General features: G+C 62.6%; 55 protein-coding genes and 1 pseudogene (2 of these 56 cut by a window edge). 27 read left to right on the top strand and 29 right to left on the bottom strand.

Annotated elements, in window-relative coordinates:
- Together FJ546_RS20720 and FJ546_RS20715 are read right to left on the bottom strand one after the other, a co-directional pair.
- Positions 1–161, bottom strand: partial view of a hydantoinase/oxoprolinase family protein gene (locus FJ546_RS20720; protein WP_181168020.1) — the start only. It extends 1,879 nt beyond the left edge of the window; only the first 161 of its 2,040 coding nucleotides appear in the window; the start codon lies at positions 159–161; its stop codon lies beyond the left edge, outside the window.
- Entirely contained in the window at positions 158–1,777 is a 1,620-nt protein-coding gene (locus FJ546_RS20715) for a hydantoinase B/oxoprolinase family protein (RefSeq protein WP_181168019.1), read from the bottom strand. The genes FJ546_RS20720 and FJ546_RS20715 overlap by 4 nt, the downstream gene beginning before the upstream one ends.
- Before the next feature lie 167 nt (positions 1,778–1,944).
- On the opposite strand from FJ546_RS20715, the gene FJ546_RS20710 reads away from it, so the two are divergent.
- The 6 genes from FJ546_RS20710 to FJ546_RS20685 all read left to right on the top strand — a co-directional run bounded on the left by FJ546_RS20710 (position 1,945) and on the right by FJ546_RS20685 (position 9,752).
- The gene (locus FJ546_RS20710) at positions 1,945–2,709 is read left to right on the top strand and encodes an IclR family transcriptional regulator (RefSeq protein ID WP_140891015.1); all 765 of its coding nucleotides are present in this window, start codon (positions 1,945–1,947) and stop codon (positions 2,707–2,709) included.
- Between the two features lie 861 nt (positions 2,710–3,570).
- Complete coding sequence (locus FJ546_RS20705) at positions 3,571–5,058, top strand: aldehyde dehydrogenase (protein WP_140891014.1); 1,488 nt, start codon at positions 3,571–3,573, stop codon at positions 5,056–5,058.
- A gap of 48 nt (positions 5,059–5,106) precedes the next feature.
- Positions 5,107–6,795, top strand: a complete 1,689-nt coding sequence (locus FJ546_RS20700) for a thiamine pyrophosphate-binding protein (RefSeq protein WP_140891034.1) — start codon at positions 5,107–5,109, stop codon at positions 6,793–6,795.
- A 135-nt stretch (positions 6,796–6,930) separates the two neighbouring features.
- Positions 6,931–7,842: an ABC transporter substrate-binding protein gene (locus FJ546_RS20695; RefSeq protein WP_140891013.1), complete on the top strand. Its 912-nt coding sequence runs from the start codon at positions 6,931–6,933 to the stop codon at positions 7,840–7,842.
- A 165-nt stretch (positions 7,843–8,007) separates the two neighbouring features.
- Positions 8,008–8,991: an amino acid ABC transporter permease gene (locus tag FJ546_RS20690; RefSeq protein ID WP_246686899.1), complete on the top strand. Its 984-nt coding sequence runs from the start codon at positions 8,008–8,010 to the stop codon at positions 8,989–8,991.
- Complete coding sequence (locus FJ546_RS20685) at positions 8,988–9,752, top strand: amino acid ABC transporter ATP-binding protein (protein ID WP_140891012.1); 765 nt, start codon at positions 8,988–8,990, stop codon at positions 9,750–9,752. The genes FJ546_RS20690 and FJ546_RS20685 overlap by 4 nt, the downstream gene beginning before the upstream one ends.
- Before the next feature lie 238 nt (positions 9,753–9,990).
- On the opposite strand, the gene FJ546_RS20680 is transcribed toward FJ546_RS20685, so the two are convergent.
- Together FJ546_RS20680 and FJ546_RS20675 are read right to left on the bottom strand one after the other, a co-directional pair.
- Positions 9,991–11,607: an FAD-dependent oxidoreductase gene (locus tag FJ546_RS20680; protein ID WP_140891011.1), complete on the bottom strand. Its 1,617-nt coding sequence runs from the start codon at positions 11,605–11,607 to the stop codon at positions 9,991–9,993.
- A 149-nt stretch (positions 11,608–11,756) separates the two neighbouring features.
- The gene (locus FJ546_RS20675; RefSeq protein WP_181168018.1) at positions 11,757–12,128 is read right to left on the bottom strand and encodes a DoxX family membrane protein; all 372 of its coding nucleotides are present in this window, start codon (positions 12,126–12,128) and stop codon (positions 11,757–11,759) included.
- Between the two features lie 319 nt (positions 12,129–12,447).
- Between FJ546_RS20675 and FJ546_RS20670 the strand changes: the two genes are divergently transcribed.
- Together FJ546_RS20670 and FJ546_RS20665 are read left to right on the top strand one after the other, a co-directional pair.
- Positions 12,448–12,885: a VOC family protein gene (locus FJ546_RS20670; protein WP_140891009.1), complete on the top strand. Its 438-nt coding sequence runs from the start codon at positions 12,448–12,450 to the stop codon at positions 12,883–12,885.
- 128 nt (positions 12,886–13,013) lie between these two features.
- Positions 13,014–13,409, top strand: coding sequence for a Rid family hydrolase (locus FJ546_RS20665; protein WP_140891032.1), 396 nt, complete (start codon positions 13,014–13,016; stop codon positions 13,407–13,409).
- Positions 13,410–13,633: 224 nt separating this feature from the next.
- Here FJ546_RS20665 and FJ546_RS20660 read toward each other — a convergent pair whose 3' ends face one another.
- Together FJ546_RS20660 and FJ546_RS20655 are read right to left on the bottom strand one after the other, a co-directional pair.
- The gene (locus FJ546_RS20660; RefSeq protein ID WP_140891008.1) at positions 13,634–14,926 is read right to left on the bottom strand and encodes an FAD-binding oxidoreductase; all 1,293 of its coding nucleotides are present in this window, start codon (positions 14,924–14,926) and stop codon (positions 13,634–13,636) included.
- 120 nt (positions 14,927–15,046) lie between these two features.
- On the bottom strand, positions 15,047–15,403 hold the full coding sequence (locus FJ546_RS20655; RefSeq protein ID WP_246686897.1) for a RidA family protein: 357 nt from the start codon (positions 15,401–15,403) through the stop codon (positions 15,047–15,049).
- A gap of 280 nt (positions 15,404–15,683) precedes the next feature.
- On the opposite strand from FJ546_RS20655, the gene FJ546_RS20650 reads away from it, so the two are divergent.
- The 10 genes from FJ546_RS20650 (at position 15,684) to FJ546_RS20610 (ending at position 24,037) form a co-directional block, all read left to right on the top strand.
- Positions 15,684–16,460: a UTRA domain-containing protein gene (locus FJ546_RS20650; protein ID WP_140891007.1), complete on the top strand. Its 777-nt coding sequence runs from the start codon at positions 15,684–15,686 to the stop codon at positions 16,458–16,460.
- Positions 16,457–17,779, top strand: a complete 1,323-nt coding sequence (locus FJ546_RS20645; protein ID WP_140891006.1) for a UbiD family decarboxylase — start codon at positions 16,457–16,459, stop codon at positions 17,777–17,779. The genes FJ546_RS20650 and FJ546_RS20645 overlap by 4 nt, the downstream gene beginning before the upstream one ends.
- A complete protein-coding gene (locus FJ546_RS20640; protein ID WP_140891005.1) occupies positions 17,776–18,429 on the top strand; it encodes a UbiX family flavin prenyltransferase in 654 nt (217 codons plus the stop codon). Before FJ546_RS20645 ends, FJ546_RS20640 begins: the two co-directional genes overlap by 4 nt.
- Positions 18,430–18,446: 17 nt before the next feature.
- On the top strand, positions 18,447–19,205 hold the full coding sequence (locus tag FJ546_RS20635) for an aspartate/glutamate racemase family protein (RefSeq protein ID WP_140891004.1): 759 nt from the start codon (positions 18,447–18,449) through the stop codon (positions 19,203–19,205).
- An 11-nt stretch (positions 19,206–19,216) separates the two neighbouring features.
- Positions 19,217–20,323 carry an FAD-dependent oxidoreductase gene (locus FJ546_RS20630; RefSeq protein WP_140891003.1) on the top strand — a complete coding sequence of 369 codons (1,107 nt, stop codon included), beginning with the start codon at positions 19,217–19,219 and terminating at the stop codon, positions 20,321–20,323.
- Positions 20,307–20,609, top strand: a complete 303-nt coding sequence (locus tag FJ546_RS20625) for a (2Fe-2S)-binding protein (protein WP_140891002.1) — start codon at positions 20,307–20,309, stop codon at positions 20,607–20,609. The genes FJ546_RS20630 and FJ546_RS20625 overlap by 17 nt, the downstream gene beginning before the upstream one ends.
- Complete coding sequence (locus FJ546_RS31660) at positions 20,606–21,247, top strand: FAD-dependent oxidoreductase (protein ID WP_246686896.1); 642 nt, start codon at positions 20,606–20,608, stop codon at positions 21,245–21,247. The genes FJ546_RS20625 and FJ546_RS31660 overlap by 4 nt, the downstream gene beginning before the upstream one ends.
- Positions 21,247–22,002, top strand: coding sequence for a (2Fe-2S)-binding protein (locus tag FJ546_RS31655; protein ID WP_246686895.1), 756 nt, complete (start codon positions 21,247–21,249; stop codon positions 22,000–22,002). Before FJ546_RS31660 ends, FJ546_RS31655 begins: the two co-directional genes overlap by 1 nt.
- 1 nt (position 22,003) lies before the next feature.
- Positions 22,004–22,534, top strand: a complete 531-nt coding sequence (locus tag FJ546_RS20615) for a TIGR02444 family protein (protein WP_140891001.1) — start codon at positions 22,004–22,006, stop codon at positions 22,532–22,534.
- Between the two features lie 108 nt (positions 22,535–22,642).
- Positions 22,643–24,037, top strand: a complete 1,395-nt coding sequence (locus tag FJ546_RS20610; protein ID WP_140891000.1) for an amidase — start codon at positions 22,643–22,645, stop codon at positions 24,035–24,037.
- Between the two features lie 145 nt (positions 24,038–24,182).
- On the opposite strand, the gene FJ546_RS20605 is transcribed toward FJ546_RS20610, so the two are convergent.
- The 9 genes from FJ546_RS20605 to FJ546_RS20565 all read right to left on the bottom strand — a co-directional run bounded on the left by FJ546_RS20605 (position 24,183) and on the right by FJ546_RS20565 (position 34,181).
- Positions 24,183–25,208 (bottom strand): 2-dehydropantoate 2-reductase, encoded by a 1,026-nt coding sequence (locus FJ546_RS20605; protein WP_140890999.1) that lies wholly within the window; start codon positions 25,206–25,208, stop codon positions 24,183–24,185.
- The gene (locus FJ546_RS20600; RefSeq protein WP_348641989.1) at positions 25,205–26,602 is read right to left on the bottom strand and encodes an acyl--CoA ligase; all 1,398 of its coding nucleotides are present in this window, start codon (positions 26,600–26,602) and stop codon (positions 25,205–25,207) included. Before FJ546_RS20600 ends, FJ546_RS20605 begins: the two co-directional genes overlap by 4 nt.
- 154 nt (positions 26,603–26,756) lie before the next feature.
- Positions 26,757–28,535 (bottom strand): gamma-glutamyltransferase, encoded by a 1,779-nt coding sequence (locus FJ546_RS20595; RefSeq protein WP_140890998.1) that lies wholly within the window; start codon positions 28,533–28,535, stop codon positions 26,757–26,759.
- A 9-nt stretch (positions 28,536–28,544) separates the two neighbouring features.
- Complete coding sequence (locus FJ546_RS20590; protein WP_181168017.1) at positions 28,545–29,318, bottom strand: SDR family oxidoreductase; 774 nt, start codon at positions 29,316–29,318, stop codon at positions 28,545–28,547.
- A 13-nt stretch (positions 29,319–29,331) separates the two neighbouring features.
- On the bottom strand, positions 29,332–30,342 hold the full coding sequence (locus tag FJ546_RS20585) for a transketolase C-terminal domain-containing protein (RefSeq protein ID WP_140890996.1): 1,011 nt from the start codon (positions 30,340–30,342) through the stop codon (positions 29,332–29,334).
- Entirely contained in the window at positions 30,342–31,301 is a 960-nt protein-coding gene (locus FJ546_RS20580) for a thiamine pyrophosphate-dependent dehydrogenase E1 component subunit alpha (RefSeq protein ID WP_181168016.1), read from the bottom strand. The genes FJ546_RS20585 and FJ546_RS20580 overlap by 1 nt, the downstream gene beginning before the upstream one ends.
- Before the next feature lie 40 nt (positions 31,302–31,341).
- The gene (locus tag FJ546_RS20575) at positions 31,342–31,776 is read right to left on the bottom strand and encodes a VOC family protein (protein WP_140890994.1); all 435 of its coding nucleotides are present in this window, start codon (positions 31,774–31,776) and stop codon (positions 31,342–31,344) included.
- 9 nt (positions 31,777–31,785) lie between these two features.
- Entirely contained in the window at positions 31,786–32,805 is a 1,020-nt protein-coding gene (locus FJ546_RS20570; RefSeq protein WP_140890993.1) for a GTP-binding protein, read from the bottom strand.
- Positions 32,802–34,181 carry an amidohydrolase gene (locus FJ546_RS20565; RefSeq protein ID WP_281405656.1) on the bottom strand — a complete coding sequence of 460 codons (1,380 nt, stop codon included), beginning with the start codon at positions 34,179–34,181 and terminating at the stop codon, positions 32,802–32,804. The genes FJ546_RS20570 and FJ546_RS20565 overlap by 4 nt, the downstream gene beginning before the upstream one ends.
- Before the next feature lie 101 nt (positions 34,182–34,282).
- On the opposite strand from FJ546_RS20565, the gene FJ546_RS20560 reads away from it, so the two are divergent.
- From FJ546_RS20560 to FJ546_RS20545, 4 genes are all read left to right on the top strand, one after another.
- Positions 34,283–34,963, top strand: a complete 681-nt coding sequence (locus FJ546_RS20560) for a GntR family transcriptional regulator (RefSeq protein WP_181168014.1) — start codon at positions 34,283–34,285, stop codon at positions 34,961–34,963.
- A gap of 80 nt (positions 34,964–35,043) precedes the next feature.
- The gene (locus FJ546_RS20555; RefSeq protein ID WP_181168013.1) at positions 35,044–35,871 is read left to right on the top strand and encodes an ABC transporter substrate-binding protein; all 828 of its coding nucleotides are present in this window, start codon (positions 35,044–35,046) and stop codon (positions 35,869–35,871) included.
- Positions 35,872–35,936: 65 nt separating this feature from the next.
- Entirely contained in the window at positions 35,937–36,713 is a 777-nt protein-coding gene (locus tag FJ546_RS20550; RefSeq protein ID WP_140890989.1) for an amino acid ABC transporter permease, read from the top strand.
- A gap of 3 nt (positions 36,714–36,716) precedes the next feature.
- Entirely contained in the window at positions 36,717–37,490 is a 774-nt protein-coding gene (locus tag FJ546_RS20545) for an amino acid ABC transporter ATP-binding protein (protein ID WP_140890988.1), read from the top strand.
- Positions 37,491–37,729: 239 nt separating this feature from the next.
- Here FJ546_RS20545 and ade read toward each other — a convergent pair whose 3' ends face one another.
- Together ade and FJ546_RS20535 are read right to left on the bottom strand one after the other, a co-directional pair.
- Positions 37,730–39,529, bottom strand: coding sequence for an adenine deaminase (gene ade, locus FJ546_RS20540; RefSeq protein WP_140890987.1), 1,800 nt, complete (start codon positions 39,527–39,529; stop codon positions 37,730–37,732).
- Complete coding sequence (locus tag FJ546_RS20535) at positions 39,526–40,500, bottom strand: LysR family transcriptional regulator (protein WP_140890986.1); 975 nt, start codon at positions 40,498–40,500, stop codon at positions 39,526–39,528. Before FJ546_RS20535 ends, ade begins: the two co-directional genes overlap by 4 nt.
- Before the next feature lie 159 nt (positions 40,501–40,659).
- Here FJ546_RS20535 and FJ546_RS20530 point away from each other — a divergent pair, with 159 nt between their 5' ends.
- From FJ546_RS20530 to FJ546_RS20510, 5 genes are read left to right on the top strand one after another with little or no spacing between them, the layout of a single operon-like run.
- Positions 40,660–42,429, top strand: a complete 1,770-nt coding sequence (locus FJ546_RS20530; RefSeq protein WP_140890985.1) for an adenine deaminase — start codon at positions 40,660–40,662, stop codon at positions 42,427–42,429.
- Between the two features lie 27 nt (positions 42,430–42,456).
- A complete protein-coding gene (locus FJ546_RS20525) occupies positions 42,457–43,470 on the top strand; it encodes a BMP family ABC transporter substrate-binding protein (protein ID WP_140890984.1) in 1,014 nt (337 codons plus the stop codon).
- A gap of 33 nt (positions 43,471–43,503) precedes the next feature.
- Positions 43,504–45,021: an ABC transporter ATP-binding protein gene (locus FJ546_RS20520; protein WP_140890983.1), complete on the top strand. Its 1,518-nt coding sequence runs from the start codon at positions 43,504–43,506 to the stop codon at positions 45,019–45,021.
- Entirely contained in the window at positions 45,018–46,100 is a 1,083-nt protein-coding gene (locus FJ546_RS20515) for an ABC transporter permease (protein ID WP_140890982.1), read from the top strand. The genes FJ546_RS20520 and FJ546_RS20515 overlap by 4 nt, the downstream gene beginning before the upstream one ends.
- Positions 46,093–47,031: an ABC transporter permease gene (locus tag FJ546_RS20510; RefSeq protein ID WP_246686894.1), complete on the top strand. Its 939-nt coding sequence runs from the start codon at positions 46,093–46,095 to the stop codon at positions 47,029–47,031. The genes FJ546_RS20515 and FJ546_RS20510 overlap by 8 nt, the downstream gene beginning before the upstream one ends.
- Positions 47,032–47,190: 159 nt before the next feature.
- Here the strand turns inward: FJ546_RS20510 and FJ546_RS31650 are convergent.
- The 12 genes and pseudogenes from FJ546_RS31650 to FJ546_RS20455 all read right to left on the bottom strand — a co-directional run.
- Positions 47,191–47,589: pseudogene (locus tag FJ546_RS31650) on the bottom strand (ISKra4 family transposase); the annotation flags it as partial.
- 13 nt (positions 47,590–47,602) lie between these two features.
- Positions 47,603–48,241: an XRE family transcriptional regulator gene (locus tag FJ546_RS20505; protein WP_140890980.1), complete on the bottom strand. Its 639-nt coding sequence runs from the start codon at positions 48,239–48,241 to the stop codon at positions 47,603–47,605.
- A gap of 79 nt (positions 48,242–48,320) precedes the next feature.
- A complete protein-coding gene (locus FJ546_RS20500; RefSeq protein ID WP_140890979.1) occupies positions 48,321–49,100 on the bottom strand; it encodes an SDR family oxidoreductase in 780 nt (259 codons plus the stop codon).
- A 13-nt stretch (positions 49,101–49,113) separates the two neighbouring features.
- Positions 49,114–49,767, bottom strand: coding sequence for an ABC transporter ATP-binding protein (locus tag FJ546_RS20495; protein WP_181168026.1), 654 nt, complete (start codon positions 49,765–49,767; stop codon positions 49,114–49,116).
- Entirely contained in the window at positions 49,754–50,578 is an 825-nt protein-coding gene (locus FJ546_RS20490; protein WP_140890977.1) for an ABC transporter ATP-binding protein, read from the bottom strand. Before FJ546_RS20490 ends, FJ546_RS20495 begins: the two co-directional genes overlap by 14 nt.
- Positions 50,554–51,549, bottom strand: a complete 996-nt coding sequence (locus FJ546_RS20485) for a branched-chain amino acid ABC transporter permease (protein ID WP_140890976.1) — start codon at positions 51,547–51,549, stop codon at positions 50,554–50,556. The genes FJ546_RS20490 and FJ546_RS20485 overlap by 25 nt, the downstream gene beginning before the upstream one ends.
- A gap of 3 nt (positions 51,550–51,552) precedes the next feature.
- Complete coding sequence (locus FJ546_RS20480; RefSeq protein ID WP_246686893.1) at positions 51,553–52,512, bottom strand: branched-chain amino acid ABC transporter permease; 960 nt, start codon at positions 52,510–52,512, stop codon at positions 51,553–51,555.
- Positions 52,513–52,574: 62 nt separating this feature from the next.
- Positions 52,575–53,690: a branched-chain amino acid ABC transporter substrate-binding protein gene (locus FJ546_RS20475; protein WP_181168012.1), complete on the bottom strand. Its 1,116-nt coding sequence runs from the start codon at positions 53,688–53,690 to the stop codon at positions 52,575–52,577.
- Between the two features lie 172 nt (positions 53,691–53,862).
- Positions 53,863–54,648, bottom strand: coding sequence for an SDR family oxidoreductase (locus FJ546_RS20470; protein ID WP_246686892.1), 786 nt, complete (start codon positions 54,646–54,648; stop codon positions 53,863–53,865).
- Positions 54,649–54,671: 23 nt separating this feature from the next.
- The gene (locus FJ546_RS20465) at positions 54,672–55,367 is read right to left on the bottom strand and encodes an acetoacetate decarboxylase family protein (RefSeq protein ID WP_181168011.1); all 696 of its coding nucleotides are present in this window, start codon (positions 55,365–55,367) and stop codon (positions 54,672–54,674) included.
- Positions 55,368–55,581: 214 nt separating this feature from the next.
- Positions 55,582–56,685: a zinc-binding dehydrogenase gene (locus tag FJ546_RS20460; RefSeq protein WP_181168010.1), complete on the bottom strand. Its 1,104-nt coding sequence runs from the start codon at positions 56,683–56,685 to the stop codon at positions 55,582–55,584.
- 82 nt (positions 56,686–56,767) lie between these two features.
- Positions 56,768–57,319, bottom strand: the 3' portion of a protein-coding gene (locus FJ546_RS20455) for an AMP-binding protein (RefSeq protein ID WP_140890971.1). The gene runs 975 nt beyond the window's last position; the window shows 552 of its 1,527 coding nt (coding positions 976–1,527); its start codon lies beyond the right edge, outside the window — the gene reads right to left on this strand; it ends in the stop codon at positions 56,768–56,770.

The raw sequence follows: 57,319 nt of genomic DNA, 5'->3' as shown, positions 1-57,319 counted from the left end.
ATGCCGCGCGAGAGCGTATCGACCGCGCCGACGATATCGGGGCCTTGACTGCCTTTGCGATGTAGAACCTTTGCGATGCGGGTCACGTGAGCCTGCGTATCCGTCACCACGACATCGATGAACGTGCCACCAACATCGGCGCTAGCGATCAATCCACTCACGCCGAAGCTCCCCGGTTTTTGACGGAAAAGCCGTAGCACAGCCGCTCGTCGCTCCGCCGCGCTCGCTCCTCGCGCCTGGCAGCATCGCCATAGCCGCCACCTCCCGCCGTTTCTACGGTGATCAGGCTGCCCACAGGGGCAAGAATCTCGGAAAAGCGGTCAACGCGCCGGGTCGCACCGGAGAGTTCGGCAACGGTGATATCCGTCTGTCGTCCCGCCCCGCCGCCTGCAAGGCCCGTCGGGCCGTTGGTCGGCATACTGACTTGAAACGAGCAGCGCACGTCGGTGAGCATGCGGAAGGCGCGACGTAAGCCGAAGCCGCCGCGAAACTGTCCGGCTCCTCCAGAACCTTCGACCAGTTCATACCGCTCGATGCGCACAGGCAGGCTCATTTCCAGAGCTTCCACCGGCGTGTCGTGCAGATTGGCGATAGGCGGGATCATGCCGCTTTCGCCATCAGCAAATGCGCTGGCTCCCGATCCGCCGCCGAGCGCCTCGCCATAGGCGAAGAGCCGGCCGTTCTCAGGCAGTTCGCCGCCGAAAGAAAACACGCCGCCGCCGCCACTGCCGGCGATCACCTGATTGGGGTAGAGCGCAGCCAATGCCGCCATCAGCGCTTCGAAAGTGTGATACGACACTTGCGCCGCGGCGGAGATCGCAGCCGGATAATCCGGATTGAGGATCGAGCCGGCCGGCACGCGAATATCCAGCGCCCGGTACAGCCCAGCATTGACCGGCAGGCCATTGGCGACCGTGATACGGACCGCCATGTAGACGCAGGCGAGTGTCGCCGCCATGGATGAATTGAACGGGCTTGGCGTCTGGCCTCCGGTGCCGGCGAAATCGATACCCAAAAGGTCGCCTTTCCGTTCGACCGCGACCTGAATGGGGATTGCCGTGCCACCGAAGTCAGCCAAAGCCGCACCGCTGAAAGCGTGCGAAGGCAAAGCGCCGATGGCTTCGCGTAGCGCCGCTTCGGAACGATCGAGGACATCGTTCATGGTGAAAATGATGTCGTCTGGCGTGTAAAGCGTACCCATCTCGCGTAGCCGGTTCTGGGCGACGGCGATGGTGGCTATCTGGGCGCGAAGATCGGCGCGGCGCTCCTCCGGCAATCGGGAGTTGGCGACGATGATGCGCTCGACTGCCTCATCCATCCGCCCGGCTTCCGCCAACTGGATCGGCGGAATACGCAGGCCTTCCTGGAAGATCTCCGTGGCATTGGCCGGCATGCTGCGCGGCGCCATGCCGCCGACATCGGTGTGATGGGCCATGCTGGCGGCGAATCCGACAAGGATCCCGCCAACATACAAGGGACCGGCTATGATGAAGTCAGGCAGATGGTTCGCCCCGTAATACGGATCGTTGAGCATGAAGACGTCGCCTTCGCGCATAGCTTCGCGACGGAAGTCTTTGAGGATGAAACGTAGCGCGCCCGCCATCACGCCGAGATGGATCGGAATATGCTCAGCCTGCGCGACGATCTCGCCCTGCGCGGTATAAAGACAGCAGGAGCAGTCGCGGCGCTCCTTGATGTTGGGAGATCTACTGGAGCGTACAAGCGCATCGGCCATTTCCTCGCTGATGCCGCCGAGGGAATTCATGATGAGTTCCATGGAAATGCCATCCGGCCCGGACGGGCAATCGGAACTATCGCTTGGGAACTTGTCAAACTTCATGGGCACTGGCGAGTTCCGACCTTCAAATTCACTTGCGCGGCTGATGCTGAACGCATTAGAAACCGCACAATTGAAATTCATCAATACGAAACAAATTCACATATATGAATAACATCGTGAAGAGTGCTGCACGGATTCTCGATGTCCTCGAACTGTTGGGCAGGGCACGTGCGCCGCTTTCGCTCAAAGAGATCGCGCAGGAACTGAGTTATCCGATGAGCAGCGCGCATGGGCTCCTGACAACCCTGATCGCAAAGGGCTATGCAGCACGTGATGATGCGGACCGCTATTTCCTCAACGCCGCCTATCGCAACGGCCCTGGTTGGGCGAGCGGACCGGATGCCGAATTGATCGGTCTTGCGGAGCCGATCATGCGCGACCTGCGCGATCGATGCGGCGAAACGGTCATGCTCGGGATCCTCAATCAGGATCTGATGCTGAAAATCGTTGCCAAATGCGTCGTCAATCGCGCCGTTCGCTACGATTCGCCCTTCTCCGGCGGTGTGCCTTCCTATTGCTCTGCTATGGGTCGCGTTCTGCTCTCCGGCAGGGATGACAGGACGATCGACAAATACCTCGCGCATGAGCGGCTAGTTAAACTCACGCCAATGACGGTCACCAGCAAGGCGCAGCTTCGCCGGTTGTTTCGCGACGCGCGTGAGAGAGGCTACGCGATTTCCGACCAAGAGATGGATCTGGGCTCGATCGGTGTGGCGGCGCCCGTCCGCAACGCGATAGGAGAAGTGATCGCGGCCCTGGATGTCGCGGCTATCTCCGGCAGGCAGGACGACGTTTCGCGCGACCTCGCGCCCACCGTTAGGGAATTTGCGTCGAAGATCAGCTCGAGGCTGGGCTACGTGCTACCCTAAGGTCATGCTGCCGTCCGTCGCCTGTTTGCCGCTTCACCTGCCATGTCGTCCTCGTTGAGGGTCGCACGTCAGCACACACCTCCTCGCCGCGGACAAAGAATCGCGCAGGTCAACCGGTTTCCCGCACGTTGGGCAGGTATTTCAGACCTCCGCCCATCCGCGATGTCGCGTCTCTGGTGATGGCCGGCCATCGTTCGGTGTCGCCATCGCGGCCGCAGCTTCTTCGCCTCACGGTCCAGGGTCTCCCGGTTGTTGCCGCGCTAGCGGGCATCCGACGTTGTCCGCGCAAACCACATGCACTGTTGTATCGGCAAAGTGCGAGGGCTCGGAGCAACAGCCATAACGGCAGCCTGCGAATGGCATCAGTCGCACCTCCCACAATACCTCTCCCCCCGTTGGAACGTCGGGCAGCTCAAAGACGCCGAACTGCATGCGCATTCCCATTGCATAGGGACCGGGACAAAGGCCTTGCGATTTCGTGGAACCTACGGCGGACCGTCGGCGCTGAGACACCGAATTGCACGCGGCGGGAGATCGCTTTGGATGGCACCTGACAATCAGCTGAACGCCCTCTAAAGGCTGCGGTCCTCGACGATAGCCTTGATCCGACATGCCGCGGCTAGCGAGTTATTCAAGCCGAGCCTCGGATAGACCCCTTAAGTAATATCATTTTCGAGCCTATCCAATCAGCCACCGGCCACTCTTTTCCCGATTCCTCGCTCTTGACAAGCGGAAAGCATGAGTGTTTCCTCTATAAAATGATATCATTATAAGCCGGAAAAGATGCCTAAAGTGGTCTCGCCGATCTCCAATTCCAGGGGCGTCTGGCGAGGCACTGGACCAGCAAAGCAGGAGAACGGGATGGCGGGCGAGCTCAGCAAGATGAAGATGTATATCGGCGGCGAGTGGGTCGAGCCGGCATCAGGCGAGTATTTCGAAACGGTGGATCCCTTCACGGCCAAGCCATGGGCGCTGGTGCCGAGAGGAAATTCCACGGACGCCGATCGAGCCATTCGGACCGCGGACCGTGCTTTCAGAGAAGGCCCCTGGCGATCCATGCATCCTTCCGAGCGCGGAAAAATTATTCATCGGCTTGGCAGCCTGATCGAAGAACATGCCGACGCGCTCGCGGAAATAGAGGTGCGCGACAATGGCCGCCTGCTCGCGGAAATGCGGCATCAAATCCGCTATATTCCCAAATGGTACTACTACTATGCCGGCCTCGCCGACAAAATCGAAGGCGTTGTCCATCCCTGCGACAAGCCGGCGCTAAGCTATTCTCGTCCGGAGCCTTTGGGGGTTTGCGTCGGCATCGTTCCATGGAACGCACCGTTGCTGCTTTTCTCGCTCAAGGCAGCGCCCGCTCTAGCAGCGGGCAACACCATCGTCATGAAGCCGGCGGAGCACACGTCTGCCACTGCCCTGAAGCTTATGGAGTTGGTCGAGCTGGCTGGCTTCCCGCCTGGCGTGATCAACGTCGTGACCGGGTTCGGCAAGGAAATTGGCGAGCCGCTCGTTACACATCCATTGACGCGACACGTTGGCTTCACGGGCTCGACCGTAACTGGAGCGCATCTGTATTCGCTTGCCGCACGCGATGTGAAGCGAGTCAGTCTCGAACTGGGCGGCAAATCGCCAAACATCGTGTTCGACGATGCCGACCTGGACAACGCGGTGCGCGGCGTCGTCGGCGGCATTTTCGGGGCGACAGGACAGACTTGCATCGCCGGTTCGCGCCTGCTCGTGCAAAGGCGTATTCACGATCAGTTCGTCGAGAAGCTTTCCGCCTTTAGCGGCGCGGCCCGGGTAGGCGATCCGCGCAGGGTGGAGACCCAGATCGGCCCGATTGCCAACGCCATGCAGTACGACAGGGTGCTGGGTTACATCGATATTGCCAGGCAGGAGGGAGCAAGCCTCGTGTTGGGAGGCAAACGGCCCGAGCTTGCCGAATGCGAAGCAGGCTACTTCATCGAGCCAACCATATTCACCGGCGTCAAAAACGATATGCGGATCGCCCGCGAGGAAGTGTTCGGCCCGGTCCTTTCGACGATCGTGTTCGACGACCAGGAAGAAGCGGTGGCGATCGCCAACGATAGCGAGTTCGGCCTGGCGGCCGGCGTCTGGACCTCAGACATGAAGCGTGCGCTGCGCATGTCCGAACAGCTCGAGGCGGGCAGCGTCTGGATCAACACTTATCGCGACATCTCTTATACGACGCCGTTCGGCGGCTACAAGAAGAGCGGTCTGGGGCGCGAAAACGGCGTGGAGGGCATTCGCGAATACCTCCAGACGAAGGCGGTGTGGCTATCGACGGCCAAGGAAATCGAGAACCCCTTTGTCATCGGTTGAAGGCCACCGGACAGATCGGAGTCGGGCTAGGAAGTGAGTGCAAAGATGATGAAGCGGAAGGGCAGCGAGATCCTCGCTGACGAACTCAGGCTCAACGGGGTCGAGCTCGTCTATCACGTCCCCGGCGAGAGCTTTCTTTCCGTGCTGGATGCGCTGGCGTGCCGCCATCCGGAAATCCGCACAATCACCTGCCGCCACGAAAACGGCGCTGCTCAGATGGCCGAGGCCTACGGCAAGCTGACCGGAACGCCCGGTGTCGCATTTGTCACACGCAGTCCCGGCGCCACTAACGCCGTGAACGGCGTGCACACGGCCTACCAGGATTCCACGCCGATGATCCTGGTGGTGGGCCAAGTGAAGCGGGGGTTGATGGAGCGCGAAGCGTTCATGTCTTACGACTTCCGCACGATGTTCGCGCCCATGACGAAATGGGTGGCGCAGATAGATGATCCGAAACGCATCCCGGAATTCATCCAGCGCGCCTATCACACGGCCATGACCGGCCGGATGGGTCCGGTCGTCCTTGTCGTGCCGGAAGACGTGCTCGAGGAGGAATGCGTCGTTGCGGCAGGAAAGCCCTACACGCGGACCTCCGTCGGGACACCCGCCCCGGCCGACATGGCGAAGGTCCGCGATATGCTCTCCGATGCGGAGCGGCCAGTCATCATCGTCGGCGGCTCCGGTTGGACCGAGCAGGCGCGCGACGACATCCAGCGGTTTGCCGAAAATTGCCGTGTGCCTGTCGTCACCACCTTCCGCCGCCGGGATATCATCGACCATCGGCTGGAATGCTATGCCGGAGAGATCGGCATCGGCTCCAACCCGGCTCTTCTTTCGCACATCAGGGACACCGATCTCGTCATCATGGTCAACGACGCGCTCAGCGATGTGAACACGATAGGGGCCGGATATATGGAGGGCTTCACACTCTTCGATATTCCCGTGCCCAAGCAGAAATTCGTCCATGTGACGAGCAGCCTCGAAGAATTGAACCGGGTCTTTCAGGTTGATCTCGCAATACTTGCCGAAAATGACGCGTTCGCCGCCGCGCTCGCCGGGCTGCCTTCGGTCGACCGCGCCGCGAGAGCGGAATGGGTACGCCGGCTGCGCAAAACCTTCGAGATGGAAACGACGCCGGGACCGTGTCCGGGTCCGATCGACTTGCCGAACATAATGAAATGGCTTCGGAACCGGTTGCCCGATGATGCGATCGTGACGAACGGCGTGGGCGCTTACGCGACCTGGAGTCAGAGATATTTCGCCCATTATAAGCTGCATACGCAGCTTGGTCCGATCAGCGGCTCGATGGGCTATAGCCTTCCGGCGGCCATCTCGGCGAAGCTGCTTTACCCGGAGCGGATTGTCGTCAATTTCGTCGGCGACGGCTGTTATCAGATGTGCGGAGAAGAGCTTGCGACCGCCGTTCAATACGGCGCCAACGTCATTATCCTGCTTTTCAACAACAACATGTACGGGACCATCCGTATCCACGAGGAAAGCAGGCTCGATGGCCGTGTCAACGGGACCAGCCTGGTAAATCCTGACTTCTGCATGCTTGCCAAAGCTTACAGCGCTCATGCCGAGCGGGTGCAGACGACCGAAGATTTCGCTCCGGCGTTCGAACGCGCGATAGCCTCCGGCAAGCCCGCGCTGATCGAGCTCGCCCTCGACCCCGAAGCCATCCACACGCGCTATTCGCTGACCGACTTGAGAAAACGACGATCGGGACGCGCCTGAGCCATCCAGGCTGACGCGCGCAAATTGGCCGGTCCACGGAATCGATTCCCGACCGGCAGGAGCACCCTCAGCAGAAAGGGTGATCAGCACAAGGGGGTCGAACCCTCCCAACCTCACCAGCAAAGGGGAAGTAAAATGAAGAAAGTGATATTTGCAGCTTCGATCGGCCTCCTGGCCATTGCCACCCTCGTGCTCGGCAGACCGACGACAGCGTTTGCCGATGATGCGATTACCGCCTCGGTCAAGACCGACCCGGCCCTGCACGCGATGCTGCCCAAGAGCATTCAGGATTCCGGAATTATCAAGCTGGCGACCGACGCGCACTATCCTCCGTGCGAGAGCTTTGCGGAGGATAATGTCACGATGGTCGGCTGGGAGCCGGACCTTTGGAATGCCTTGGCAAAGAAGCTCGGGGTGCAGGTCAAGGCGGAATCGATCAACTTCGACGGCCTGATACCAGGCGTCCAGAGCGGTCGCTACGACACCGCGATGGAGTGCATCTCCGACACGGTCGAGCGTGAAAAACAGGTGACGTTCGTTGATCTGTCGATTTCCATCAACGGCATCTTTACGCGTGAGGACAGTCCGATAACCAAGGATCCGCTGAGCCTATGCGGCCTGAAAAGCGGCGAACAGAAGGGCACGACATTTGTCCAGAGCGTCACGGAGTTGCTTTCGCCTCTCTGCGTAAAGAACGGCAAGCCGCCGATCACCACGAACGAATTCGCTTCTGCAGATGCCACTATCCTGGCTTTGCTTTCGGGTCGCGTCGATTTCTTGGTCAACGATGCTTCCGCCGCCGCCTATATCAAGAAACAGTCGTCTAAGCCGGTGAAGCTTATCGTGCTAGATGTGATGCCGAAGCAGATCGACGGCTTCATCGTGAAGAAGGACAACACGGAACTGGCCGATGCGCTGTTGGCCGGAACGAAGGCGCTGATGGACGAGGGCGTCTATGACCGCATCTTTGATAAGTGGGATATCGCGGCTCTGAAGCTGAAGACGCCCGGCATCAATCTGGTCTCCAAGGGCGCGACAGCCAATTGATATCCGAAATAGCCAAGGCATAAGCTTCCATCATTGCCTTGGCATCACAGCTTTCCGGCTCCGATCGCCCAATCGGGAATCGAGCCGGAAAGAACCGCTGGGCCAGCCGTCTGGACTTCGAGACAGCGCCGAATCTTCTTGCAAGACAACGGCGCATAGGAGGAAATGTTGGAAGCCATGCAAGCACGAAAGCTCGACGGTCTCGTACCTGAGACGCCGCTCGACCAGGCGGAGCCGAAGCGGCTGCAACGCAATCTTGCCTCCGACCACAAGCTGACGGTCGTTCCCGTCCGCAATCCGGGCAGATGGATCGCCGCGGCGGTCATGGCGGCGGCGGCGATATGGCTGGTTCATGGAATCGCCACCAACCCCAACTTTGAATGGGAGGTGGTGTTCGCGAACCTGTTTGCACCGGTCGTCCTGCAGGGACTGGGACTAACACTCTGGCTGACCGTTGCCGCAATGTGCATCGGATCCGCTTTGAGCGTCATCCTCGCGGTTATGCGGATCTCGGAGAACCCCTTTCTAAGCGTTCCGGCAGGACTTTATCTCTGGTTCTTCCGCGGAACGCCGATCCTTGTGCAGCTCATTTTCTGGTACAATCTCGCATTTCTGATACCAGAGATTGTCATCGGAATACCCTTCGGCCCGACTTTCTTCAGGGGTTCGGCCAACGATCTGATTACACCCTATTCCGCCGCTTTGCTCGGCCTCGGGCTCAATGAGGGCGCGTATATGGCGGAGATCGTCCGCGCTGGCATCATGTCTGTGGATCAGGGGCAGCAGGAGGCTGCTCGAGCACTGGGAATGAGGCCGGGACAAATTCTGAGGCGGATCGTTCTCCCGCAGGCACTACGAGTGATCGTGCCGCCGACCGGCAATGAGACGATCGGGATGCTGAAGATGACATCGCTGGTGAGCGTCATCGCGCTGTCCGATCTCCTCTATTCGGTCCAGACGATCTCGTCCCGTACCTTCCAGACCATCCCGCTGCTGCTCGTCGCCTGTGTTTGGTACCTCGCTATAACCTCTGTGATGACCGCGTTGCAGGGACGGCTAGAGAAACGATTTGCCCGGGGAGAACGCGCGGCGACGGTGTCGTGGTCGAGACGGATGTTCGGCGGCTCAGCCATAAGGAATTCGAAATGACAATGCCCATGGTTTCCGCCGTTCAGGTGGGCAAGAGCTTTGGCGCCCTTCAAGTTCTCAAGGGAATTGATTTCGATGTCGAACTCGGAGAGGTCGTATGCCTGATCGGCCCTTCCGGTTCAGGCAAGTCGACCTTGCTCAGGTGTATCAATCATTTGGAGAAGATCGATTCCGGCGCACTCTATGTGGATGGCGACCTGGTGGGATACTGCCGTAGGGGAGATCGACTTTACGAACTTAAAGAAAGGGAAATCTCCGTCAGACGATCCAACATCGGAATGGTCTTCCAGCGCTTCAATCTGTTTGCCCATATGACCGCGCTGCAAAATGTGATCGAGGCTCCCATCCTGGTTCAAAAGCGTGCCAGGAAAGAGGTCATCGACGAGGCGATCGCACTCCTCGAGCGGGTCGGGCTGCGCGACAGGCTCGACGCGTATCCGGATCAGCTTTCAGGCGGACAGCAGCAGCGGGTAGCAATCGCGCGTGCCTTGGCGATGAAGCCCAAGCTCATGCTTTTCGATGAACCGACGAGCGCGCTGGATCCCGAACTCGTCGGCGAGGTCCTCGACGTCATGCGTTCGCTTGCCGCCGACGGCATGACGATGATCGTTGTCACCCACGAGATGCGCTTTGCCGAAGAGGTGGCGGACAAGGTCGTGTTCATGGACGGCGGCATGGTCGTTGAAGAAGGGCCGCCGAAGTTGATTTTCGGCGACCCCAGTCATGAGCGGACGCGCGCATTTCTTTCGCGCATCATTTGAGCCTGCCATACGTCAATCCAAGGACGCGGACGCCGCTTTTGACGCGCCCTTCCCGCTTCCCGTTGAGGTCACGACCCGCGACGAGGCCCGGAACAAGCGCAGCCGGCCAAGGCGGCGTCTGCCACCCGTGGCGATGGCCTCGCCAAAGCGGCCCAGCCGGTGCCGCGCTTGCCGGCTCACCCTTCAAGGAGCGCGGGTTTAATGGATTGCGCGCCCTTTCAGGCACCCTTCGAACGGCTCAGTCGTTCGCGAAGATGATGGAGTTCGCGCAGATATAGCCCCACGTCATGTTGGGTCCCAGCGTGGTGCCGGCTCCCACCGCCCATGTGCCGAATGGGTTGGCCATCGCTGCGCCGGCGCAATAGAGCCCCTCCACCAAGCTTCCGGCTGGTCTGAGCACGCGGCCGCCTGCGTCGGTTCGAGGTCCACCCTTGGTCGAGACGATGGTTCGGTTGAACGGAATTGCGATGAAGGGAGCCTTTTGGATCGGTGACAGTCGGCTTTTCCCGGGCCTCGCCTTCGTCGCGCCCGATGCCACATTCTCGCGATGAAATTGTTCATCAACGCCGGACGCACAGGACGCGTTGAAACGCTCGATCGTTCGTGCGAGTTCATCGGCTGGCAGTCTAGTCGCTTCGGCTAGCGCCGCGATCGTTTGCGCCTTCCTGGTCCAACCCGGATTTCGCGCTGCAAAGTGCCGCACGATGGGCAAGTTCTCAAGGAACGCCTGATCGCTGACCAGCCAAGCTGGCAGATGAGCCGGCTGTCCGGTGGAGGGATCGCGTTCATCTATGACTTCCCCGAGGTTGAAGCGGTATTCGTTGACAAAACGCCGGCCGTGGCGGTTCACAACGATCGCGTTGGGCTCCTGATGAAAGAAGGAGCTGATGCCGAATGGGCGACGTGACGCATCCAGCGGCAGACCTCCGGTGATGTTCGCCTGATCCATGTGTGCGAGTTCCGCGCCAGCCTCGACAGCGATGCGATGGGCGTCGCCGTCATTTCTCGACGGGCTTCCCAGGAAATCGCAATGTCCGGGAAAATGCTTTTCCCGCCATTCAGCGTCCCATTCAAATCCACCGGTGGCCAGGACCACCCCCTTGCGGGCCAGAATATTCCGTTTCCGCCCCTCCGCCTCGACCACCAGTCCCCTTACACGTCCGGTCTCGACAATCGGGGCGATCGCGCGGGTTTCTAGCGCGATGCGGCAGCCATGATCAAGGCAGCCTCTGAGCAGGCCTGTGACGAGGGCGGTTCCCATCCCCTTGGCGCCGGTCAGCCAGCGCCAGAACAGATGCGGCAACCTCTTGAAGGCGGCTTCGACCGGATGGTGGAATGGGTCGAGTTCAAGCATCTCCTGGAAAGTGAATACATGCGGAAGGCTGGGGGGCTGCAGGATTCGGGCATATGGCCCGGCCAGCTTCCTTCGCAGTATCCGGGGCGAAAGCATCCGCCCCATCCGCACAGCCCCTGTCTTTTCGAGATAGGGATCGGCTTCCTTGATCAACGAGAAGCGCAGGGGGGTCTCTTTTTCGAGGAAAGCCAGCATGTTCGGGGCCTCATCCACAAAGCTCCGCCAGAGCGCGTCTTCGGTCTCTCTCCAGCCCTCGGGAGCCACGGCCCGGATGTAAGTGAGGGCACGCTCCCGGTCGTCCGCTAGACCGGCGACGGCGGCGTGGTGGTTCGCCGGAATCCAGATGGCGGCTCCGGAAATCGCCGTCGTTCCACCGATGAGACCGGCACGTTCGACAATGATGGTGGATAGACCCGCAGCGGACGTGCGAAGCGCCGCCGCCAGGCCGGCCGAGCCGGATCCCGCAACCAGAACGTCGCACGCTCCGTCGGTCTCTGCCATCGGCCTGTCTCCTACGTTTTCCCATTCGAGGCGGGCAGATTGCCGCGTCAGCCGACGCGCCTGCAGCCGGATGATTTCGGGTCGGAGCGATCTCGAACTCCAAATCGAAGAGATAGGCAATGAGTCTGAAACCGCTTCGCGCCCTTAGGTCATGCTCGGACAGCGTCAGCCGCTATGAGCAGCAGTGCTGCCGCGAGCGAGAAATTGATCAGGATCATGTAAAAATGTCGGTCCCGTTCCGGCCCGCTATACATGAACATATTGTGGTAGAGCGGGGTCGCCACCACGAGGAAGGCGATCAGCACAACGACTGCCGGCACTATCCAGTATCCGCCGATCAGCGCCAGGCCCGCTGCGGCCTGAGCCGCAAACCCGGCAGCCATGATCGGTGCCGGCAAAAGCCAGCCATAGCTGGTTTTCACCACCATGATCCGCTGTTTGAAATGCAGGAAGTGCCGCGCGCCGGCAATCAGGAAAAACCCGCCAATGATGACCCGGCCAATCACCTCAAGTGTCGACACGCGCTCCTCCCTGAAAATAATATTTTTTCTACTATCTTAATATATCTCTTCAATCAAGATAGCACCCGAATTTGTCGATGGAGAACGCGTCCCCCGCCACTTGCCGGGATCCCGTTCCCGAGCCACGGACACCAAGACGCTCCCTTGCATCACCGCTCAAGCGCTGGGTAATGGCAGTGAAATCAATAGCATGACGACCATCAAGGCCACTCATTGAGCAATCGCCCGTCAAAAATATTATTAACGATGATTTTTGATATGGAAATTGACTGCCTGTACGTATAGCAATGTCCCAGGCCGATCAATCGCGGAGGATACGATGAAGTTCAACCACAGCATGGTGCGGGTGCGCGATCTGGATGCTGCCCTGGACTTTTACGTGCACAAGCTCGGGCTTGTCGAAGTGAAGCGCATGGAGAACGAAAAAGGCCGCTACACTTTGGTCTTCCTCTGCGCCCCCAACGATATCGAGGTCCTCGGAGGCAACGCGCCACAGATCGAGCTCACCTACAATTGGGATATCGAGGACTATGGATCGGCCCGGAACTTCGGGCACCTGGGCCTGGAAGTGGACGACATCTACGCGGTCTGCGATCGGCTGGTGAAGGGCGGCGTTACGCTGAGCCGGCCGCCGCGAGATGGTCGCATGGCGTTTGTCCGATCGCCCGACCTCATTTCGATCGAACTGATGCAGAAAGGTACGCCGCTACCGCCGGCGGAGCCTTGGGCGTCGATGCCCAATTCCGGTGCTTGGTGAACCGACCGCCTGAGGGCAAATAGGGCGCAACCGGCCGGGCCGATCTGATTTTGGACGTCCTGTCAGGTCGCGCAAGGGTCACGCTCCCTCCCATGGGCAGCATCACTCAACCAGAGGCAGGAATTTTCATGCGCAATCGAATCTTTTCCGGGGCCGCGTCCGAAGCCATCGCCGGTTACGCAAAAGCCGTCATCGACGGCAGGATCATCCACGTTTCGGGCACGACTGGACGCGATCCAGTCACAAACGAGTTTCCCGAGGACCCGGCCCAGCAGGCACGCAATGCCCTGTCGTCGATCAACGATACTCTTCGCCAGGCGGGATCGAGCCTGGCCGATGCCGTCGTCAGCCGCGTCTTCGTTACGGATGCCGAGGCGGCATCGGCCGTCGTACCGGTTCTTGGTGAGGTCTTTGGCGACATCAGACCTACAAGCACCTTTCTCATCTGCCAGATTCCTGCGTCCGGCGCGCGGGTCGAGATCGAGATCACCGCGTCCAGAGATGGCTCCGTAGTCCCGGGGTGAACGGAAAGTCCAGGAAGCGGAACGCTCCACTTCCTGGCTGCGTGGCTACTACTCCTGGCGACCACCCTTCAGGTCTGCCCGGCTGAGCTGTCGGATTAGCAATCGTCACCATTTGAGGCGGCTGAAGCGCCTATCATCAGATTGAGACCAAGACCCAGTTAGGCGCGAGCCCGCAACAAGTTGCGGCGAGAGAGTCCACCGCCAAACACCCTGTTCCGCAGTGTTTATATTGCCTTCGACGATATCCAGTTTTTTACGAAGCGCATTGGCGACAAGGCCGAAATGTCGACGGGCGAGCGCCGGCCCGCGACGAGATCCGAGAGGACCTTTCCGGCCATCGGCCCCGGCCCGAAGCCGTGACCGCTGAACCCTGTTCCAACGAGCATGCCTGATACGCCTTCGACGGGACCCAGGACCGGAATGACATCCGGCATTGTGTCGATGATCCCCGCCCAGCAGGTCTCGATCCGCAGATCGGCCAAGGTCTTGAAGAGCCGGGAAAACTCTCGGCTCGCCTGCTCCACGCGAAAGAATTCCGGACGCGGGTTGTCACGGCTGGGCGGAAAGTCGGCGACAGGCAAGTGCGCCCGCGAGGGAAAGAGCCGCTTGATCGGCGCGAGATAATTTATCCGTGCCGCATCGGGATTGGACCTTCGTGTGGCCTCGTACCATCGCATATGACGCCAGGAATCGAGCCGCAGGTCGTATTCACCTCCCGCGACAGATATAACATAGGCTCCGTTCAGATCCTGCCGGATGCCGGTATGTTGACCCGAGACGCAGGCCGTTATGCGCGGTTCGGACCTCGCCACCGTTCTTGCGACCGTCGCCCGGATGAACTCCTGAGGCAGATCCAGTCCCGCCTTCCTCAACAGGGCGGCACTCCCGGCTCCCGCGGCGATGATCATCGTGTCCGCGCGGTAAAGCCGATCGCGGATCTGAACACCGGAGACTTTTCCAGCGCTGGTTTCGATGCGCGTGACCGGCTCACCGAAAGCGAATGCTGCTCCGGCTCTGAGCGCCGCTTCAAAAAATGCGCGGGTCGCTCGAGCAGGCTCGGCCTTCCCGTCACTGGGTGTGTACATCGCTCCGACCAAGCCGCAATCGGTCGCCAGCTGAGGCACCAGCGCGTAGGTTTCCGTTCCCGACAGCATCCGCGTGTCGAGGCCAAATTCTTCGGCCGCACGCTTCTGCCAGGCACGCCGGGAAACAAGATCCGCCTCGCTGAACGCCAGCGACAGGTTCCCGCCCTGCCGCCACCCTACCCGGCACCCCAGTTCCGCTTCGAGCCCTTCCCATATCGACAGGGCGCCGATCATCAATGCAAGCTCTCGAAAGTCGCGGTTCTGCTGACGGACAAAGCCGAGGTTGCGGCCGGATTGCGCCGACCCAGGTGCGTCTCGCTCCACAAGCAGGACACGCATTCCATTCCTGGCGGCATAATATGCCGCGGAGCACCCGACGATGCCCCCGCCGACAACAATCACGTCCCAGTCGCGTGTGGATATCGCTTCCATCAGGCCGCCGCGTCACTGTCTTCTGCAGAGAAAGTCACATCGTTCGACCGCTGGATCATCAAGGACCTTGGCAGGCACGCCGCGCGAAAGACATCTCATCCATCAATAATGGCTGACCGCTCACCGCAAGGCCGTGACCATGATTTCCACGGTAAGAGCAGGGTCTGCCAAGCGTGACTCCACGCAGGCGCGGACGGGCTTGCCGACATCGGCGACCCATGCCTCCCACACCGTATTGAGCTCGTTGAACGTAGCGGTGTCGGCCAGCCAGATCTGCGCACTGACGAGATTCGCTTTGCTGGTGCCTGCTTGGGCGAGGTGATGATCGATCCTCTGAAGTATCTCTTTCGTCTGTGCGGTGACGGTACCGCCGCGCGTCTCGACCGCGGTTAGGCCAGCCAGAAAGACGAAGCCACCCGCCTCCACGGCAAGGCTCATGCGATTGTTCTCGTCGTGTCGAACGATACCGCTGCTCATTCCCTACCTTCCCACGCCAAGAGGTATTTCAAATTCATATATTATATTTCTAGTTATATGATAGGGTAAGCGACTGGTAGCCGTTGTCAAGCGGGCAGGATTTGCAACTTGGCGAAGCGACATCGTTTCCCCAATGGCCTCAGATTTCGCAAATTTCCGGCAAATTTGCCGCTGATTCCAGCCTCGCCATGATCAACGCGAATTAAATGACGCTGGACAATCCGCCCAAACTCGTCGTATCAATCCGCCCAACATATGATATTACAATGGGAGCGAGAGGATGGCGAACGAACTTCAAAACTCGCAGCCCCTTTACGAGCAGATCAAGACGGCCATCGAAAAGCGCATACGCGGAGACGAATGGCCCGCTGATTTCCGGGTGCCTTCCGAAGAATTTCTTGCCGAGGAATTCGGCGCCTCCTCCCTGACCGTGCGCAGGGCCCTGCGGGAGCTTCAGTCGGAAGGCATGCTCGTTCGCATCCAGGGCCGCGGCACTTTCGTCGTTGGCCCACGGATGCAGTGCGCCATATTTGATTTGCCCGACGTTTCGGAGGAAATCGCCCTCAGTGGCGGCGTGCATACCAGCGACGTGCTCTTTCTCGGCCTTGTGCCTCCCGAAAGTCCGTTCGCCGGCATGCTGCCCCTGCCCTACGACGGCCCGGTCTGCCATTCACGCCTGCTTCACAAGGAGGACGGGACGCCCATCCAGATCGAGGATCGCTTCGTCAACCCGGCGGAAGCTCCCGACTACCTGAAGCAGGACTTCAGCCGCATCACGCCTCACGCCTACCTCCTGCGGGAAACCGAAGTGACCTATGTCGACAACACGATCCGGGCGATCCGGGCCGACGAAGAAAGCAGGCGCGCCCTTGAGATCGATGGCAACCAGCCCTGCCTTCTACTCGATCGCCGCACGTGGCGCGAAGGCGTGCCCGTGACCCGCAGCCGCTTCCTCTATCCGGGTGACCGTTACCGGTTGCGCAGTTCGCATGAAGCTACACCAAACCGCGGCACCACGCAGCAGCGCAGTGCTGCGGCGTCCAGGAGAATCCGATGAGAGATTACGTTGCCCGCTTGCGTGAACGAGGCGACCTGCTTGTTGTGGACAAGGAGATCGACCCGTTCCATGAACTGGCTGCCGTCACCCATGTGGCCCAGAAGCGCTGGGGCAAGCCGATCCTTTTCACCAAGGTCAAGGGCACACGCTTTCCCGTCATTACCAATGTCTATGGCTCGCGCGAGCGCTTGGCGGAGGTGATCGGCATCGATTCCACCGATTTCTGTCGCCAATGGAGCAATCTTGCCAATCTCGGCTCGGCAGGCGTCGGCGAACCCTTCGTCAAGGTCGAGGACCCGGAACTGACCGAATGCAAGCTGTCTGAACTGCCGCTCATCACCTACTCCGATCGCGACGCTGCGCCCTATTTCACCTCGGCCATGTTCATCGCCAAGGATCCCGAGACGGGGATCGGCAACCTGTCCTATCACCGCTCGATGTATGTGAGCGACAGCGAGCTGCGCTGCCGCCTGGCGCCGCGCCATCACCTCACCATCTATCATGAGAAGGCCGAGAAAATGGGCAAGCCGCTGGAGGCGGCGATGTTAATCGGCGCGCCGGCGACATCCTTCCTCACCGCCGCGGCTCCGCTGCCCTATGACGTGGATGAACTCGAGGTCGCGGCGCGGCTGAAGGGCAGCCCCATCGCCATGCGCAAGTGCAAATATATCGACCTTGAGGTTCCCGCCGACACCGAAATCGTCATCGAGGGCCGCTTCCTGCCAAACGAACGCCGGCCTGAAGGCCCTTTCGGCGAATTCATGGGTTACTACGTCCCCGAGGGCCCGAATGCCGTGTTCGAGGTTTTGGGGGTGACGGTGCGGCGCGACGCCATTTTCCACAGCATCCTGTGCGGCTCGGCCGAAGAGGTGCTGACGCTGGAACTCTCGGTGTCCGCCAACATCTTCCAGCGATTGAGCGCGGCGCTGCCCGGCATTCTAGATGTCACCTGCCAGCCATTTGTCAATCATGCCGTGATCAAGGTCGACCAGCAGTTCGAGGGCCACGCCCGCCAGGTCATGCTCGCCACCATCGGCGCCGAGCCGATCTGGGCCAAGGTGGTCACCGTCGTCGACGAGGATGTGGACATCTACAGCATGGACGACGTGATGTGGGCGACCTTGACCCGGTGCCGCCCGGACAAGGATATGATCATCATTCCCGATACGCCTTCCTTCTACCGAGACGAAGCCAAGGATCATTGGGGGCGCCTGCTCGTCGACGCCACCAAGCCTTTCCACCGCAAGGCTGAATTCGAACGCAAGAAGATCCGGCTTGCTGACAAGGTCGATCTCGCTGACTGGTTTGAAAACGCGTGAGCAGATCGGCTTCATCCTGGAAGGGCGGCACGGGCGAGCTACCGCCTCCCCGCATCATCGTCGGCATCAGCGGCGCTTCCGGCGCCGTCTATGGTGTCAGGGCACTCGACCAGCTCGGTGCCGCTGGCGTCGAAACCCATCTGATAGTGACGCGGTCGGCGCATCTGACGCTTTCCCAGGAACTTGGCATGCGTCCGGCGGAGATCGCCGAACGGGCCAGCGTCTTCCACAACGTTCAAAACATCGGCGCCTCGATTTCCAGCGGATCCTTCCGGACGCTCGGTATGCTGATCGCGCCCTGTTCCGTCAGGACGATGTCCGAGATCGCCTCCGGCGTCACCTCCAGCCTCATGAGCCGTGCCGCAGACGTAGTGTTGAAGGAACGCCGTAAGCTCGTTCTGATGCTGCGCGAGACTCCTCTGCATCTCGGGCACCTTCGGACAATGACCGCGCTCGCCGAAATGGGTGCGATCATCATGCCGCCCGTTCCCGCGTTCTACGCCAGGCCGCGCTCGCTTGAAGAGATGGTAGACCACAGCATCGGCCGTGCGCTCGACCTGTTCGGCATCGACAGCGGCAAGGTGGCGCGGTGGGAGGGAGTGAGCGCCGACCGCGAAGCCTGTCCGAAGCCCATCGGCGACGACGCCTGACCAGCAGGGCCTTACCGATGCAACCTGTCATAAATGTCGAGCAAACTGTTGATCGCCCGGGCCGCCGCCGTCCAGTCCACGGCGCGCCTATCGGTATTGTCGTGCTCGACACCGGTTTCGAGCGCCTTCCGGGTGATGTCGCCAATGCTCTGACTTGGCGTTTCCCGGTACAGTATCACGTGGTTACCGGCGTGCGCCCACAGGATGTGATCGAGGGCGCCCCTGAAAAGGCATTGCCAGCTTTTTACGACGCGATCGACCGGCTGACCGAATTGGGTGTGGACGGCATCGCCACCAGTTGCGGGTTCCTGGCGATGGTACATCCGCAATTGCGCGCCTATAGCGGAGTGCCGGTTGCCTCGTCCAGTCTGATGCAGATTCCACTCGTGCTGCAGACATTGCCGGCAGACAAGACTGTCGGGGTAATCGTTTCGGACCGCAAGTCCATCACGGACAAGCATTTCATAAATATCGGTGCTCCTGTCGGCCTTCCACTCGGCGAGCTCGCCTTTGACGGGCCGATCCGCGCCAACATGCGCAACAACGCCTCCCGGGTCTCCTATGCGGCACAGGAGCGCGACGCTCTGGAGACTGTGGAGCGCATGCTCGCCGAAACGCCGTCGATAGGCGCCCTGGTCAGCGAATGCGCCAATCTTCCTCCCTATTCGAAGGCAATCGAGAAGACCTTTGGCGTTCCTGTCTACGATGTCGTGTCGCTGGTAGAGTGGCTTCACGCGGGCTTGCGGCCTCGCGGTTTCCACCCGAAAACCTCCTGAAGCACACCGCGATGGAGGCGTACGACCTGATCGTCGTGGGTGGCGGCCTCGTCGGGGCGGCCCTTGCATGGGGCGCGCAGACTGCCGGAGCCAACGTCGTCCTGCTCGATGAAGGCGACCAGGCCCATCGCGCCGCTCGTGGCAACTTCGGCATTGTCTGGCTGCAGGGAAAGGGCGTCGGCACCCCACCCTATATGCAATGGTCACTGCACGCAGGGCGAATGTGGCCGGGATTTGCCGCAAGGTTGAGCAATGCCGTTTCTTTCGACATCGGGTGGCGACAACCTGGCGGGCTGCAATTCTGCTTTAGCGAGACGGAGCTGGACAAGCGCCGCGGCATCATCGCCCGCACAAATGCCGATGGCGGCGACATCGACATGTCGCTCCTCGACCTCGCCGACTTGCGGGCTCTGCTGCCCGGTATCGGCGATGACGTGGTTGGCGCTTCGTTTTCGCCGCTCGATGGCCACGTCAATCCGCTCTATTTGCTACGCGCGCTGCAACAAGGGTTTCAGGACGCCGGCGGCCGCTACCGCCCGGGTTTCCGGGTCGAGCACATCGCTACCGAAAAGAATGGGTTCAAGGCAGTCAGCCGCACTGGCGGCGTGGCTGGTAAGCGGATCGCTCTGGCAGCAGGTCTGGGGGCGGCCAACCTTGCCAGGCATGTGGGCCTTTCAATTCCGGTAAGGCCCGAGCGGGGGCAGATCGTCGTGACCGAACGGATCAAGCCATTCCTGCCCTATGCCACCAACTGCATCCGACAATCGGTCGAAGGCACGGTCCTGCTGGGCAGCAGCCATGAAGACCGCGGTTTCGACGAAGGAACAGATGTACCCACCGCGGCCGTGCTGTGCAGGACGGCAGCCCGCGTCTTTCCGGCGCTTGCCGAGGCCACGGTGGTGCGCAGTTGGGGTTCGTTGCGCGTCATGACGCCTGACGGCCTCCCCATCTACGAGGAATCCGAGCGTTTTCCAGGCGCCTTTGCCGTCACCTGCCACAGCGGCGTCACCCTCGCCAGCGTCCATGCGCTGGAGATCGGTCCGGCGCTGGCGAAAGGCCGGCTGCCCGAACATCTTTCGAGCTTCACAAGCGGCAGGTTCGATGTTCACCAGGGTTGAACGAAGCTCCGCATTGCCCCTGGGCGGCAATGTCCTCGATTTCGAGGGCTCCCAGGTTCCTTTCCGGTCCGGCGACAGTGTCGCCGCTGCGCTGCTGGCAGCCGGGATTTCGGCCTTCAGGGAAAGCCCTGTCGATGAAAGCCCGCGCGCGCCCTATTGCATGATGGGCGCGTGCTTCGAGTGCCTGGTCGAGATCGACGGCAAACAGAACCAGCAATCCTGCCTGACAAGGGCCCGCCCCGGCATGGCCGTCAAGCGCCAGCACGGTGCGAGGTCGCTCGTATGAACGACCTGTGGGACGCCATCGTGATCGGAGCCGGACCTGCCGGAATGACGGCGGCCGCAACGCTGTCCGAAGGCGGCTCCCGCACGCTTGTTATCGACGAACAGTCCACGCCCGGCGGCCAGGTCTACCGCGCCGTCGAACGCAACGCGGACAATGCGGCCCTTTTGGCTGTGCTCGGCGCGGACTATGCAGGCGGCGCCGCGCTGACGGTCAGGCTGCGCGCCAGCGCGGCTGAGTTGCACTTCGACACGAGCGCCTGGCGCATCGATGCCGACGGCACAGTCTGGATCAAGGCCGACGGTAAGGTCGAGCAGTTGCAGGCAAGGACCCTCGTCATCGCCTCGGGCGCGATGGAGCGGCCGGTTCCGGTGCCCGGCTGGACACTGCCCGGAGTCATGACGATCGGCGCCTTGCAGATCATGCTGAAGGATGCGGGCCTTCGCCCTCCGGACGCCTTGTGCTGGCCGGCTGCGGTCCGCTCTTCTACCTGTTCGCGGTCCAGTGCCTCGAAGCCGGCATTTCCGACCTCGTCCTTCTCGACACTGCGGAGCGCGCCAATCTTATCCCCGCGCTGCGGCATCTGCCGAAAGCCGTTTTCGGCCACGGTCCGGGTTACCTTCGGAAGGGCCTGGGACTGATGGCTGCGTTGCGCCGGCGCGGCGTGCAGATCCACCGCCGGGTTTCCAACCTCCGTATCGATGGCGCCGAGCGCGCAAGCGCCGTCAGCTTCCATGCCGGCACTCGCCCCTTCCGCATCGAGCTCGACCTGATTGCCTTGCATGAGGGCGTGATACCAAGCCAGCAGATAGCCAGGTCCATCGGCTGCGCCCATAGATGGGATGAAGGGCAACAGTGTTTCCTCCCGGTCCTCGACCCGATGGGGGAAAGCTCCATTCCCGGTATCTTCATCGCCGGCGACGGCGGCGGCATCATAGGCGCGTTGGCCAGCGCCGATGCCGGCGCGCTGTGCGCGCTGGCGATCCTCAAGCGTCTCGGCAAGATTACCGAAACTGAATTTGCAAGACGAAAGGCCGTCGCGCAGCAGGCCCTCGACGCCCACCTGACGATCAGGCCTTTCCTCGACCGGCTCTATCGTCCGCGCGACGAAGTGCTCGCTCCGCCCGACGAGGTGGTCGTCTGTCGTTGCGAGATGGTTCGCGCCGGCGCCATTCGCGATGTCGTGCGGCAGGGCTGCCTCGGCCCGAACCAGACCAAGGCCTTCCTGCGATCGGGCATGGGCCCTTGCCAGGGCCGCATGTGCGGTCCCACTGTCAGCACCATCGTGGCCCGCGAAACCGGCCAGACCCTCGACGCGACAGGATATTATCGTGTCCGTGCGCCGCTCAAGCCTGTCACGATCGGCGAACTGGCCAGCCAATACGGAGAGGAATGACGTGAGCGACCGGCCCTCCTCCGCACAAGCCGCATGGGCGTTCATGCTCGATTTCTATCGGCGCCAGCGCGTGCCGGAAGCTTGCCTTGTCCTGCAGGACGAGGCGGGCGTCGACGTGGTGGAGATGCTGATGCTCGTTCATGCCGACATAACTTTGGGCAAGCGCCTTTCGGGCGGAGAGATCAAGGCGCTGCGAGCCGGAACCGCGGGTTGGCGTGAAGACGCGGTGCTGCCTTTGCGCGCCATAAGGCGCAAACTGAAGGCCGCGCGCCAGGACACCGCTGAAAGCGCGAAGGAACAGCTTCGCACCGAGATTAAGAAAGCGGAGTTGCAGGCGGAACGGCTGCAAGTCGATTTCATCGCACGCTGGCTGGAGAACGCGGCTGGCGGCGGCCCTGCGCTTGAAGCGACCCTGTCGGGTCTTGTTCCGGCGCGAAGCCGAAACGGCGCGGTCGAAAGCGCGCTGGCCAACATTCTCGCGGCGGCAGAAGCCGCCCGTCTCGCCTCCACCCAACCACCAGCCGCGCCCTAGACTTCGTGCCACGTCAAGAGGATGGCGCAGTGCCAGGCGAAAACCGATTGAATTACCCACGGCTTTGACGATCTCGCAGGCCGTATGATTGCAGGAGGCTGACTTCCGATGACCATTCCGGCCGATCCGCTCGATCGCGGTGGCATAAGCCACTTCGGGCGCCGGCTGCGCGCCGGTGAGACGACAGCCGTCGCCGCGACCGAAGCCTATCTGGCGCGGATCGCCACCCTCGATCGCCAGTTGCAGACCTATGAACACGTGGCGGCATCAGCCGCGTTGCAAGCCGCCAAGGCCGTCGACGAGGCATTCGCCCGTGGTGCCGATTTCGGCCCCCTGATGGGCGTTCCCGTCGCGGTCAAGGACATCATCGCCGTCGACGGAATGCCAACGACGGCCGGCTCGGATATTGATGTCTCTGACCTGATCGGCGGCCCGGGCGGCTTCATGCGCGGCCTTGCCGCCGCCGGCTGCGTCGTCATCGGAAAGACCAAGGCCGTCGAGTTCGCAATGAGCGGCACGGGCGCCAATTACCGGCGGGGCACGCCGCGCAATCCCTGGGATGCCGCCGTGTTTCGACTGACTGCCGGCTCTTCAAGCGGGTCGGCGGCCGCCGTCGCGGCGGGCCTTTGCGGATTTGCCATCGGCACCGACACCGGTGGCTCGATCCGCGGTCCGGCTGCGTTCTGTAGCGTGTTCGGCCTGAAGCCAACGGCGGACATCTGGCCGATGGATGGCTGCTTTCCGGTCTCTGCGACGCTCGACACCATCGGTCCGCTGACCCGTTCCGCCGAGGATGCCGCTATCGTCTTCGCCGCTCTTTGCGGCACTCCCGTACCATCGGCCGCAGCGATCGAAGGAGTAAAGCTCGGCCGGCCCCGGGTCCTTTTCGGCGACCGTCTGGACGGCCGTGTGGCGGCGAGGCTCGAAGACGCCTTGTCGGCACTTGCGGCCGCCGGCGTCACCATCGTGGAAATGGATATCCCGGAACTCGCGGAGATCGATCCGCTCTTCCGCATCATCAGCCTAGCCGAGATGGTCGCTTCGTTCGGCCGCGAGCGGTTCCACCGCACGAGCGAATTCATGAACCCGGACATAGCCGCCAGCATCGCAGCCGGGTTCGACATCACGCCGGACTCATATGCCGCCGCGCGCCGGCGCCAGCAGGAACTCGTCCGGCTCAGCACCACCTGGTTCGACGGAATCGATGCCTGGGTCGGACCGGTCAAATGGAAGTTGCCGCCGGCATTTCCGGGAGATTTCACGTCCCTTTCAGCATCCACTGCTCTTCTGGAGGCCTGTGCCGGTCCGACCCGATCGGCGAATGTCCTCAGCCTCTGCGCGGCGAGCCTGCCGCTCCCGCACGTTCCGTCGGCAATGCCCACAGGTTTGCAGGTGATCTGTCCCGGCAGGGCAGACGAACGGCTTCTCTCCCTCGCTCGTGGGTTCGAGACGGTTCTGGGACGTTCGCCCTCCCCCGATCTTTCGGATTTCGCGAGTCCGTGACTGCCGCCGCTTCAATGAGCTATCACCAGAACCATTGAGGAAAAGGAGAAACTTTATCCACACGAAGGCAGAGTTCATGAGACGAGGGCAGCGAACTGACCCACGCCAAAGTTGGGCGCCTTCGTATATTGGCTTCAGCCGGTTTTCAGCTGGCTGCGCGAATAGCGTTTTCGATATTTTGCTTACGTGAGTAGAGGCCCAGAACCTGGCCTTGCAGGCGAAGCAGCGCGGCAACGATGTCGAGGGTCGGCGTCGCGATGGCGAGGCGGCGGGCGAGTTCCTGCACCGACGACACCAGAGGATCGATCTCCGTTGGCCTCCCCAATTCCACGTCGTGACGGGTCGAGGGCTTATGGCCGACAATATCGGTACCACCCTGGATGCGTTGTTCGATAGTGACGCCGAAACGCGCGCCGATCGCCTCGCCGATGGCCTTGCATTCCACCATGATGTCATGGATCAGGCCTCGGCACGCCGGATCGGCGCCAATCACATCCAGGCTGGCCCCGGTCAGCGCCGACACCGGGTTGAACGAGGAATTGCCCCACAGCTTGATCCAGATCTCGTCGCGCAGCCTGGCCTTGCGCGGCGCCCTCAGCCCGCCCGCTATCAACAGCTCCGACAACAGCCTCAGACGCTCTGTGTCCGATCCGTTCGGCTCGCCCAGCGTGAAGCGGTCGCCCTTGGAATGGTGGATGACACCGGGCTCGGGAACGTCGCAGGCCGGATAGACCACGCAGCCGATGGCGCGCTCCGGCCCCAACCCCTTCCACTGCGCCCCGCCCGGATCGATGCTCTCCAGCCAGGTCTCGTCGAGCGCCGTGCCGGTGTTGGCGCCATGAAAGTACCACCACGGCAGGCCGTTGACAGCCGGCACCACGGCGGTGTCCTTGCCCAGCAGCGGCGCGAACTGGCCGACAACCGGCGGCACCGCATGCGCCTTCATGCCGACGATGACAAAGTCCTGCTCGCCGAGATCGCGCGGATCGCTGCTCGCTCGGACGCGCCACACCGTCTCCTCGCCATCCTTGATCAGCTTCAACCCGTTGGCCTGGATGGCCGCCAGGTGCGACCCGCGCGCCACGATCGACACGTCGGCGCCCGCTCTGGCCAGCGAGGCCGCCAGATAGCCGCCGATAGCGCCAGCCCCAAAAACGCAAACCCTGGTCATCTTTCAGGCCTCGCCCAAGTTGAGCAGCTTGGCCAGCCCGATGCGCTGCACCTTGCCCGTCGCCCCTTCGGCACCTCGTCCAGGATGACAATCCTGCGCGGCACCTTGTAGGCGGCGAGCGTGCCGCCGGCGAAGTCCTGCAACTCGCTCGCCCCCTCGACCAGCACCACCGCAGCCGCCACCTCCTCGCCGAGCGCCTTATGCGGCATGGCGAAGGTCACCGCCTGGCGCACCGCCGGATGCTCCAGCAGCACGTCGTCCACCTCCAGCGGCGACACCTTCTCGCCGCCACGGTTGATGATCTCCTTGATGCGGCCGGTGATCTTCAGGTAGCCGTCCTGGTCGAGAAAACCCTGGTCGCCGGTGCGGAACCAGCCATTGGTGAAGCTGGCCGTGTTGGCGGCTGCATTGTTCTCGTAGCCGGCGGTGACGTTGGCGCCCTTGATGCACACCTCGCCCTCGACGCCAACGCCGAGCTCAGTGCCTTCGCCATCCAGGATGCGGATCTCCGGGCCGGCCGCCTTGCCGACATGGCCGGGCTTCTGCTCGCCTGGCGGCAGCGGGTTCGACGCCATCTGGTGCGCCGCTTCCGTCATGCCGTAGGCCTCGATCACCGGGCAGCGGAAGGTCTCCTGCAACTGCTTGAACACGACCGGCGGCAGCGAGGCCGAGGACGAGCGCACGAAGCGCAGCGCCATGGTCTCCACCGCTTGCGGGTTGCGCTCAGCGCGCTGCAGGATCGCCTGGTGCATGGTCGGCACCGCCGAATACCAGCTCGGCTTCTCCTCTTCCGCCCAGCCGAAGAAGCGCAGCGCGTTGAAGCCGGGCGTGCAGCACACGGAGGCTCCGGCCGTCATCGAGGCCAGCACCACCGCCATCAGCCCGTGGATGTGGAACAGCGGCATGATGTTGAGGCAATGATCATCCTGCGTCAGTCTGAGCGTGCCGGCGATGTTGTTGGCCGAGGCATGGACGTTGGCCTGCGACAGCGGCACCACCTTGGGTCGCGAGGTGGTGCCGGAAGTGTGCAGCACCAGCGCCTCGTGCTGCGGTCCGGGCGGCACACAACCGGCCTCCTCGTCCCACAGGCTGAAGGCTCCGGCGGGCGCGTCCTCGGCGATCCTGACCTCGGTGAACGGGATGCCGAGGCGGGCGGCGGCAGTGCGCACCGGATTGTCGGAGCCCGGCTCGACCAGCACCAGCTTCGGCCTCAGGTCGGACAAGTAGAACTCGTACTCGGCCTCTCTGTAGGCCGGATTGAGCGGGGCGGCCGACAGGCCGGACGCCACCGCCAGGAACGACGAGGCCATCTCCGGCCCGTTCGGCAGCACGATCGCCACGCGGTCGCCCGCGCCGATGTCGCGCGCCGCGAGCTGCCGGTGAATGCTTCCCACGAACGCCCGGAGTTCCCCATAGCTCAGCCCGGGACGGCCGGGCGCACTCAGCGCAAGAGATGCATCCGGCGCACTGCGTAGGAGAGTGAGGACTGTGTTCTTCACGTCGGTGTTTCCCATTGGCTTGGCGGTCTCGCTGGCGATTGGCGCACGACTATCGGCTGATGGCGTAATGGCTGCGCCGTGGGTCGGCGCCCGAGCCCAGCACACGTCCGTCGGATGAAGGCGGCGCCAGGTCGAGCGACACGGCGACACCGCTGGCGTCGAACTCATAGTCCGGCCAAGGGTGGATCCGATGGCCCCGCGCCGCCAGCTTCGCGCGCGTGTTCTCGCTGATGCGGGATTCGACGCTGAGGCGACCGACATCGTGGAAATGTGGGAAGAAGGAATCCGGGAAAGCAAGGCAGGTGATGCGTGGCGCCTCCACCGCCTGCTGCGGCGACATGTTGCGATCGACGATGTTGAGAAAGGTCTGCAATATGCCCTGCGGGATGACGTCGCCGCCGCTCGATGACAGTGCCATGACCCTCTGCTCGACCTCGCCGAGGCTGAGCGCCAGCGCCGGCGATGGCGTCAGCCGTGGTCGCCGGCCCGGCCCTAATGCCGCCGGATGCCCGGCGTCCAGCCTCGACTGCACGCCGCGCGGTGATACCATGATGCCGAGGCCCGGCACGATCGGGTTGCCGTCGATCGTGTCGCTGGCCGAGCAGCTGAAGGCATTGCCCTTGGCGTCGATGACTGTGAAATTTGTGGTGTCGCGGCGCTTGCCCCACCTGAGACCACCTGGCGCAGGCAGGTCCATCGTCGGCAGGTCGGGCAGCGCCTCGCTGGGGTTCACTAGCGCGCGCAACCGGGCGACATGCTCGTCCGACAGTAGCTCCTCGATCGTCGTCGCGGCGAAGTTCGGATCGCCATAGAACTTCTCGCGGTCGGAGAAGGCGAGTTTCATCGCCTCGGTCAGCAAATGAAGATAATCGTCCTCACGGCCGGCGAGCGCCGCCGCGTCGAAACCGGCGAGTACCGACAGCGTCTGCAGGATGACGGGCGCCTGGCTATAGGTTCCGCCCGTGAACATGCGCCAGCCGCGATAGTCGTAGCTCTTCGCCGGCGCGACCTCGTTGCGAAAACCGGCAAGGTCATCCAGCGTCATCCAGCCGCCATTGCCGCTCACCCAGGCCACGATGCGTTCGGCAACCTCGCCCGCGTAGAAAGCCTTGCGCACGGCTTCTAGCGCCTGCTCGCGGTTCGCGCCCTGTTCGGCGGCGGTGAGCCGCTCCAGAAGCAGCGCCAAGTCCGTCTGCTTTAGGCGATCCCCCTCGCGCGGCGCCTTGCCCTGCGGCCAGTAGGTGGCGCGGGAACTCTCCCAGTTCCGGAACGTCGCGCCCATGAGCTCGTATGCCAGCGCTGTGCGCCGGTCGAGCACGAAACCCTCCCGGGCGTAGCGGATGGCCGGTGCCGCTGCATCGGCGAACGACCAAGTGCCGAAGCGCGACAGCGCCGACAGCCATGCATCGGCCGCCGCCGGCACGATAGAGCATGGCGCGCCGAGCGGCATGTCGCCCCCGTACCGCTCCAGATAAGCTTCGAGCGTAACGCTGCCGCTCCAGGTGCCGACGCCGCTGATCGACCAGACCTGATCGGAGCCGGCCTGCCGCACGAGGATCGGCGCCACGCCGCCGAGATTGCACATGTCGGCCTGGATGACGTTGCTGGCGAGGCCCGCCGCGACGCCGGCATCGATCGCCGTCCCGCCGCGATCAAGCACGTCGGCGGCAATCATCGCCACCAGTGGATGGCCGGCAACCACGGAATAGTGCTCGCCGACAAGGGTCGGACGCATGGATTCCGGGGGCGGAAAGATGTTGGGCACCGGCGAGGTGTTGTTGCGCATGCCGCCCGCTGCGTCATCGGCGGGTCTTTCTGTGGTCGCCATCGTTTCCCCCTACGCGCTCAACATGGCGCCGGCATCGATGCGCACCGTTGTCCCGGTGATCGCCGCGCTGGCGGGCGAGGCAAGGTGCAGGCAGAGCGCCGCCACCTCTGCCGGCGTCACCAGACGCCGGGCGGCGCCGCTGTGGGCCATGCCGCGCCAAATCTCGCCGGCATCGGCGCCGGTGCGCTCGGCAATGCGATGCGCGACTTCCCTGAGCATGGGGCTGTCGACGTTGCCGGGGCACACGGCATTGACCCTGATGCGCTCGCCCGCAAGTTCCGCAGCCATACTTTCGACGAAGCCGATCAACCCGAACTTACTGGCACAGTAGATGGAAGCTCCCGCCTCTCCGCGCAGGCCAGCGGTTGAAGACAAGAACACCAAGGCTCCGCCGCGCGCGCTCATGCGTCGCGCAAACGCCGCGCCGATGTGGAAGGCGCCATCGAGATTGACCGCCATCACCTTGCGATAGGCGCTCCAGTCTATGTCGACGACATTGCCGTCCGCATTAAGACCGGCGGCGTAGACAACGCTGTCGGCCTTGCCGACAAGCCCGGCCAGCGCTTCTGCCGACGCCGGATCGGTAACATCGCAAGCGGCGGCGCGGTGCGCGCCGAGGAGGCCTGTCAAGGCGCCAGCCGCGGCCTGCTCGTGAAGATCGACGGACCAGACCGTGGCGCCCGCTTCGGCAAAGGCGCGCACGCAGGCAGCGCCGATGGCGCCCCCACCGCCGATGACGACGGCGACATGACCCTCGGGCAGGATGTTCGATGTCGTATTCATGCCAACCTCGCCGTCACGATGCCGCCGCCATTTCGCGCAGCACGCGCGCGATCGAGGCCGGCCCCGGCACCAGCGCCTTCTCGAGCGAAAGCGCGGCGGGGATCGGAACGTCGGGCACGGCATGGCGGCGGATCTGGCGCAGCGCCGTCGGCCCGAGCTTTTCCAGCACGCGCACGACCACTTCGGCCGACAGGCCGAAGGAGAGATAATCCTCGTCGACGACCAGCAGCCGGCCCGTCCTGGCAGCCGACGCCGCGACCGTCTCCGTGTCGAGCGGAACGATGGAACGCAGGTCGATCACCTCGGCCGCGATGCCCTCGGCGGCAACCTCCGCGGCCGCCTCCATGGCGTATTCGACGCCGGCGCTGAGTGTAACGAGGGTGATGTCGCCGCCCTTGCGCACAACTTGGGCCTTGCCGATCGGCGTCACGAACGTATCCTCCGGCACCTCGGAGCCGGTCAGGAAATCCTTGGCCTTCTTCAGGAGCAGACTTTTGTGTTCGATGAACACCACCGGATTGTCGGAACGGATGGCGGCGGCCATCAGGCCCTTGTGGTCGCGCACCGAAGCCGGCGCCACGACATGCATGCCGGGCAGGTGCGCGAAGGTTCCCCACAGGCACTGGGAATGCTGCGCGGCCGAACCGATGTTGCCGCCGGCGGTCTTGATCACCATCGGCATCTTCACCCGCCCGCCGGACATGTAGGGGATCTTGGCCATAGCGTTGTAGATTTGCTCCAGGCAGACGCCCATGAAGTCGACGAACATGATCTCGACCACCGGCCGCAGCCCGGCCATCGCCATGCCGACGCCCATGCCGGTGAACGACATCTCCGAGATCGGTGTGTCGCGCACGCGCATCGGCCCGAAGCGCTCGAGGAGATCGCGGCTCGAGCCGAAGACGCCGCCCGAGCGGCCGACATCTTCGCCCAGCAGCACGACGCTTTTGTCGCGCGCCATTTCCTGCATCAGGCTCTCGGCAACGGCCTGCGAGGCGTTGATGTTGCGTATACTGGCCGTCATCACATCACCTCGGCAAAGACATAATCCATCGCGCCTGCCGGGTCGGGCATGGCGTCGGCGCGCACATCCGCCAGCATCGCTGCCATCTCCTCCTTCGCCTTGGCGCCGATCGCGTCGAGCTCGGCCTCGGTCGTGGCGCCGCGCTCCAACAGCGCCCGCCGGTAGCGCAGGATCGGATCCATCTCGACGCGCATACGCTGCTTTTCGGCGCGCTCGCGGTAATTGTCGTGATCGCCCTCGTAGTGGCCCCTGAAACGATAACAGGTCGCCTCCAGCAGTGCCGGCCCGCCGCCCTTGCGCGTGTGCCTGGCGATCTCGGCGAAGGCCAGCGTCACCGTCTCGACATCCGTCCCGTCGACGCGCCGGCCGGTGATGCCGTAGGCACTGGCGCGCTCGGCGATGGTCGGCGTCGCCGTCACGTCGCGGAAACGCACGGAGATCGCGTATTCATTGTTTTCGACCAGGCATACCAACGGCAGGGTCCAGGCGGCCGCCATGTTGAGGCATTCGTGGAAGGTGCCGTGGTTGGTGGCGCCGTCCCCGCAGATGCCGACAGCTATATGGGGCAGTCCCATCATCTTGAATTTGTAGGCATAGCCGAGCGCCACCGGCAGAGACGCGCCGACAATGCCTGTGGCCGAGAAGTGATGCTCCGGGTCGAAGGGGTGCATATGGCCGCCCCGCCCCCGGCACAGCCCCGTCTCCTTTTCGAAGATCTCCGCCATCAGGGCTCGTGGCGGCACGGCCTTGGCAAGCGCGTGAAAATGATTGCGATGCGTGCTCACGACCGCGTCGTTTGGTGTCAGCGACTGCGCCAGCGCCACGCCGATCGCCTCCTGGCCGATGCCCGTGTGCAGTTCGCCATGGATCTCGAAGGTCTGCACGCCTTCGAGACAGGCCTCGTCGAAGGCGCGCATGCGCGTCATGGTCCGGAAGAGTGAGATCGGGTTCAGCTTCATGAATCCTGCTCCGATGTTCTGACGTCTTGGCCGGCTATGCTCAGCCTGCGTCCTGATTGAATTCGAGCAGCTCGAGGAAGGAGCCGCCGGGCTCGCGGCAATAGGCGGACCGTCCCTCGGGGAACACTGTGACCGCGCCGATCGGAACAGCGCCGAGCACCGCAACTTCGCGGAGCGCCTCTTCGACATTCTCGACCGTCAGACCGACATGGCCGGAGCCGGCCGACAGCGGCCGCGCCAGCGCCGGCGCGCCGGAATGCAGGAACTGGATCAACTCCAGGCGCGGGCCGTCGGCCAGCGAAAGCTGAGCCAGATGGCACGACAACCGCTCCATCCCCATCATGCTCTGGATCTCGCGCGCCATCTCGCGCTCCTCGAAGATGAGCTGGTACCCGAACGCGCGGCGATAGAAATCGATCGAAAGATCGAAATCCGCGACGGCCAGCGAGATATGGTCGAGCCCTTTCAGTTTCATCGAAAACTCCTAGGCCGCGGGCGTGCCGCAAGGCGTCCCGGCATCCGCGACAAGATGGCGAAGATCCGCGCGGATCGCATCGCCCGCCTCAGCCGGAAAAATGGCGACGATGGCGCGCGGAGCCGTTGGCGTAATCGCCGCCAGGAAACGCGGCAGAGCCACCATGTGACGCACGGCGTGGATGGCGACCGGCCGCGGATCGTCGGTAACGTCGATGATGCCCTTCAGCCGCGCCAGGTTTTCACCATGCCGGCTGGCCATCGCCTCCAGGCTCGCGAGCAGGCGCGAAAGGTCGATCCTGCCCGGCACGTCCAGCGCCAGCGATGCGAAGGCGGAAGAATGGCCCCCCAGCGGCAAGGGCGAAACGCAGCGGGCGCGGAAAGCCGGCAGCGGCGCGAAGAGCTGGGCGACAAGCGCATCGCCCGTGGCGGCCGGTTCGATACCGGCCACGCCGAGTGCGTCCAGAGCGCGGCGGGCACCTGCCTCGCCAGCCTCGCCGGCAATGTCCAGCTTGGTCATCAGCACCCGGTCAGCAAGGGCCAGCTGCGCCTGCGCCACCGCATGCTGGAACGACCCATCTGTCGGCGCGCAATCAAACGTGGCCACGAGCGCCGCCAGCCGATAGCGCGACAGGCGCAACGGATCCGCAAGAAAGGCCTGCAGCAGCGGCGCGGGATCAGCAAGGCCGCTGGTCTCGACGACGACGCGGCGAAATGGCGTCAACCCGCCGGCCGCCACCGCTTGGTCCAGCGAACGCAGCGCGCGTGCCATATCGCCCTGAGCCTGGCAGCACAGGCAGCCGCCCGGCAGCACGACTATGCTTTCGTCCACCTTCTCAACCAGCAGATGATCGAGGCCGATCTCACCGAACTCGTTGATGATGACCGCCGTGTCGGCCGCCTGCGGCAGAGCGAGCAGCCGGCGCACCAGCGTGGTCTTGCCGCTGCCGAGGAAGCCCGTCAGCACCGTGACCGGAACCGTCTCCTCGCGCATCAGGCGCAGGCTCTTCGGGTCGGGCAGCGCGTTCATTCCACCCAGCTCGCATTCCAGAAGCTTTCGGGGCGATGGCGCATCGTCTTCAGCGCCGCGAACGCCGGCTCGCCAAGAACCTTGCCGTTGACCCGGCCCGCCAGTTCCGCCTTGGCCGTCTCGACCGCCAACGGGTCGGCCAACAGCCGCACCGTGGCGATCGCCAGAGCTTCCGACGCCATCAACGGACCGGGGTGGCTGGCGGCATGGCCCGAAAGGGCCGTGAGCGCCCAGTTGTGCAGCGGCACTTCCTCTGGAAACGCCCAGTTGACGCGACCGAGTGGGATGCGCCAGCTCGCTTCGCCATCGTCCTGCCCGTAGGGGTCAAGGCCTTGGGTGTGGAGCTTTATGCCCTCGTCCAGTGTGAAGCCGCCATCGGGCCGGCACGCTTTCGCCAGTGCCTGCATGAAAACACGCCCCTCCTCCGTCCACCGCGGCGGCCCTACCAATTCCAGCGCCGAATGCAGCGCGCGCGCCAGAGTGTCGTTCGGCAGATAGCCGCGCGTGCCGGAGATGAACTGATGGCGGAAGGCGACGCCCGTCATCTCGGCTGCCTGTTCGGCCACGCCGACCGCGAAGTCGAACACCGCCTTGGTACGCTCAAAATCGGCATGACGGGCAGTGAACCACAGCCGCGCCTCGTCTGGCGTGACGTTGGGGATATGGCCGGCGACGCGCAGCACATGCTCGAGCGAGACGTCGGGGAAATGATGGGCGCGCAGCCGCTCGAGCGACTGCACTGCGAGCTCGGCCGCATCCAGCGCATTACGACGGCGCGTGCCGCCGCCATGACCGGACTCGCCGAGGAAAATGATCTCGCCGTTCATCACCGACTGACAGGGGCGTGAGATGGCGCCGTTCTGATAGTCTCCATGCGAAGTCAGGATCGCGTCGATGCCTTCGAAGGCACCGAGGCCGAGCATCGCCACCTTGCCCCAGACGATCTCCTCCGATGGCGTGCCGAGCACAACGATACGTCCCGCAAGGCCAGCTTCCCGCGCGGCGAGAGCGGCGGCGATGGCCGCGCCGCAATTGGCCGGACCGATCAGATTGTGACCGCAGGCATGCCCTGCCGCCTTGCCGGTGGGACTGCGATGGGCGACCGCCGCATTGTCGGTGCCGGGTAGCGCATCATACTCGGCCAGAAGTGCGATCACCGGGCCGCCTTCGCCGGCCTCGGCGCGGAAGGCGGTGGGCAGGCCGCAGACGCGGCGCTGGACCGCGAAACCGTGCTGCTCCAGCCAGTCGCACAACGCTCCGCTGGCGGTAAACTCCATGTTCCCAAGTTCCGGGACGGACCACAAGTTATTGAATTTGCTAACGATATTCGCTCGCAGTGGTTCCCAGTGCCGCCGTGTGGCTTCGACCAATTTCATTTCTGTTTTCTGTAAACTGTTGACAGTCTTCAGGTGATTGTGGTTCATTTCCCTTGCGCTGTCAAACGCCATTCACGGGCTCGCGCGATGGAGAAAACGACTTGGAGCAGGGTTTTCATACCGTCCCGACGCTCACCCTGGTGACCCAGGTAAGGGAGCAGATTCAGCGCGCCATCACCAATGGCGAGCTGCTGCCGAACCAGCGCCTCGTCGAGGGCGAAATCGCTCAGAAACTGGGTGTGAGCCGCGGCCCCGTGCGCGAAGCCGCCCGGTTGCTGGAGCAGAGCGGGCTGCTCATCTCGCTGCCTCGGCGCGGTTTCTTCGTGCGTCAGTTCGAGGCACGCGAGATCGAGGACCTTTACGAGCTGCGTGAATGGATCGAGGCGGCGGCGGTGGAATCGGCTGTCAAGCGCGCCACCTCCGAGCAGCATCAGTCACTGCGCGCCACGCACAAGAACCTGATCGCCCGCGCCCAGTCGGGGCAGCAGTCCGAATTGATAGAGGCCATCATCGAGTTCCACCGCTCGATCTGCGCGCTTTCCGGCAACGCGCGGCTATTGCGCCTGTTTGACGAGATGACGGTCGAGGTGCGTCAGATCCTCTCGGTGCTGGGAGTCAACCTGGATGAGACGGGTTACCCCGTCGAGGCGCAGGAATCGCTTCTCGACGCGATCGAGTCCCGCGACGGACGCCGTGCCGGCAAAGAGATCAGGACCCTCGTTGCCCAGGCGGGCAAGGAGGTCATGCACAATTACCGACGCCGCCAGGCGGCCGCCGGCTGAACAGGCCGAGCGACATGCCAGGCATCACGAAACCAGCAATACCGACCGCCAAAGAGCGGCGGCCATGGGAGGATGGGAAAATGTGGTCTATCGGAAGAATTGACAGGTTGTGGAGCTACGTCGCCGGTCTTGCCTTGGGCCTGATGATGACGGTGGGCGCGCAGGCCGCGCCCAAGGCACCGGAGAACATCGTCAAGGCAGGCAAGATCGTGTTCTGCACCGAACTCGCTTACGCGCCGTGGGAGATGGTCAATCCCGACACGCAGGCGCCGGAGGGCTTCGACATCGATATCGCGGCAGCACTCGCCAAGACCATAGGCGTCAAGTCGGAACACAAGAACATCGCCTTCGACGGCCTGATCCCGGCCCTGCAGGCCGGCCAGTGCGACGCCATCATCTCGGGCCTGGCCGACAAGCCCGAGCGGCGCGAGGTGGTCGACTTCGTCGACTACGCCGTCTCCGGCAACGCGCTGATCGTCCGCGCCAAGGACGAGGCCACCTTCAAGACCCTGGAGGATGTCTCCGGTCGCAAGGTTTCGGTCGCGGTCGGCTCGGCGCTCGAGAGCGAACTGAAGAAGGCCAACGAGACGCTCAAGGCCGCCGGCAAGCCGGAGATCAACATCCTGTCCCTGCAGAGCGGCACCGACGCCTTCCAGCAGCTCACCGCAGGGTTGGCCGACGTCTATCTCGGCTCGACCGACCAGGCGGGCTATTTCAACAAGCAGAAGCCGGGCCTGCTGAAGCTCGCCAGCCCCCAGCTCTTTTCGCTGACTATCGGTGTCGCAACGTTGAAGAAGGACAAGGAGCTCCACGACGCCTTCGAGGCGGGGCTCAAGGAGATGAAGGACTCGGGTGAATACAAGAGGGTTCTCGATGCCTGGGGCTTCGAGGCCATGGGTATCCAGTAACACCCGCCAACTCCGGCCGGCGACCCTGGCGTCGCCGGCCGGCTTTTTTGAATCGAGTGCCTGCCATGACCGGCGACGTAAACATCGATAGCGCCTTCTTCCTGAAGTACCTGTTCAATCCGCCGGCGATCATGTGGCGCGGCCTGTGGCTGACGATCTGGATTTCGGTCATCGCCCAGGCGCTTGGCGTAGCGGTCGGGCTGATGATCGCGCTCTGCATGCGTTCGAAACACGCATGGCTGCGCTGGTTTGGGAAGTTCTACGTCTGGATCTGGCGGGGCACGCCGATGCTGGTGCAACTGGTGTTGATCTACACCGGCGTCGCCGCCGCCGGCTTCTATAGATATCCCGACATCCAGATAGGACCTTTCACTTTTACCGGGCCGCTGCAGGCCGCGTTGATCGCGCTATCGCTCAACGAGGCTGCCTATATGGCCGAGATCTTCCGCGCCGCGCTTGCCTCCATCGACAAGGGCCAGTTCGACGCCGTGCGAGCGCTCGGCATGCGGCCTTACACGGCCATGCGCTGGATCATCCTGCCGCAGGCCGCGCGTATCGTCATTCCGCCGCTAGGCAATGAGTTCACGCTGATGATCAAAGGCACGTCGCTGCTCGCTGTCATCGGTATCCGAGAGCTCTTCGGGACCATCCAGCAATTGAACGCTGCCACCTTCCGCACCTTCGAGCTCTTCGTCATCGCCGCGATCTGGTATCTGGTGCTGACGACGATCATGGGCTTCGTTCAGAAGCGGCTGGAGGCTCATTACGGCCGCCATGACTTGCCAACCATTGCAGAGATTAGGCCGTCTGGCTTGCGCAACCTTTTGTCGGGACAACGCTGAGCCATGACGACAGGCGCGAAACCCCTCGTCTCCTTGCTGGACGTGCGCAAATTCTTCGGCAACTGGGAAGTGCTGCGCGGCGTCTCTTTCGAAGTCCATCGCGGCGAGGTCGTGTGCCTGATCGGACCCTCGGGCTCGGGCAAGACCACGTTGGTACGCTGCATCAATCATCTGGAAAAAATCAATTCCGGCCGCATCCTCGTCGACGGCGAACTGATCGGCTATCGTGAGCGCGGTGGCCGGCTGATTGAGGATTCAGAGAAGCGCATCGCCGCACGGCGGCAGAAAATCGGCATGGTCTTCCAGCGTTTTAACCTCTTTCCCCATTTGACCGCATTGGAAAACATAACGGTTGCTCCGGTGCGCGTGCAGGGACGCGAACCGGCCCAGGTGGACAGCGAGGCGCTAGACCTGCTCGCCAGGGTCAAGCTTGCCGACAAAGCGCACAACTACCCTTCACAGCTGTCGGGCGGCCAGCAACAGCGCGTCGCTATTGCTCGCGCCCTCGCCATGAAACCCGCTGTCATGCTGTTCGACGAGCCTACCAGCGCCCTCGACCCAGAAACGGTGGGAGAGGTGCTCGACGTGATGAAGGCGTTGGCCGAATCCGGAACCACGATGATCGTGGTCACACACGAGATGGGTTTCGCCCGCGAGGTAGCTGATCGCGTCGTGATGATGGATCAGGGCGCGGTGGTCGAGATCGGAGCGGCAAGCCAGATTTTCACCGCGCCTGTTGAGGAGCGCACTCGAATGTTCCTCAAGGCATTGCGCTAATCACCCAATATTCCTTCATACCTTGACCGCCTGGTCGAGATGATTGCGCCTCGACGTCCACCACCGCTGCCTGACGGTGCGCCTCGCCTGACTAGCGGGCACGCAGACATTGGCGATCGAGCTGATTGTCGCTGCATCGCTCGGTACCGTAGCCTGCGGCAGGCCCCGCGAAGCCAAGACCGCGTGACATAAGCTGCGCGCCCATAGCTCGCAGGTCGGGAGCGGTGCGTCGCCAGCCGTCACGTGGTCGTGGTGACCAACACTTCGGTCGCCTGGAACTTCAGGACATCGATCAGCCCGATGTCGGAGATGCGCAATTCCGGGATGACGACAAGCGCCAGCAGGGAGTGCTGCATGTAGGCGTTGTTGAGGTCGCATCCGCAGGCCAGCATCGCCGCGATCAGGCCATTGGCTTTTTCGGCCACGATCTCGGCGCGCTGGTCGGACATCAATCCGGCGATCGGCAACCTGACCAGCGCAAGTTCGTGTCCTTCGCTGAACAGCACGACGCCTCCGCCGACCTCGCCCAGCCGGTTCGCCGCCAGCGCCATATCGCCCTTGTCGGTGCCCACCACGGTCATATGATGACTGTCATGGGCGACGGTGCTGGCGATGGCGCAGGGTTTGTCGTAGCCGAAGCCGGAAACGAAGGCGTTGACGACCTTGCCCGTGCCGCGATGCCGTTCCACCAACGCGATCTGGCACACGTCGCCGGCCCGGTCCATCTGGACGATTCCTTTCGAGACGCCGAGCGAAGCTTGCAGCGCACGGGTCGGTGCCTGGTTCTCGAGAACGCCGATGACCCGCGCCGTGACCTGGTTCGCGCCCTCGGGCGCCACGATGTCGAAGTCGGCCGCTGAAAGCTTCCTGCCCAGGCGAACCGTGTTCCTGGCCGATGCCGGATAGTCATAGGGCGTGATGTCGGCGATGAGCTTGCCGTTGCTCGACATCACCCGGCCGCGCGCGATGACGGTTTCGACAGGGAGTTCCGTGAGATCCGAGGTCAAGACGAGGTCGGCGCGCCGCCCTGGCGTTATCGAGCCCAGTTCACGCTCCATGTTGAAATGCTGAGCGGTATTCAGGGTCGCCATCTGAATCGCGGTGATCGGCTTCAGTCCCTGTGCGATGGCATGGCGCACGACACGATTCATATGGCCGTCATTGACCAGTGTGCCGGAATGGCTGTCGTCGGTGCACAGCACGAAATTGCGCGAGTCGAGGCCGAGCTCGGTCACCGCCTTGATCTGCGCCGCGACGTCGTACCAGGCGGAGCCGAGCCGCAACATGGCGCGCATGCCCTGGCGCACCCGCGCAAGGCAGTCGGCCAGGCTGGTGCCTTCGTGATCGTCGGACGGACCGGCGGCGACATAGGCGTGGAAGGGCAGGCCGAGATCCTTCGAGGCATAGTGTCCGCCCACCGTCTTGCCTGCTGCCTGGGTGGCGCCGATCTCGGCCAGCATGTCGCCATTTCCAGCGACAACCCCCGGAAAGTTCATCATCTCGCCGAGGCCGACGATGTTGGGCCACGCCATCGCTTCGCGCACGTCGGCGGGACCTAGACTGGCACCCGCATTCTCGAGGCCGGGCGCGCTCGGCACGCAGCTCGGCATTTGCACGAACACGTTGATCGGCAGTCCGGCCGCCTCGTCGTGCATCAGCTTGACGCCCGGCATCCCGAGCACGTTGGCGATCTCATGCGGGTCGATGAACATCGAGGTGGTGCCGTGCGGGATGACCGCGCGCGCGAACTCGGTGACGGTCACCATGCCGCTCTCGACATGCATATGCGCGTCGCAAAGGCCAGGCAGCGCGTAGCGGCCCTCGCCGTCGATAAGCCGCGTCGCGGGACCGACGGCATGGTCGGCATTCGGGCCGACGAAGGCGAAGCGGCCGGCAGCAATCGCAATATCCGTTCGGGGGATGATCTCGCCCGAATGGACATTCACCCAGCGCACGTTGTGGATCACCATGTCGGCCGGCGTGCGCCCCATGGCGACATCCACCAGCCGCGGCGCACATTCGAACCAGCTCTTGATCATCTGTTGTTTTCTCCTCCGGAGCGCGCGCCCGCAAAGGGGCGCACGACCTCGACGCAATATCTCGGCGAACTGTAAGCGGCGCGCTGGCGGTAATAGTCCAGGCAAAAATCCAGGAAGGCGGCGAACTTGCGCGACACATAACGGCGTCGCATGTAGAGAAGGTTGATCGGAACCAGTGGCGAACGCCATTGCGGCAGTACCGGCACCAGATCGCCGTTCATGCACTCGATCTCGGTGAAGAAGGCTGGCAGATAGACGATGCCCTCGCCAGCCACGGCGAAGTATTTCAGCATCCAATAGTCGTTTGCCATGCACTGCGCGGTGGGCGTGAAGTCGACCGTTTCGCCGCCGCGCTCGAGATGCCAGGATTGCACGCCGCTCGGCCGGCGGAAGGCGACAGCCCCGTGGCCCGCCAGGTCCGCGGGCGCCGACGGTTCCCCGAATTGCTCGATGTAGCGCGGGCTGGCGTAGAGGCAGAACGACGCTTCTCCGAGCTTGCGCGCGACATAATCCGAATTCGCCGGCTCGCCCCAATGGAATATGCCGTCAAAGGGCTGGTGCTTCTCCGGTGCCAGGAAATAGCCGAGCGAAAGGAAGATCACGTCGACATGCACCTGCGGATACTGTTGGCGGAAGGCGAACAGCAGTTCCGAGGTGAAGGAAGTGCCGAACTCGCCGGTCGAGCCGATCGTCAGTGTGCCGGCGATATCGTGACCCGCCTCTGCGATCGCTGCCTTGGCTCCTTCGCAGCTTTCTTTGATGCGTTGCGCATGGTCAAGGAATTCGGCCCCGGCATCGCTCAGATGCAGTTCCCGGCCGTCGCGCACAAAGAGTGCGACACCAAGCGAATCCTCCAACGCGCGCACTTTATGGCTGAGGCTGGACTTGGGCAGCCCATACAGTTTCGCGGCATGCGAAAGCGACTGGGCCTCCGCCACCTTGATGAAATAGTCGATCGCTTCAAAATCCATCGATCGTCCAAGAACTTGAACGGTGCGTTCAGAAATGGCCCGAAACTGCCGTTTGCGTGGACGACCCTAATACGACAGGATCAGAGCGCGCAAGGTGGGATTTTCGGCGCAGACAAGCTTGGTCTCGAGCCGGGCGAGACGACACGAGCGGAGATGAAGTTGTCCGACATACGCGAATTCATCCGCGCCGGCCGCGCCGAGCATAAATCGACTCTCATCGTCACCGGCGGCACGCTGGTCAACGTCGCCTCGGGTGAGATCTATCCGGCCGACGTGGCCATCTACAAGGATCGCATCGTCGCTGTCGGAGACGTCTCGGAATATCGCGGCCCCGAGACCGAGATGATCGACGCTACCGGTCATTTCCTCTGCCCTGGCTTGATCGACGGCCACCTCCACGTTGAATGCTCCAAGATGTCGGTCACCAGCTTCGCCAAGGCGGTGGTGCCGCTCGGCACCACTTCGATCGTGTCCGGGCTGGACCAGATCCTTGTGGTGTCCGGCCTGGAAGGCGCCCGCGAATTCCTCGACGAGGCCAAGGGAACCCCTCTCAAGATCTTCTGGGGCGCGCCATGCAAGACGCCTTATACGCTGCCGCGCTCCAACGTCGGCTATTATTTCGGACCGGACGATCACCGCGCCACCCATTCCTGGCCCGAATGCGTCGGCATATGGGAGACGGTGCGCGAATTCGTCGACACGATGGATGAGGACGTCCTGCAGGCGGTCGAGATCGCCGAAAAGAGCCGTCTGCCGATCCTCGGCTGCTCGCCGATGTGTCGCGGCAACCGGTTGAACAGCTACCTGCAGGCCGGAGTACGCTCCGACCACGAGAGCTACACGGCGGACGAGATGCTGGAGAAGCTGCGCAAGGGCATGCATGTCGTCATTCGCGAATCCTCCATCTCCCATTTTCTCGAAGAGAACATGCGCATCGTCACGGAGATGGGAATCGCCGCGACGAGCCGGATCAGCTTCTGCACCGATGACGTGGTCGCCTCGGATATCCTGGCCCGCGGCCACCTCGACAACATGATCCGCATGGCGGTCGCAATGGGAGTTCCGCCGCTCACCGCCATCCAGATGGCGACCATCAACGGCGCCGAGGCGCTGCGCATCGGCCAGAAAGTCGGCTCGATCTCGCCAGGGCTCGCCGCCGATATCCTGCTGGTCAAGGATATCGCGGATTTCCGTGTCTCGGCCGTGATTGCGAAGGGAAAGCTCGCCGCTCGCGACGGCAAACTCGTGGACGATCTTGCGCCGCCTGCCCGCAGCGCGCTTGTCACCGAAACATTCAAGGTGGCGCCCGTTTCGCGGGAAGACCTTTTGGTGCGCGCGTCCGGAGCAGGCGACAAGGCAGCGGTGATGACGATCGCCGTTACGCCCGAGAAGATTTTCGTGCGCACGCGCCGCGATGTCCTGCTGCCCGTCCGCGACGGCCATATAGAGGCAGATCCATCACAGGACGTGCAGTATCTCACCGTCGTCGAGCGCTACGGCCGCACGTCCAACCGGCCGGTCGCGTTCGCTTCCGGCTTCGGACTGCGCTCCGGCGCACTCGCCACTTCGACGGCGCCCGATGACAACAACATCGTTTGCGTGGGCACCAATCCCGACGACATGTCGCTGGCGATCAACCACATCATCGAGAACAATGGCGGCCAGGCGGTGGCGGACGGCGGTCGGATCGTGTCGTTCCTGCCGCTGCCGATCGGCGGCATCGTCTCGGACGTCGACCCTTCGGAGATGGCGAACAAAGAGCGGGAACTCGACGACGCTGCGCGCGCGCTCGGCTGTGAGCTTCCATGGCCTTTCATGTACATGTTCGTGCTGCAGATCACCGCGATTCCCGATTTCGCGATAACCGATCTCGGCCTGATCGATTGCATAAACCTGACGGTGGTCGATCCGTTGAGCCAAGCTTCATAACGGGAACGCTAGAAAAGGGAGGGAACCATGCTGAAGAACTTTGTTGTGGCTGTTTCGCTCGTGGCCGCGACGTGGTTGGCGGGCGGCCGCGCACAGGCCGAAGATCCAACCAAGCTCAGGATCGCCGGCATTCTATCGGCGGGCAAGGAAGCGCCGTGGGAATCTTCCTTCGTGAGTTCCATGGACCGGATCATCGCCGCCAAGCCGCACGGCCTCGACATAGAAGTCAACTACACAGAGAACGTCTCCGATAATGCCGAGCAGGTGTTCCGCACGTATGCGGAGACCGGCGACTACGACATCCTGTTCGGCGACACCGCCTATGTCGACGCGATCGAGAAGCTGAAAGACGAATTCCCCAACGTGATGTTCGTCATGAGCGGTTCGGGCAATCGCGGTCTTGGCGGCAATGCCTATTGGATATTCGTCCACGCGCACGAGCCCGCCTATGTCATGGGGCAACTGGCCGGCAAACTCACGAAGTCGAGTGTCGTCGGTGCCATTTCCACATTCCCGGCCGAAGATACCAACGATCAGATCAACGCCTTCTTCGCCGGCGCCAAGGACGCGAATCCCAAGGTGAAGCAGAAGATCACCTTCATCCAGTCCTGGTTCGATCCGGCCAAATCGAACGAGGCGACCTCGGCGCAGATCGCCGCCGGCGCGGACATGGTCTACCAGATGTCGGGCGCCTTCGAGGTTTGCGAGGAGCGCGGCATAGGCTGCTTCGGCAATTATGTCGACATGTCGAAAGTGGCGCCGAAGTCGATCGTCGCCTCCACCATCGTCAAATGGGATCCGCACATCAACTGGATCATCGACGAATGGTGGAAGGCAAAGACCACGAGCGCCAAGTTCGACGCGCCGAAGGAACCACGTTGGTTCACCTGGCAACAGGGTTCGGGCGAGCTCGTCCTCAATCCCACCTGGGAAGCCAAGATGCCCGGCGACGTCAAGGCGCTTGCGGCTGAAACTGCCAAGGCCATCCAGGGCGGCGGGAAGAAAATCGAGCTCGATCTGAACGAGCCGAAATCAGACTGACGCGGGAGAGGAGTCAAGCCGGGCTGATCGGAGATGAGCAATATACCGCGCCTGTCGGTCCGCCACCTGACGAAGCGTTTCGCCGCGTTTGTCGCCAATGACGACGTCTCGCTCGACGTCATGCCAGGCGAATTGCATTGCCTGTTGGGGGAGAATGGCGCCGGCAAGTCGACGCTGTCGTCCTGCCTCTACGGGCTCTATCAACCCGACGCGGGGGAAATTCGGGTGGATGGCAAGATCGTCCGGCTGCGCTCGCCGGGTGAAGCCATCCGCGCCGGCATCGGCATGGTGCATCAGCATTTCGTTCTCGTTCCCTGCTTCACCGTGCTGGAGAATGTGGTGGTCGGCACGGGCTCCGGCTGGCGGCTTGGCCGGGCCGAGGCTTTCTCCAGGATCGAGGCGATCTGCTCCACCTACGGCATCTCGCTCGATCCGCACCAGCTCGTCGGCGACCTTTCGGTGGGCGAACAGCAATGGGTCGAGATCGTCAAGGCGCTCTACACCGGCGCCAGACTGCTTATCCTCGACGAACCGACGGCGGTGCTGACGCCTGAGGAATCGCGCCGCCTGTTCGCGATCGTGCGTCGGCTCACCAGCGAAGATCTGTCGGTCGTGCTGATCAGCCACAAGATGGCGGAAGTGATGCAATCCGACCAGGTCAGCGTGCTGCGCAAGGGCAGGCTGGTTGGAACGGTCGTAACCTCGCAGGTCAGCCGCGATCAACTCACCACCATGATGGTCGGCCGCTCCGTTGCGGCGCCGGCGCGCGCCGGCGCTGCGAAAGCGCTCGGCGGGACGGTGCTTTCGGTGCGCGGGCTCACGCTCCTGCACGATCGAAGGCCCGTGCTGGACAACGCGTCTCTCGATATCGCAGCCGGCGAGATCGTCGGCATTGCCGGCGTCTCCGGAAATGGCCAGGATGAACTGTTCGAGTGCCTCGGCGGCCTCGCCCAGCCCGATGGCGGTACGATCTTGCTTGATGGCGAAACGCTGCAAGCGTACTCGCCGGCGACTATGGCGGCCAAGGGCGTGGGCTACGTGCCTAGCGACCGTTTCCGCGACGGGCTCATTGCCGACCTCGATATTGGCGAAAACCTCGTCCTCGGCCAGCAATGGCAAGTACGCTGGCGCAACGGGCCGTTCATCGATGCCGCGGCGCTCGACGCGAACGCACGCACGGCAATGAGCGCCTATTCGATTGCCGCAACCGGCCCATCGGCACTCTCTCGCAAATTGTCTGGCGGCAACGCGCAGAAGGTCATCCTCGCCCGCGAGTTCGCCAAGGCGAACCGGCTTCTTCTGTGCAACCAGCCGACGCGAGGGCTCGATATCGGCGCCATCGAGTTCGTCCACCGGCAACTCCTGCGCAAGCGCGACGAAGGTTGCGCCATCCTGCTGGCGAGCGAGGACCTTGAGGATCTTTTCGCGCTCAGCCGTCGTATATGTGTGATGTTTCGCGGCCGCATTCTGGCGGTGCTCGACAGGGAAAAAGCCACCTATGACGAAATCGGCCGCCTGATGGCCGGCCATGGGAGCGAGGCCGCGGCATGACCGATCTCAACCTCGTGGAGTGGCGCCTCGAGCGCCGGCTGGAACCGCGGCCGACCGCGCGCATCGTTGCGCTTGCCGTGGCGGCGACAGCGGCGGTTCTGGTGTGCAGCCTGCTTTTCGCCGCTGCGGGCGCAAGTCCAGGGGCGGCCTTCGCGGCTCTCCTGCAAGGCAGCTTTGGCTCATTGCGCGCCGCAGGCGAAACGCTGGTCAAGGCAACGCCGCTGATCTTCACCGGCCTTGCCGCCTGTGTCGCCTTCCGCGCGCGCATCTGGAACATTGGCGCCGAGGGCCAGGTTTTTGCCGGCGCCATGTTCGCCTATTGGCTGCAGCACAACCTCGCCGGCGTCTCGCCTTTCATCCAAATTCCCGTGATCATAGCCGGCGGCATTGTCGGCGGGGCGCTCTATGCCGGCCTGGCGGGCATACTTAAGACCCGCTTCTCGGTCGACGAGGTGATCTCGACCGTCATGCTCAACTACATCATCGTCTATGTCCTTTCGCTGCTGTTGCTGCGCGGCCCCTGGAGTGAGGCAGGCGCCTTCTTCGAGCAGTCGCCGAAGATCGACCCGAACTCGGCGCTTCCGCTGCTGTTTTCCGGTTCGCGGCTGCATTCCGGCTTCCTGCTGGCAATCGTGACGGCTGGGCTGGTTCATGTGTTGTTGACGCGCACGCCGCTGGGCTATGAGATCAAGGCTGCCGGCTCCAACATGCGCGCGCTCGATGTGCAGGGCACCAACACCCGACGGCTGATCCTGGTGGTGCTTCTGGTTTCCGGCGCGCTTGCGGGACTCGCCGGGATCACGGAGGTGTACGGCGTGCACTACCGCCTGAAGGCGGGCGTCATAGCGGGCTACGGCTACAGCGGCATCATCGTCGCCATCCTCGGCCAGTTGCATCCGCTTGGTGTCGTCGTCGCCTCGGTGCTGTTCGGGGCGTTGCTCAACGGCGCCACGCTCATGCAGATCAAGACCGGCGTACCCTCGGCGCTGATCTATGCCATTCAGGCGATCCTGCTTCTGTTCTTCCTCGCCGGCTGGGCGACGTGCAACTTCCGCCTGCGGAGGGTCGCCCGTGCTTGACGCTCTCTTTCAAGCCTCAATCCTGACCAGCGTGGCGGCGGCCACGATCCGCATCAGCACCCCGCTCCTGCTCGCGGCACTCGGCGAACTCGTTGCCGAGCGCAGCGGGGTCTACAATATGGGTCTCGAGGGAATGATGCTGATGGGAGCCTTCACCGGCTATCTCGCGGCCTATGAAAGCGGATCGCTGTGGCTGGGCGTCCTTGCAGCGGGGCTCACCGGCGCGCTGATGGCCCTTGTCTTTGCCGTGCTGGTGATCACGCTGAAAGTCGAGCAGATCGTCACCGGTCTTGCCGTCAACCTGCTCGGCGCCGGCCTTTCCACCTACTGGTTGCGTTCCGCTTTCGCTGGCGACGGCAAGACACCGACCATCCCCTTTTTCGCCGACGTGCCGGTACCGGGGTTGAGCGATATCCCGGCGCTTGGCCCCATCCTGTTCGACCAGCGGGTGCTGACCTACGTCGCCTATCTGATGGTGCCGGCGGTTTGGCTTTTCCTGTTCCGGACGCGCTATGGGCTGATCGTCCGTTGCGCCGGCGACAATCCCAAGGCCCTCGATGTAAAGGGGGTGAAGGTGGCGCCGGTGCAGTATGCAGCCGTGGTCTTCGGCGGCCTGATGGCGGGCCTTGCCGGCGCATTTCTCTCCGTCGGCCAGGCGGCGCGTTTTGTGCCGGACATGACCAACGGGCGCGGCTGGCTGGCCATCATCATCGTCATCGCCGGCCTCTGGCGGCCCTACCCGATTTTGGTGGCGGCACTGGTATTCTCCTTCCTCGATGCGCTGCAATTGCAAATCCAGGGCGTCGGCATCGCCATTCCGTACCAATATATGTTGATGATGCCTTATGTTGCGGCGATCGTCGCGCTGATGATCAGTCGCTCGCGGACCAGCGCCCCAGCCATGCTGGGCGTACCATACACGCGGGAATAATGGCTTCGGCTTCATTCCACGGTTGCAACGGCTTCTGCCTCAGCTACCAATTGGGTGCTGTAGAGGCTGTAAAAACGAGCTCGTAGGGAGCGGGAAAAGTGGGGGTTACGCCGCAAGATCGGGCTTGGCCTGCTTCAAGCGACCATCCGCGACCGCAGGTCAAACTTGAAGAACCCGATGTGCACCCGTCGGCGACCCACCCGTCTGGCGCTTTTTGTTCATCCAGATCAGGTAGGTTCGAAGGTTGCTCACCAACTCGACGAACCGCTTGACCTTGAGACTGGCGCCCCAAATCTGGCAATGCCGTTGCAGGTGATAGAGCATGTCCTGTACGGCCCGCCTCGCCTCTCGGATATAACCACTCCATAGCAGATGTCGTGGTCGCGGAATATGAAATGCGCACTCTGAAAGATAGATACGCAGATCCGCCACGTCCTCGATCCCGTCCCATGCCTGCTCGATGTGTCGAAGCCGCATCGGCAGATGGAACCCGTCGAGAATGTGGGTGATGGGCTGCCTTGTGGCGCTGATGACGATATCTTGCAGGCCAACATCTCCGAGCCTTTCCGGCCTAAACGTAAACCCCCACCCAGACGATGACCGCAGGCACACTCGCCGAAGGATTTCGAGAGCGGTACGTCGACGAACGGCTGAAGCGGTAGCTGTCTCCTTCTGAAAGCTCAAATTTTTCCTCGTCGATCCACAGCTCAAGACTGCCTTTCAACAGCAGTCCGTATTCGGCACCCGTGGTCGGCACGTTCTTGGCTTCTGTTTCCAGACCGGGCTCGAAGGTCGAGATCATGAATTCCAGTTTCGGGTCGAGTTCTGGCGACAGAAGTTCGGTACGGGCGCCTTCGTGCAACATGAACCGACGCTGTCCGGCACGAACGATGAATTCCTTTTCACGAAGATCTTCGCCGTTCACCTGATTTAGATCGACGAACCAACTCATCGGCACGCCGAAGATGGTGCAGGCCGCATAAAGGTCCTTCAGGGTGGGTTGTGAGATGCCGCGCTCCAGCTGGCTGACATAGCCGGTCGAACGGTTCAAGCCTTTTGCCAATTGCTGGATCGTGACCCGGCGCGAGCGCCTCAACTCACGCAGAACCTTGCCTACATGTGATGGCGCCGGGGCGGAGACTTCAGGTTTTTCGGGCATGAGAGCTATTCTGGGAGTTTCCACATCCATGACGGGATTGATGAACTGCACCGGCTTTGTCAATGCAGGGATATATCTCAACACCGGTTACAATAGGTTGTCCACGCGACTGTCCATGAACAGCACATAGCTAACCGAATGTTCCGGCTGTCGTGCCGCCGTCGAGCACATAGACTGAGCCGTTGGCGTAGCTCGCCTGTGGGGACAGAAGATGACAGATGGCGTCGGCGACTTCGTCGGCCCGCGCGAAACGTCCCAGCGGAATGCGGCTTTCATAGAAGGCGCGGTCGTAACGTCCGCCATCCTTGAGCAAACCCTGAGCCATCGGCGTGTCGACGAATGTCGGGCAGACCACGTTACTGCGCACACCCTGCGGGCCGTGATCGAGCGCCATGCAGCGGACGAGGCCCACCACGCCGTGCTTGGAGGCACAATAGGCCGCGTAACCGCGGGAGCCGCGCACGCCGGCATCCGAGCTGACGGCCACGAAACCGGACGGAGCACATTCGGCCAAGCGCGGCATGGCATGGCGAGCCATCAGGAATGTGCCGGTGAGATTGACCGCGAGAGTTCTGTCCCACACGTCGTCCGTGACATTGGTTACATCCCCTTTGAGGGCCACTCCGGCCGCACAAACCACTCCGGAGAGCCGCCCGAATTCATTCACCAGGCGGGCAACGGCGCCCTCGACATCGTTGTCGTTGGAGACGTCGCCGCAAATCGCGACGATGCCGGCGTCTGGCGCCCCGCACTCGGCGACAACTTCCGAAAGTGCTTCCGCATTCAGATCGAACAGGCCTAGGCGCGCCCCCTCGCCCGCAAGCTTCAGCGCCACGGCACGTCCGATTCCCGAGGCAGCGCCGGAGATCAGCACGACGTCCTGGTCTGTTTTGAGTGTATCTTGAGGCATTTGATGTTCCCGCTCAGGCACCAAGATAGGCGGCCTTCAGTACCGGGTCGGCCAGCACCTTATGGGCGCCGCCTTCGACAGTGCATCGGCCGGCATCGAAGACGTAGGCGTAGTCAGCGATTTCGAGTGCGACCGCCGCGTTCTGCTCAACGACGATGAGGCTGATGCCGACCTTGGACAGGCCTATGATGATCTCGAATATCTGGTTGATGATCTTCGGCGCGAGCCCAAGAGATGGCTCGTCCAGCATCAGCAGTTCGGGTGAGGCCATCAGCGAGCGGCCAATGGCGAGCATCTGCTGCTGCCCGCCGCTCATCCGGCTGGCAGGCGAATTGCGACGCTCCTTGAGCACCGGGAACATGTCGTAGACTTGCGAGCGGATGTCCTCGAAGGCGCGGCCGCGATTGGGGATGTAGCCGGCCAGAAGGTTCTCCTCGACCGTCAGGCGCTGCAGGATCTGCCGGCCTTCCGGACAATGCGCGAGCCCCAGGCGCGTGATTTCCTCTGGAGCCGTGCCCTTGATGGACCGCCCTTTGAATTCGATCGTGCCGGAATAGATCTGCGTCAGGCCGGAGATGGAGCGCAGCGTCGTGGACTTGCCGGCGCCGTTGGCCCCGATAATGGTGACGATCTCGCCGGCCTTGAGCTCGAGATCAATGCCGAACAATATCTGCGTTCGACCGTATCCCGCCTTGAGACCGGCGACCTTCAGCAAGCTTGTGGATGGCGTCGAGCTCTGCGGTTGTTCCAAGATATGCCTCCTGCACTCTTTCATTGCTTCGAACCATATCCGGGGTGCCGGAGCAAAGCAGTTCGCCGTGGTTCAGGACGTCAACGCGGTCCGATATGGACATCACCAGGTCCATATCATGCTCGACCAGGATGATCGCGCGGTCAGCGCGCTTCAGGCTGGCGATCATGCGCGCCATGTCCTTGGTTTCGGTGTGGTTCAGGCCCGCCGCCGGCTCGTCGAGCAGTACAACCGGCGCTTCGGTCACGAACGCACGCGCCAGTTCCAGGGCCTTCTGTCGACCGTAGGGAAGGTCGCCGGCAAGCAATCCGGCGACATCGGTCAGGCCGAACCGTTCGAGGCAGGCCCGGCAACGCTCGAGGCGCTCCGCCTTGCTCAAACGACTGCGCCCGGCAAACAGCGACGGCCACGAATGCGGAAAGAAGCAGACCTCTAGGTTTTCGAGCACCGTCATGCCGTCGAAGAGACGGAGGTTCTGGTAGGTGCGGGCAATGCCGAGCCGTGCGACACGGTATTTCGGCAAATCGCTGAGGATCGCGGTTCCAAGCCGGATGCTGCCCGACGTCACGGCATAGGAGCCGGCGATCATGTTGACCACTGTCGACTTACCCGCGCCGTTGGGGCCGATGATCGAATAGATCTGGCCGACATCAAAGGCGAGCGAGAGCTGCTTGATCGCCACCAGCGAGCCGAAATGCTTGCTTACGTTGTCGAGGGCGAGAGCCATAACGTCCTGACCTTCTGGAGGAAAAAGCCGAGATTGTAACGGGGCGAGACAAGGCCCGTCGGACGAAGCACGATGACGCTCACCAGCACCACGCCGTAGATCAGCAATCGGTACTGCGCCGCGAAATGCAGGACTTCCGGCAGAACTACCAGCACGATGGCGCCGGCGATCACGCCGACGATGTTGCCAACCCCGCCTATGATGATGATCAGCACAACAAGAAGCGATTCCTGGAAGGTGAAACTTTCCGGGCTGACGAAGCGCTGGAACGAACCGAAGATGACGCCGCCGGCACCCCCGATGGTCGCGCTGATGGCGAAGGCGGCAAGCTTCAGGGTCGTGGTGTTGATGCCGAGACCACGCACTACGTCCTGGTCCTCGCGCAGCGCCCGCCAGGCCTTGCCGAGGATGGAGCGTTCCATGAAGTACACGCAAGTGCAGACGATGATCGCCAGAAGCAGAAGCAACCAATAGAAGTGCACCGGACTGGTCAGCGGCAGCCCGAAGAGGCTGGCGCGGTCGAGTGCGGCTATGCCTTGCGGGCCATTGGTGAGGCTGTCGGCGTTGTTGATGGCGATGCGGATGATCTCGCCGAAGCTCAGCGTGACGATCGCCAGATAGTCACCGCGCAGCTTGAGCACCGGAAAGCCGAGAAGGATACCCGCTACGCCGCCGACAAGCCCGCCGATTAGCAGGATCAGGATGAACGGCAGGTGGATGTCAAACTGCCCGCTCGCCAGAAGCGCATAGGCATAGGCGCCGACCGCGTAGAAGGCGATGAAACCGAGGTCCAGCAGGCCTGCGTAGCCGACCACCAGATTGAGACCAACGGCGAGGATGATGTAGATCAGGATGCTGTCGACGACGCGCACGTAATAGGACGAAAGATGCGGAACCGCCGCCAGAAGCGCGACACAGACGACCAGTACCGCGAGCAGGCCCAGTCGCCTGAGAAAAACCGAGTTGGTCATGGCTCAGTAATCCTTCTTCGCAACGGTGGTTTCTTCCGAAACCGTTTCGCCCAGAAGGCCGGCCGGCTTGAACAGAAGAACCACGATGAGAACGGCGAACGAGAACACGTCGCGATATTCGGTGCCGATGAGGCCGCCTGAAACAATCGGCAGGAACGCGGTGCCGAATACTTCGATGGCGCCCAGCAGGAAGCCTCCGAGCATCGCCCCGGGGATGGAGCCAATCCCACCGAGGATCGCAGCCGTGAAGGCTTTCAACCCGATGGTCGAACCCATCGTCGGCTGCATGATGCCGTAATAGGACGCATACATGATGCCGGCCATTGCTCCCAAACCGGGGCCAATAAAGAAGATCAGGCTGACGGCGCGATTGACGCGTATGCCGAGCAGGCTTGAGGTCACCCAGTTTTCCGAGGCGGCGCGGATCCAGATGCCAAGCCGCGTCCCATTGACGAACATCGTCAGCCCAGCCATCAGCAGGATTGCGGCGACAAGGATCCCGATCTGGACCGTGGTTACCATGCCGCCAAACATGTCGATCGGCGAATTGGGAATGATGGCCGGGAAATGAATTGGCTGGGGGCCTACGAAGACACGGACTGCGCTTTGCAGGATAATTGACATGCCGAGCGCGCTGAGCATCGGCGCGAGCCTGCCATAGCCTCGCAGCGGCCGGTAGGCGAAACGCTCGACAGCGACACCGAGCAGGCCGATAGTGACGAAGCTTGCGACAATGGCCAACGTGGAATCGAGCGCCGGCGTCACACCGCCGATGGCGACCAGCCCGGTCAGCACGAAGGTGTAGACATACGGGCCTAGCATGAAGAACTCGCCATGGGCGAAGTTGATCAGCCGCATCACGCCGTAGACCATCGTATAGCCAAGCGCGATGAGCCCGTAGATCGCGCCGATCGCCAGTGCGAAGATCAATTGTTGAAGAAAATAGTCGAGCAAATGAAGCACCCTCTGTCGCCTGGGGCTGACGCGCATTCCGTCAGCCCCGATGAAGCTTCCCGGCAGACCGGCTACTCCTTGACCAGCTCGAACTTCCCATTCTTGACGACATAAAGGTACATCGGCGCGCTGGTGTTCTCGCCGTTTTCATCAAAGGATACAGGCCCTAGCAGCGTATCCACCTTGACGTTGCGCAGCTGTGTCAGCACGCCTTCGCGATCCGTCGTCTGTGCTTTCTCGATGGCGGCTGCCATCACCTGCGCATTGACATAGCCGAGCGAGGCGTAGGGTCCAGGTGCGCGACCGAAATGCTTCTGATGCCGCGCCGTGAAATCCTTCAGCTCCGGCGAGGAGTCGTAGGGCGGAAGCTGGAAGGTGAACAGAGCGCCTTCAGCAAAGGCCGGGCTTGCCTGCGTGATCAGGTCAACCGTAAAGCCGATGTCTGGACCGATGAACTGCGCTTTGAGACCCTGCTCGCGCATCTGCTTCAGGAAGAGCGCAAGCTGCGGCATGCCGGCGCCCATGTAGACGACATCGGGACTCTCGAGCTTGATGTTGGCGATCAGCGCCGAGAAATCGACGTCCTCCGGATTGACGCCGTAGGTGCCGGCGATTTTGCCGCCGCCCTTCACGAAATTGTCCTTGAACACGCCGGCGATGCCCTGGCCGAACACGGTCTTGTCATGCACCAGCACGGCGTTCTTCAGGCCGAGCTTGGTGGCGGCATACTTCGCCGGCAACGCGCCTTGCACGAAGTCGTTCGCCACCGGGCGCACGACAGTCTTGAAGCCCATGCGCATCAGCTGCGGATTGGTGGCGGGCACGACCTGCGGCATGCCGCATTCGGAATAGATGTCGAGGGCCGGCATGGTGACGCCGCTGTTCATGTGGCCGATGACGCCGATGACCGCCGCATCGTCGCAGAATTGCTGCGCCACGAGCGTGCCCTGGCGCGGGTCGGCCCGGTCGTCGAGAGGACGGAACACGACCTTGTTGCCGTTGATGCCGCCCTTTTCGTTCAGCTGGTCGAAATACAGCTGGGCACCGTCGATCTGCGACTGGCCGAACTCGGCCTGCGCGCCGGACATCGGCGCGCTGCCGCCAAGCACGATATCGGCCGCCGACGCCGGCAGGATGTTCGACGCCAGCACGAATGCGAGCGCTGAAAGGATATTGCTTCTCTTCATGATGATGGTTCCCCTTTTGGTCATTTCATCGTTGAACATGGTGATAAGGATGCCCAAGTCGCGCGACATCCACGTGAATTTTCAAGACCGTTGCTTCATTTTGGTGATGACGACCAGAACGCCATCAGCCTTGTCCCTTTCAGCCTTCATCCTCCTGGAAAACATGGTTGGATTACATCGCGAGGTAGCCGCCATCGACGGCCAGCACATGGCCCGTTGTCATCGACGATGCACCGCCCGCCAGGAAGATCATGGCCGAAGCAACCTCCTCCGGCTCGGCGAGGCGCCGCATCGGCGTCAATTGGCAGATCTTTTCCATCTGTACGGGATCGTTCATCAGGTGGTCGATGAGCGGTGTGCGCACCCAGGTCGGAGCGACCGCGTTGACCCTGATCCCGGCGCTGGCCCATTCGACCGCCAGCGTTCGCGTGAGGTTCACGACCGCGGCCTTGGCTGATTGATAGGAGATATTCGGGTGAAGTCCCCCACCCGAATAGCTCATGATTGATGCCGTGTTGACGACGGTACCCATCACCCTTCGCGATAGCCATGAGCGCGCGGCGGTGCGCGAACATAGGAACATGCCGGTCAGGTTGACGGCGATCACCTTGTTCCAGTCCTCCAGCGCAAGCTCAGTGGATGGCTTGCGGATGGAGATGCCGGCATTGTTGACGAGGACGTCCAGGCCGCCGGATTTGTGCTCGGCCTCGGCAAAGGCGTCCAGCACCGAGGCTTCGTCCGTTACATCGAGCCCGTAGGCCGCCGCCACGCCGCCCTTTGCCATGACTTCATCGGCCACGGCCCGCCCGGCATCCACGTCGCGGTCAAAGATGGCGACGTCGGCGCCAAACGCGGCGAACATGAGCACTGCCGCCCGGCCAATGCCGCCGGCGCCACCAGTGATGAACGCCCTCCGGCCGTCAAGGCGAAACATCTTTTCCGGAGTGCTGGAAGACATTACCGCGACCCAAGGTTGGAGCGTCAGCCGACGATCTTGCCGAATGCCAGGACGAAATTGGCGATGACCATCTCGGCACCGACGACTTCAAGAATCTTGAAATCCGAGAAAGGATCGCTGGCATTACCGCCGACCTTGATGTCCGCCTTGCCGAAGGCGTGACGGATCACCGAGGCACCGCCTAGCGAGTTCTCGATGATCTGCGTCTCGACGGCCGCGCTCTCCGGCGACGGGACGATGCGCGTCTGGAAACGCGGCTGTAGCACCGGCTTCTCGAATTGCGTTCCGTCAACCTTGAAATCGATCTCGATCAGCGACGTGCCCCGGCGTGAAAGCTTCGCCTTGATGGCGTTTTCATCCGCCTGCCATTCAACGTCGCCCATCTTCTTCGGGTAACCCCAGACCTCGCGGCCGACGGCCATGGAATCGTCGTTGGTGACGATCTCGTAGAGGACATGGCCGCCCGGCCGCCCCTTGTAGCTCATCGGCACCACGATGCCGCCCTCGGCATAGGAGCCGAGGGAACCGCCCGCGGGCACGTCCATGATGAAGAACTCGATAACATCTCCGCGCACGTCGAACTGCTGAGGCAGCGCGCCCTGAATGGCGGCCTCGTCAACCCGGCAGAAAACGCTGACTTTGCTGAAGGCTTTGTAGTCGAAAGGCGGAGCCTGATAGAGCGGCGAGCGTTGGGGAATGGAATAGGGCTGCTGGGACATTGAGCGTGTCATCCTTTACGTGGCGGGTTCAGAATTATTCACATAAATGATGATATGTGTCAATAATTTCATCATGGTGACACACCAGCGCATTGCCAACGATACGAGCTTGACATTCTGACGGGCTCCCAAGGCCTGGGCGCCGCCTTCCGAGCCGTAGCGAGGAACAGGGTGCGCGAGATACACACCAATGTTCATTTCCGGTCTTGGCGGCTCAATTGTCGAAGCAGATCAGGGTGCGGGCCAGCACGCCCTGTTCCAGCCAGCGAAAGGCGTCATTGATCTGGTCAAGGCCGACGCGTTTTCCGACCTGCCGATCCAGGTCGAATTTTCCGACACGGTAAAGGCCGAGGATGCGCTCGAAGTCCCGCTCCGGCACGCCACCGCCATAATTGCTGCCGATGATGCGCTTCTGCGTGTTCGGCAGTGTCGAGGCGGGCAGCGCAACCATCTCGCCCTTGCCGGCGATGCCGACGGAGATGACGGCGCCACCAGGGCGGATGCCCTCGTAGGCCAGCGCGATTGCCTCGGGGCGGCCTGTGCAGTCGATGAAGCGGTCGGCGCCCCGGCCTCTGTTGATGGCCTTGATCTCGGCCACAACGTCCTGTGTCCTTGAGTTCAGGAAATGGGTTGCCCCGAAAGAACGCGCGACTCCTTCCTTTTCGCTGTTGATGTCTATCGCGACCACCGCTTCGGCGCCCGCAAGAGCGGCCGCATGGATGGCATTGATGCCGACCCCGCCCACCCCGATGACGCCGACGACATCGCCTGGCTCGGACCTTGCGTCGTTGACGACCGCGCCGAACCCGGTGGTGACAGCGCAGCCTACCAGTGCAGCGACCTCAAAGGGAATGTCATCGGCGATCTTGGCGCAACCAGTCTCGGGAACGACGGCGTATTCAGCGAAGCTCGATACGCAGGTGAAATGGTTGACGGGCTTTTCAGCACTGGCCAGCCGCCGTGTGCCGTCCCATAGCGTACCGCCGCCCGCGGCATTGCCATAGGTGTCGCACATCGTCGGCAGCTTCTTGTGACAGTAGAAGCATTCGCCGCAATTGGGCGCCCATGACAGGATCACATGGTCGCCCTTGCGTACTTTCGATACGGCCGAACCGGTGCGTTCGACGATACCTGACGCCTCATGGCCGAGGATGATCGGCAGGCGCGGACGCGACTTGCCCTTCGCGGCGCTGAGGTCGCTATGGCAGACGCCCGTGGCCAGGATGCGCACCAGTACCTCGCGATCCTTGGGCTCGGCGATCGAAACGTCCTCGATCACCATATCCTCATTGTAGGCGTAAAGGACTGCGGCTTTCATGCGCAAACTCTCCCTGCGAACCGTGACGCACGCTTCGTCGCGGCATCCGTTCCGATGCAAATCTTCCCCCTTGGCGGGCGGCTCATATGACCTCGCCGCGCTGCCGGTCCCAGACATCCTCCAGTGATGCAGGCAGCCGGTGTTTCATGATGCGCTGGCTTGGCGTGCGATCGAAATCGTCCACGACAGCCACATAGCGCGGGTTCTGGTACGGCGCGAGCCGCTGGCCCAACCATTCGGAAAAGGCCTTGCGGTCGAATGCATGGCCAGCCTTTGGCTTGACGAACAGCTTGATCTCCTGCTCGCCGACCTCGGCCTTGACCCCGATCAGCGCGCAATCCTCAACCAACGGATGGCCGCCCGCTATGTGCTCCACCTCGTAAGCAGAAACGTTCTCGCCCCTGACCCGCACGCTGTCGCCCAGCCGTCCCAGAAAGAACAAGTTGGCATCCGCATCGACCATGCCAAGATCGCCAGTGTGGAAGCCGGTCGGCCGAAGCGCCTTGGCGGTTGCTTGGGGATTGCGGAAGTAGCTGTTGAAAACCGCGCCGTCCTGCCGCGCATGAACGACGATCTCGCCCTGGGCGCCCGGCTCAACCCTGGCGCCTGTCTCGTCGAGAATTTCCACCGACAG

The organism is Mesorhizobium sp. B2-4-19, assembly GCF_006441315.1.
Classification (GTDB): domain Bacteria; phylum Pseudomonadota; class Alphaproteobacteria; order Rhizobiales; family Rhizobiaceae; genus Mesorhizobium.
The sequence above is the reverse complement of the archived record's forward strand: the minus strand, read 5'-3'. Positions and strand labels throughout refer to the sequence as shown.

Coding starts and splice junctions, on each gene's coding strand:
- FJ546_RS20715 (WP_181168019.1), bottom strand. CDS start 1,777: ATGGAACTCATCATGAATTCCCTCGGCGGCATCAGCGAGGAAATGGCC.
- FJ546_RS20710 (WP_140891015.1), top strand. CDS start 1,945: ATGAATAACATCGTGAAGAGTGCTGCACGGATTCTCGATGTCCTCGAA.
- FJ546_RS20705 (WP_140891014.1), top strand. CDS start 3,571: ATGGCGGGCGAGCTCAGCAAGATGAAGATGTATATCGGCGGCGAGTGG.
- FJ546_RS20700 (WP_140891034.1), top strand. CDS start 5,107: ATGAAGCGGAAGGGCAGCGAGATCCTCGCTGACGAACTCAGGCTCAAC.
- FJ546_RS20695 (WP_140891013.1), top strand. CDS start 6,931: ATGAAGAAAGTGATATTTGCAGCTTCGATCGGCCTCCTGGCCATTGCC.
- FJ546_RS20690 (WP_246686899.1), top strand. CDS start 8,008: ATGTTGGAAGCCATGCAAGCACGAAAGCTCGACGGTCTCGTACCTGAG.
- FJ546_RS20685 (WP_140891012.1), top strand. CDS start 8,988: ATGACAATGCCCATGGTTTCCGCCGTTCAGGTGGGCAAGAGCTTTGGC.
- FJ546_RS20680 (WP_140891011.1), bottom strand. CDS start 11,607: ATGGCAGAGACCGACGGAGCGTGCGACGTTCTGGTTGCGGGATCCGGC.
- FJ546_RS20670 (WP_140891009.1), top strand. CDS start 12,448: ATGAAGTTCAACCACAGCATGGTGCGGGTGCGCGATCTGGATGCTGCC.
- FJ546_RS20665 (WP_140891032.1), top strand. CDS start 13,014: ATGCGCAATCGAATCTTTTCCGGGGCCGCGTCCGAAGCCATCGCCGGT.
- FJ546_RS20660 (WP_140891008.1), bottom strand. CDS start 14,926: ATGGAAGCGATATCCACACGCGACTGGGACGTGATTGTTGTCGGCGGG.
- FJ546_RS20655 (WP_246686897.1), bottom strand. CDS start 15,403: ATGAGCAGCGGTATCGTTCGACACGACGAGAACAATCGCATGAGCCTT.
- FJ546_RS20650 (WP_140891007.1), top strand. CDS start 15,684: ATGGCGAACGAACTTCAAAACTCGCAGCCCCTTTACGAGCAGATCAAG.
- FJ546_RS20645 (WP_140891006.1), top strand. CDS start 16,457: ATGAGAGATTACGTTGCCCGCTTGCGTGAACGAGGCGACCTGCTTGTT.
- FJ546_RS20635 (WP_140891004.1), top strand. CDS start 18,447: ATGCAACCTGTCATAAATGTCGAGCAAACTGTTGATCGCCCGGGCCGC.
- FJ546_RS20630 (WP_140891003.1), top strand. CDS start 19,217: ATGGAGGCGTACGACCTGATCGTCGTGGGTGGCGGCCTCGTCGGGGCG.
- FJ546_RS20625 (WP_140891002.1), top strand. CDS start 20,307: ATGTTCACCAGGGTTGAACGAAGCTCCGCATTGCCCCTGGGCGGCAAT.
- FJ546_RS31660 (WP_246686896.1), top strand. CDS start 20,606: ATGAACGACCTGTGGGACGCCATCGTGATCGGAGCCGGACCTGCCGGA.
- FJ546_RS31655 (WP_246686895.1), top strand. CDS start 21,247: ATGGCTGCGTTGCGCCGGCGCGGCGTGCAGATCCACCGCCGGGTTTCC.
- FJ546_RS20610 (WP_140891000.1), top strand. CDS start 22,643: ATGACCATTCCGGCCGATCCGCTCGATCGCGGTGGCATAAGCCACTTC.
- FJ546_RS20605 (WP_140890999.1), bottom strand. CDS start 25,208: ATGACCAGGGTTTGCGTTTTTGGGGCTGGCGCTATCGGCGGCTATCTG.
- FJ546_RS20595 (WP_140890998.1), bottom strand. CDS start 28,535: ATGGCGACCACAGAAAGACCCGCCGATGACGCAGCGGGCGGCATGCGC.
- FJ546_RS20590 (WP_181168017.1), bottom strand. CDS start 29,318: ATGAATACGACATCGAACATCCTGCCCGAGGGTCATGTCGCCGTCGTC.
- FJ546_RS20585 (WP_140890996.1), bottom strand. CDS start 30,342: ATGACGGCCAGTATACGCAACATCAACGCCTCGCAGGCCGTTGCCGAG.
- FJ546_RS20580 (WP_181168016.1), bottom strand. CDS start 31,301: ATGAAGCTGAACCCGATCTCACTCTTCCGGACCATGACGCGCATGCGC.
- FJ546_RS20575 (WP_140890994.1), bottom strand. CDS start 31,776: ATGAAACTGAAAGGGCTCGACCATATCTCGCTGGCCGTCGCGGATTTC.
- FJ546_RS20570 (WP_140890993.1), bottom strand. CDS start 32,805: ATGAACGCGCTGCCCGACCCGAAGAGCCTGCGCCTGATGCGCGAGGAG.
- FJ546_RS20565 (WP_281405656.1), bottom strand. CDS start 34,181: ATGAAATTGGTCGAAGCCACACGGCGGCACTGGGAACCACTGCGAGCG.
- FJ546_RS20555 (WP_181168013.1), top strand. CDS start 35,044: ATGTGGTCTATCGGAAGAATTGACAGGTTGTGGAGCTACGTCGCCGGT.
- FJ546_RS20550 (WP_140890989.1), top strand. CDS start 35,937: ATGACCGGCGACGTAAACATCGATAGCGCCTTCTTCCTGAAGTACCTG.
- FJ546_RS20545 (WP_140890988.1), top strand. CDS start 36,717: ATGACGACAGGCGCGAAACCCCTCGTCTCCTTGCTGGACGTGCGCAAA.
- ade (WP_140890987.1), bottom strand. CDS start 39,529: ATGATCAAGAGCTGGTTCGAATGTGCGCCGCGGCTGGTGGATGTCGCC.
- FJ546_RS20535 (WP_140890986.1), bottom strand. CDS start 40,500: ATGGATTTTGAAGCGATCGACTATTTCATCAAGGTGGCGGAGGCCCAG.
- FJ546_RS20525 (WP_140890984.1), top strand. CDS start 42,457: ATGCTGAAGAACTTTGTTGTGGCTGTTTCGCTCGTGGCCGCGACGTGG.
- FJ546_RS20520 (WP_140890983.1), top strand. CDS start 43,504: ATGAGCAATATACCGCGCCTGTCGGTCCGCCACCTGACGAAGCGTTTC.
- FJ546_RS20515 (WP_140890982.1), top strand. CDS start 45,018: ATGACCGATCTCAACCTCGTGGAGTGGCGCCTCGAGCGCCGGCTGGAA.
- FJ546_RS20500 (WP_140890979.1), bottom strand. CDS start 49,100: ATGCCTCAAGATACACTCAAAACAGACCAGGACGTCGTGCTGATCTCC.
- FJ546_RS20490 (WP_140890977.1), bottom strand. CDS start 50,578: ATGGCTCTCGCCCTCGACAACGTAAGCAAGCATTTCGGCTCGCTGGTG.
- FJ546_RS20485 (WP_140890976.1), bottom strand. CDS start 51,549: ATGACCAACTCGGTTTTTCTCAGGCGACTGGGCCTGCTCGCGGTACTG.
- FJ546_RS20475 (WP_181168012.1), bottom strand. CDS start 53,690: ATGAAGAGAAGCAATATCCTTTCAGCGCTCGCATTCGTGCTGGCGTCG.
- FJ546_RS20470 (WP_246686892.1), bottom strand. CDS start 54,648: ATGTCTTCCAGCACTCCGGAAAAGATGTTTCGCCTTGACGGCCGGAGG.
- FJ546_RS20465 (WP_181168011.1), bottom strand. CDS start 55,367: ATGTCCCAGCAGCCCTATTCCATTCCCCAACGCTCGCCGCTCTATCAG.
- FJ546_RS20460 (WP_181168010.1), bottom strand. CDS start 56,685: ATGAAAGCCGCAGTCCTTTACGCCTACAATGAGGATATGGTGATCGAG.